The organism is Paraburkholderia sp. SIMBA_030 (assembly GCF_046535245.1).
Classification (GTDB): Bacteria; Pseudomonadota; Gammaproteobacteria; order Burkholderiales; family Burkholderiaceae; genus Paraburkholderia.
Genome location: NZ_JAWRXB010000007.1, coordinates 230,687 through 288,357 on the forward strand (window position 1 = coordinate 230,687; position 57,671 = coordinate 288,357).

The following is a 57,671-nucleotide window of genomic DNA, read 5'->3' on the forward strand; positions in this document are numbered from 1 at the left end:
AACAGCACGGCCCGCTCCATAAGCTGATGTTGCTGTATATCCAGGCGTTACTCACGCAGATCGCGCAGAATGCGCTGTGCAATAGACACCATCACATCGTCAAGCAGGTTAGCACCTGGCTCCTGCTGACACATGATCGACTGAAAGCCGACGAACTTGCCGTCACCCAGCAGTTGATCGCGACCATGCTCGGCGTTCGTCGCGAAGGCGTGACCGGAGCGGCGGGTAAGCTCCAGGATGCCGGACTGATCAGCCTGCGTCGGGGTCACATTACGGTGTTAGACCGCGAAGGCCTGGAAGAACGTGCCTGCGAGTGCTATGGCATCGTCAAACGGGAATTCCGGCGGCTGTTGCTCGCTAGCGCAACGGAAGCCGAGGACTGCACCTCGACTTCGTCAGGGCGGCCGTTCTATCGCAGAGAAAGCATGGACTTGGCGCGGTTTGCAGCGGGCGCTGAGGCGTAAGCGCTGCGGCATCGAGAGTGCTTACGGTTTTAGTCGATTCGGGGCCGGCCTTAATTGCCGCTTTTGTCGTGATTGCCCGTCCGCAATATGGCCGCTAGCCAGCGCCACGTCGTGCGCTTGCGAAATGGCGAACGTCGGCGCGGCCCGCCTGCGCCGTCAATTTGCCGCCTAGCCTCGACTTCATCGCGCGAGAGTGAGCGGTCCGTTCGTTCATCGGTGCGCCGTGCGGCCACACACAGCGAAACGGCAAAAATTACCGCAATAACTTCGAGTATTGCGAGGATGGTAAGGAGGTGCATGGCGTCACGCGAAGTCGCGCTGGAGTGTGGAGGATATCGGATTGACGGTCTAGTCTGACATACGGCGCAAGCCGCCTATTTTTGAAAGAGCCGCCGAAGTATGCCTCTGTTCGGCGGATACACGCGGTCCGCGGTCGGGTGGCGGCGCGCTCAAATTTGAGCTTCGAATCAGTTATTGATGATCCTGCGCGAAACTGCCGGAAGGGTCTGTGTTCGAAGCCGCACATTTCTCCAGATTGGTGGCGGCTACAGTCGTTGCGCGAAGTGCTCCTTCAGTCCCTTACGTCGATGCTCAAACGCAGCCTGCTTGCCAACTATGCTGGCCAGATTGTTACCGTGGCGCTCGGCATCGTCACGGTGCCGGCGTACGTTCGCTGTCTCGGCATCGAGGCCTATGGTCTGATCGCGCTCAACGCGGTGATGCAGGCGTGGGTGCAGATTCTGGATCTCGGCCTGTCGCCTACCTTGTGTCGCGAACTCGCACGCGCGCAGGATGAAGGATCGAGAAAGGAAGCGGGTGTCTTCCTGCAGTCGCTGGAAAAATTCGTGGCGGGCATGTGCGCGCTGCTCTTTGTGCTGTCGCTGTTCGCCGCTCCTTTTTTCGCAAAGGACTGGTTGCATGCGACCGGACTGTCCACGCACGAAATCGAAATCGCGTTCGTGCTGATCGTCTTGACGGCGTCGTCGCGTTGGCTTTCTTCGGTCTATCGCGGGGGCATGGTGGGCATAGACAGGCAAGCCACGCTCAATGTTGTGATCGTGGGCTTTGCCGTCATCCGGGCTGTGCTGGTTATTCCTGTCATCGCGAGATGGCCGCGAATCGAAGTGTTCTTTTTGTGGCAGTTGGGCGCCATTGTCGGTGAAAGCTTGAGCATGCGCTTTCTGCTTGGACGTGTGATCAGGGCGCCCCTGTTCACGCAAGTTTTTTCGCGCGCTGTGCTGACAGCGCGCTCAGGTTTGTCGCTTTCGATCGCATTCACCGCGCTCGTGTGGGCCACCACGACGCAGATTGACAAGGTCGTTTTGTCGAAGATGCTGTCTCTCCCAGCATTCGGTGCGTTCAGCATGGCGACGCTCCTTGCCAGTGGGATCCTTCTGCTGGCGAATCCTATTCTGCAGGCGTTTGTTCCACGGTTTGCCGCCGACGGCGTGGACGAAAGCCGGCGCATCGTACCGAGCTATCTCCTCGCGAGCGAGATTACGATGATCGTGGTCGTGCCGGTCGCAATGATCTTTGCGATGGTGCCTGAACTCGTTCTCAGGTTGTGGTCGGCGACTGCGCCGTCGACGCCGGAAACCTGGCGCATCCTGCAGTGCTATGCAGTGGGAAATGCCTGTTCCGCAATTGCGGAGTTGGCTTTTCTCGTGCAATACGCACGAGGAAATCTGTCGCTGCAGATCAAGGGAAACGTCGCTTTCCTTGTCGTCCTCGTGCCGGCGGTTCTATTTGGTTCATTAAACGACGGGGCCGTCGGTGTCGCGTATGCGTGGCTTGCGCTAAGCCTTTTGCGCGTATTCCCATGGGTGGGTATCGTGCACCGTCGATTCCTGCCCGGCATCAACATGAGGTGGTACGGGGAAATGGTCGTGCGCGTCGCGGCGACGGCATTGGTGGGCGTCGCATTTCACTATGCCGCCGTGAGGTTCGCATCGAGAGCGCAGATTCTGGTTTTCATTTTCCTCATGTGGCTGTCCATGATGGTGGTCATTGTCGCTGTTTCGCCGATCTCGCAACGTAAGGCGCGTAATTTCGCCGGGCGTCTGGTCTTCAACTGAAGTCAGCCGGAAGACCTTCTGTGCGAATCCGAACCGAAGGGTATGAGGGCGCCGCCTAGCATCCGTAGCAATGGTGCACTGCAGGTGCATTGCGGGAAGATCACGCCACGTTAGTTGAACGGTTGAATCTTGGAGGTACTGCGATGAGGGTTGCAATTGTTCACGAATGGCTAGTGACATTTGGCGGGTCTGAGCGAGTGGTTGAACAACTGATCGAGTGCTTCCCCGAGGCAGACGTTTTTAGCCTGATCGACTTCATGGAGGATCGTACTTTCTTGAAGGGCAAGAGGGCCAAGACTTCGTTTTTGCAGAAACTACCGTTCGCCAAACGGAAGTATCGCAACTATCTGCCGCTCTTTCCGCTGGCGATCGAGCAGTTCGACTTGTCTGCTTACGATCTGATCATATCGAGTTCGCACGCGGTTGCGAAAGGCGTGCTGGTGGGACCAGATCAACTTCATATCAGCTATGTCCACTCGCCCATCCGCTATGCGTGGGATCTGCAGCATCAGTATTTGACGGAAGCAAATCTGACGAAGGGCTTCCGTTCCTTGTTCGCGCGCGTTGCATTGCACTATCTGCGCACGTGGGACGTACGTACGGCAAACGGAGTCGATACGTTTGTCGTCAATTCGGATTTCATTGCGCGACGTGTCAATCGTGTGTACCGCCGCGATGCGACGGTCGTCTATCCGCCGGTCGACACTGAGGCCTTCGGCTTGCGCACGGATAAAGAGTCGTTCTACGTTACTGTCTCCAGAATGGTGCCCTACAAGAAGATGGATCTGGTCGTGGAGGCATTCTCACGCATGCCCGACCGTACGCTCGTGGTGATCGGTGACGGTCCGGATATGGAAAAGGTCCGCACGAAGGCTGGACCCAACGTCATCATCATGGGGCATCAACCGTTTTCGGTCCTCAAGGACTACCTGCAGCGTGCGCGGGCGTTCGTTTTCGCCGCGGAGGAAGACTTCGGCATTTCAATCGTGGAGGCACAGGCGTGCGGCACACCTGTGATTGCGTTCGGTAAGGGCGGAGCATGCGAGTCTGTGATCGACGAAACGCAGCCGCATCCGACGGGTGTGTTTTTTGAAGAGCAAACCGTCGAATCGCTGCAAGCTGCGGTGCTCAGATTCGAAGCGAGCGCCCATATATTTTTGCCCGAGAGTTGTCGCGTCAATGCGGAGCGGTTTTCCGAGGCGGCTTTTCGGCGTGGGTTCCTGGCAGTAGTGCTGAAGGCAATGGAATCGCATCAGAATTTGCGGGTCTGGCGCAAGTTCCGTGCGTCGATTCGACCGCCGGTGCGCGCGATAGCGGTAGAGGACGAACCGGCCGAACTCGGTGTCTCTTCGCTTCGCTCCTAATCGGGTTCGAAAGTCTGCCGGGGGCTCAATACGAGGAAATGCCAAGTGAACTCAACCATCAGAATCGAGTATTCGTCGCTACCGGAACTGTACGTCAATCCATTTCCGGCCCTGACAAACAAAGTCGCGCTTGCTGCGGCAGACATTGTCGGCTTTACTGTCGCGCTTCTGGTGACGACTCGCGTGCTGGGCAGTTTTGCTACCGAGCCCTCAAAGAGCGGTTGGGCGATCGTCTCGCATCAGCCCATGCTGATCTACCTGGCGCTGGCCTGCATTGGAACTGCGTGGTTCTGGGCAAGGCTGCGGCACTACACGTGTCGCAGGCCGATGTGGCGTGAACTTCAGGAAATTTTCCACATGCTGATCGTGCTCGCGGTCGTTCATCTGGCGTTGACGGCGCTCACCAAGGGAACGTTTTCGCGCGGATGGTGGGCATTGACCTGGAGCGGCGCACTGGTCCTCGTACCGGCATTCCGCTCGCTCACCAAGCGCGCGCTTGATTGGGCGAATCTGTGGAAGAGGCCGACGCTGATTATCGGTTGCGGCGAAAGCGCGTTGGAAACGAAGCAGGCACTGTCAAGCCAGTCGTTTCTGGGCGTGGACGTGATCGCATATGTTGCGCCCGACGCCGATGCAGCCGTGGGTGAACAGGGCATCTTTTCCCTCGACGCTCCTCTTTTGCAGGGACTGACGCCCGCGACGTTCAGATCGTTGCCCGGCATACAGGTTGTGATAGCGTTGGAGCACGATCATCGGGCCTTGCGCGACATGTGGGTTCGTGGACTCACGAAGTTCGGCATTCGAGACGTAACCGTGATGGCATCGATGCGCGGCGTGCCCTTGTGCGGCACCGACATTTCGTACTTCTTCGGCCATGAAGTGATGATGCTGCGCGTGCAAAACAACCTTGCACGTTTTTCAGCCAGAGTGCTCAAGCGGATCTTCGACGTGGCAGTGGGCGGTTTTCTGTTATTCATGCTGCTGCCTGTCTTCGCGGTCATTGCGGCTCTGGTGGCAAAAGACGGTGGTGCCGCGTTCTTCGGGCACACTCGAATCGGACAGAATGGCAAGAAGTTCAGCTGCTATAAATTTCGCTCGATGGTGCCGAATGCCGACAAGGTGTTGAAGGAATTGCTCGAACGGGACCCCGTCGCCAGAGCGGAATGGGAGAATGACTTCAAACTGAAAGACGACATCCGGATCACGCCGATCGGCGCGCTCCTGCGCAAAACGAGTCTCGATGAATTGCCGCAGCTGTGGAACGTGCTGCGCGGAGACATGAGTCTGGTGGGGCCCCGCCCCGTCATTGAGAAAGAGATTCTGCGGTACGGGGAGGATGCTGCCTACTATTTGCTGGCAAAACCCGGTATGACAGGTCTCTGGCAGGTAAGCGGCCGCAATGATACGGACTATGCGCGCCGAATCTTCCTGGACGCATGGTATGTGAAGAACTGGTCGCTCTGGTACGACATTATGATTATGCTGAAGACCGTTGGTGTGGTGGTTCGGCGTGATGGGGCATATTGAATTTTGGCGTGTGATTTCTGGCACGTCAAAACGACTTTTATCTTTTATCTTTTATCTTTTCACCACAGCGGAGCACGGTACTAGCAAAGGATTCTTGCCCTGGCTGTTCGCCGACTCGATCACGTCCCGTCTGCTAATCTCGGGACCGGACGGGACCGTGTTCCAGGTTCACCAGGGCGATTAGTGAATTTACACTTAGGGCGGCTTGCATGCTGATCGATTCGACCGTGCTGGCGATACAATCTACCGTCGGTCAGGGATGAGGTAGCGAGGCAGCGGGCCCACTCGCCAGTCGAAGCTTTGGGCAGAAATCGTGAGCGGCGTATCCACACCTTGCCAATCGCGCTGAATATATTTCCCCGGCGGCACGCTGATGGATGCTGTGTTCTCCTTGCCGTCGACGGTCCAGCCTACGATCACCGGATCATCGGTTCCATACCGATACGCCTTGACGTTCTCCGCGTCGACTAAAGCCTTCCCCCAGCCGCGCTTGCCTACAGTAGTGTTCAATACGGATGCGGCCACGAACGCCGGCTTAGGCGTCAGATCGTGATGCAGCAAGCCGAAATTATGCTCGATGTTGTCGATGTCGGTGCCGTCGTCGACGAAGTCATACCAGAACACCACGCGAACCTCGCCATAGCGTCGCGATAGCAAATAGGTGCGCACCAGATTGGACGCTTGGCCCGCCTCATCTTGTCCGGGCACTTTACGCGTCAACGGCCAGCCCGTTTCCGTCACCCAAATCTGAAGAGTACGTCCATCCGCTTTCACATGATCCGCTGCAAGCCGTCCCAGGTAGGGCCACACCGTCGGAATGCTCACAGAATCGATCGGGGCGCCCGTAGCCTTATATCCCTTTTCCGGCGTATTGGGCGACATATACGGATGCACGCTAAATCCGTCCTGGTCGTTGAGGCCGCCCTGGTTCATCACTCCAACGAGGCAATCGCCTCCGGGGCCGCCGCCCGAGCCGCCACCGCCGCACGAAATGACGTTTGCGTCGGGGCTGATCTGCTTGATTGCGCGGAACGTGTCCTTCAATAGGGCAGAGTAGGAGGCGTAGCTAATCTTTCCGAAGTCCGGCTCATTCCACAGCTCCCAATTCTTGACCGTCGCGCGATAGCGGCCGACCACCGCACGCACGTAGTCGACGAATCGCTTCCTGGCCTCAGGAGACTGCGGAAAGTTCGACTTCGAAAACATGGCCGGATAGGCGGTCGCGTTGCCGTAATCGAGAACGACTAAAGGCGAAATCCCGAGACGCGCACTAGCGGCAAGATAGGTATTGAAGCGCCTAGGGAAGTCGAACACGCCAGGCCTTTTTTCGATCGCCTCCCAATAGAGCTCGTCGCGGATCCACGAGAACCCTGCCTGCTTGACGAGAGGCAACAGCACCGAGGGTGCTGCGCCACCCTGAGCGAAGTGAGTGACGACGCCGGCGTCGGAAGGCCCGACGTCGTCGCGTCTTGTTACTACGGCCAATGTGCTCGACGTCTGATCGAGCGTTTCACCGTCCTGAGACGCCAAGGTTGCATCGACGCGAAACAAGCCAGCACGCGATAAAGTGAATCCCACGTCGATGACACTGCCCGACTGGGCGCTGCTGATGGTTTTCCGATACGTGGCAAGCGGAGCCCGCGTCGGCTTGCCGTCGCTGTCATATGGGAAGACGTTGACCGTCAGCTTTCCCTCATGCAGATCGTCGGGCAGCGAAACGTAGAAGTGAAGAATCTTCTTTGCGCTCACGTGCATGATCAGCGAGCCCGGCGGATTCACCATGCGCATCCGAAACTGTGCGTACGAGGCGCTTGAGAAGGTGAGAAGCAGTAGCGTACACAGTATGGCGCGCCGGAATATGCGTGATTTCAGTAGGCTTCGGCTGAGAGGGATCGTCGGCATGCAGTCGTCCTCGTTGAATCGCTGATGGAAATAGCGCCGCGGGTTCGACGAGCAAAGATACATCTGCTGAAACACACGCGGGACTCCGCTCTCCGTTGACAGCAAGCCGAACCACAATAGGGCGCGCCGCATTGCACATCAGTGCGGAATCGAACTTTCGGGGGCCGTCGCGAGCGCGCGTGCGCGTTGCTTTCCCGCCAGGCCTTGTGTGTGAAACCGTACTGATCGACTTTCCCGCGAGAACGCCTAATACAACCTTGGGCTGGCTGCGGTCTTCGACGCCAGTGCCGTCTGGCACGCATGTTAATGGTGCGACCGATAGTGAAAGGCGTTGCAGGTCGGACGGAACTGATGGAGCCTATGCCGCGTCGCTGTCTCAGGATCATCTGGAGAGGTATCTGATGGACGAGTTCACGGAACGATCCGACGCGTACAGCAAAGATGTTTCCGTTCGGAACGCAACGTCAGCCGACGCGGGCGCGGTGCGTAGCGCGCGACGGCAGGTTCCCTTTGCGGGTTTTGCCATCAACGGAAAATTCGCGTCTCAGCGGATCACAGGCGTGCAACGAGTTGGTTACGAACTGGCGATGGCATTCCAGCGACTGTTTCCCGAGGATACGGATCTCCCATTGCTGCTTCCCGTCGACGCACGCACCGACGTCGAGTTACCAAAAGCAAAGCGGGTTGGGCATCTGTTGAAGGGATCGTTGTGGGAGCAATTCGCGTTGCCGTTCGCGACCGGCGGGCGGACCCTGCTTAGCCTTTGCAACATGGGACCACTGTTGGCGCGCCGTCAGGTAGTGATGGTGCATGATGTGGCCGTCTACGATTTGCCGGAAAACTATTCCTGGAAGTTCAGGCTCTGGTATCGCTTCGCGTTTTCGATCCTGAAGCACAGCGCGAGCCATATCGTGACGGTGTCGGAGTTTTCAAAGAAGAGAATCATGGCGCGCCTCGGTATCGACGAGTCGCGTGTATCGGTTGTGTGGAATGGCGTGGACCATTTCGAAAAAATCGCAGTGGACAAGTCGATCCTATCGCGACTGAATTTGCGGCATGACGGCTATGTACTTGCGGTCGGCAATCTTTCAGTAGGAAAGAATCTTGCCCGCGTCCTCCGCGCTATCGAGCAACTGAGCGAGCGTCACGACTGGAAGTTCGTGGTCGCGGGCGGTTGCGACTTGCGGATATTCAATCCGAAAGCGAAGGCGGGCTACGACCTTTCAGAAAATATCATTGCCGCGGGCTTCGTATCGGACGGCGAGCTGCGAGCGCTGTATGAAAACGCAGCCTGTTTCGTATTTCCCTCGCTATATGAGGGCTTTGGTCTGCCACCGCTCGAGGCGATGTTGTGCGGCTGTCCAGTGGTTGCCTCGCGTGAAGCGTCGCTCCCCGAGATATGCGGAGATGCCGCGGTCTATTGCAACGCGCACTCCGTCGAAGACATTGCCGACAAGGTTGAGCAACTGATGGGCGACGCATCTCTGCGGGAGGCCTGCCGGGCACGCGGCAGGGAACATGCACGTCACTTCCGATGGGAACGCTCAGCGCGCCAGTTGCTGGATGTGCTGGAGCGACAACTCGGGCCGGCTGGGGCGACTCGCTCGGGTCGCGTACCTCCGGTCGTTTCGAGGTTTTGACGCGCCATGCTTGCCTGGCGGCCACGGTCCCGAGCAGCGACCCGAGCCTCCGTGCGGTTCCGAACATAGCGTTTCGTATGCCACCAAGTACTCTTGCCTAGTGGAGCGCGCGGCGCTTGTGGAGCTTGGAAACAAGAGAAAGGCATGCAGCAATACAGAGTCCTGGTGATCAACGATTTCGTGCAAAAGGGCGGTGCTGAAGTGGTCTATCAGCAGTCCGCTGACCTTCTACGCGCCATGTCCGGGGTGGAAGTGAAATGCTTTCATGCCAGCCGTCTTGAGGAGAATTCGTCGTTGCTGTCCAAGTCGTGGAACGTGGCAGCGGCACGCGCGCTCAAGAAGACGCTTGTCAGCTATCGTCCGCATAGGATTCTTGTTCACAATTATCACAATGCCTTGTCTGCATCGGTCCTCGGCGTGATCGCTCGATACAAGCGGGAAATGGGTTACGCTACGTATATGACATGTCACGATTTTCATCTTGTCTATTACAACCCCACCCTGCACTACATTGTGAACGGCCATATCGAGCACCTGACTCTCGATGGATTGCGGACCGGCCATGTATTGACCTTGCGTACAAGCGCGAAAGGTATGGTCCATGATTTTTTCTCAAAGGCATACTGGCATGCGGTGCGTGCGTTATACAAGCCGGAGCGTATCTTCGATCGGATCATCTGTCCGAGCGACTTTATGCGGGAGGCGTTGCATCGGAAAGGGATCGATAACACGGTAGTCCTTTACAACCCGTCCGTGGTCTCGATAGCGAACAAGCCCGTAAGCGTGCGCGATCGTGAGCGCTTCAGCATTGCATTTGTCGGGCGCGTCGCCCGCGAGAAGGGACTCGCGGAATTTATCGCGCTCGCGATTTCGATCGATTTTGCCCACATCGAGCGCATCGGCGTTTTCGGCGATGGCGCTGATCGCGAGGCGATCGAGCAACGGTATGCACCGCTGGTCGAGTCTGGAAAGCTTGTCTTCTTTGGTAGCTTGCCGCAGGACCGGCTCTTTACCGAACTACGGCGTTTCGCCGACGCAATCGTCTTGCCGTCGGTCGGGGTGGAAGTGGCCCCGCTCGTCATTGTCGAGGCTGCGATGCTGGGGTTGCCCACGTTGATGCGGGAGGGCGCTCATCGATTGGACTTTGGCAACACCATAGGTAGCAAGATAACGTATCGCGACGATCCTCAGAGCCTGAGGGCAGCGCTCGATGAGCTCGCCGTGCACCTTGCAACACCTGAGAGACGTTACGACGTGAGCGAGTTTTTGCCTCAGTGTTATGCCGAGCGCCTGGCAAACATCATGCGATTGACTTAGCTCGCACGCCATCCCCTCCTTGTAGAGAAACGGTTAAAACCCACGGGCTGACGCACTATGGCGCATCGAATATTGCGGAACATGCTGGCACTGTCGGTCCTGCAAGTGGCGAATATGGTGCTGCCGCTCGCGACGCTACCGTATCTGTTCCGCGTGCTAGGCCCCGACCACTTTGGCGCCTATGTTTTTGCCCAGGCCGTGATTGCCTATCTGGTTCTGCTGGCGGATTACGGCTTCAACTGGTCAGCTACGGGTGAGATTGCGAAGGTGCAAAACGACCGCGACGCGGTCTCGAGTATCTTCTGGAAGACGCAGGCAGCCAAATCCCTTATAGCGTGCGTCGGCCTTGCGCTGCTGGTGCTGGGCGTTTTGCTGGTGCCGAAATTTATCGAGCTTCGGCCCATCATGTTTGCGACCTTTCCGTTTGTGGTCGGCACGGTGCTATTTCCGCAGTGGCTCTTTCAGGGTCTGGAGCGGATGTCATTTGTCACCGTGGCGACATTGAGTGCACGTCTGCTTGTGATACCCGCTACCTACCTTCTGGTTCACTCGCCGGCGGACACATGGAGAGCGGCGCTCATCACGTCGATGAGCACCGTTGTCGCCGGACTCTTCTCATTGACGATGATCGCGCGCATGAAGTTGATCTCGTTCAGGCTTCCGGGCGTAAGCGACGTTGTCGAAGCCTTTCGGGAAGGGTGGCACGTGTTCATGGCAACCGCTGCAGTCAGTCTTTATACGACAACCAACAGCGTATTGCTCGGATTTCTAACGGGCAACGTGACGCTCGGTTACTTCGGCGCCGCCGACAAGATTCGCAACATGACGCAATCCTTGATATCGCCGCTCAGCAATGCACTGTACCCGCGCATGAACGCACTGTTTGCAGAGGACATCGTAAAGGCCTATGCACTGGTGCGCAAAGCGCTTTACGCGATGAGCGCCATCATGTTCGTCGCGTCCGTGATGCTCTGGGTGCTTGCTCCATGGATCGTTCGCATTGGCATGGGGCCGCAATATGGACCGGTGGTCGACGTTTTGCGGTGGTTGGCGTTTGTGCCTTGGCTGGTGGCTCTGAACAATATTCTTGGCCTCCAGATGATGCTGCCGCTCGGCATGAAGAAGAGATTCAGCGAGATCCTGCTTGGATCCGGTGTATTTAACGTCGCGCTGTTGGTGCCTCTTTCGCTTCGCTTTGGAGCGCAGGGCGCGGCGATGTCCATACTTGCAACAGAGGCGCTTGTTACCGGTTGCATGGCGCTTTATCTGATGCAGAAAAGGGTTCCGATCTTCCTCGCAAGAGCATCGACTGATTAATGTTGCATGCAGAGTTTGTTAAAAAGGAGCTGACGCATGAGCACATCGCATTCGAACGTCGACACACGGGGAATAGCTGTAGTGATACTTGCGTGTCGCGACTATGCGGCCCTCGAGTTGGCGCTTGCGAGCCAAATGGCTTACCGGCCGCCGGGCGTGCCGTTCTACGTGCTGCAGAATTGCCGCGGCGGCTACGATGCCGAGCGAACGCTAGGTGTGGCCCGGCGATATGAAAGACTGTTTCCCGGCGTCGTCAACGTTGTCGACGACATCGTCCCTGGAGACCCTTATCGGTCGATCAGGAAGCTACTGGCGAAGCCGGAGTTTGAAGACATCGACCTGGTTTGTAAGGTCGACGACGATGCGTTTCCGATTGCGCCGCAATGGCTCGACCAGATGTTCGAGGCCTACCAGGGCGCTGAGCGGGGAAATGGCCGGAAGCTCGCGTACGTCACGCCGCTCATCAATAACAACGCATGGGGTTTTCCTCAGCTGATGAAGGCGATGAACCTGGAGCAAGAGTACTTTGCCACGCAGGCCCATCCGCATTTCGTCGGGTCGGGCAGCAGCGGGCGCTTTCCACTGCGGATCATTCCGGCGGAGCAGATCGAGACCGGTACGAACGGCACCATCTGGGGCTATCCGCACATCGCGCGCTGGCTGCACGAGCGCACCACCCTTCAACCCGACGCTTTCATCGCTGCGACGCGAACGCTTGAGCAGTGCGATGTGCCATCGCAATCCCGCTACTCGATCGGCTGCATCCTGTTTCGCAAGTCGCTCTGGGATGCGATCGACGACGGGGGCCGCGATGACGAACATATGATGCACATGCATTGCGAACGCAACGATCTCCGTATCGTGTGCGTGCGCCGGGTACCGTTTGTCCATCTTGCGTATTTCACGCAGCGCGAGGAGAACCGTGACATCGTGGACACGGCTCTTGCGCTCTATGGCTCGCGGCTTGCGCACCCGTTTCCTCTAACGCTCTACGCTGATCGCGAGCGGGAAAACGAGGCGCGATTGCGTTGGCTTGAGGATCGATTGAATGCACCAGCCACGCCTAGGCGGGAGTGGCTTCGGAAGCTTACGCCGAAACGGATAAAAGGTGCCGTGCGGCGGCGCCTGGCTTTGCTTTGGCCGGCGCGCAGCGCCCGCGGCGTGCCAGGCGAATTGAGATAATTGGCCGAAAGTCTTTTTTGAAATGGGTGGGCTGAGTAGATCGGTCTTTAGTGATCGCGGGAGAATATTCGCCGATCGGATACATGAGCCGCTCGTTGCGGCGCAACTCGGAGCGCGTCATTGAGTTTTGCTTCCTGCGCGCAGGGGAACGATGGATGGGCGGATAACCCAGGGCGCCCGGGGCGTGCGTGAGTTAGCGTGCACGGCTTGCCCCGGGGAGCTTGATTAGTTAAAGGCCATAGGCATGAACCACGTGGTCGCTGCCCGCGACGAAGACCTGCCCGTTCACGACCGACGGCGATGCAAAGTTACCCTCGCCGGTTTTAACTGGCGTGTAGTGGGCGTGGAAAAGTATGGCTCCGTTTGTCGCGTTAAATGCATACACGTCGTTGCCCATCCCGTCGGCATAGTACACCACGCCGTTTGCGGCGACTGGCGGAATAGCCGGGTTGAAGTTGGGGGTGTTCAAGCCGACTTGTGTTTGCCACACAGGTGTAGGGTTGACGGAACAGGTGCCACCGATGGACAGCGCAATGAGCCCGTGTTTATAGGTCCCCGAATCGGACGGGGACACGACGTAAAGCTGATTGAGCACCGGGTCGAACGCAGGCATGCCTATGTTGCTGCCGTCTTCCGAACTCACTGCAATCGTGAACGTTTGAATGGGACCCGCCTGCTGAATGGTGGCCCGGTTATAAATAAACAAACGGCCCGACTTGTTGTAGGCGGCGAGCATCGTCGGGCAGTTGGGACGCTGGAAGAGCATTGCTGTAGCTCCGAAGTCGATGTCCGCATTGGGCGCGGGGCTAAGCGGCGAGTTCGACGCGGCCACCGCCAAGGTCGGGGTGAGTTTCACGACGTGTTCGGCGAACCCTGCGTTTTCGGGAGTGGCGAATGCGTTGCCCGTCAGTGCATAGACGACTGTACCGTCAGGCGGAATCGATACGCCCCCGAAGCCCCATATGCCGCCGCCGTTCGGTCCGCTTGCACCGGTAGGGAACCAGCGTTGCAGAATGGCGGCAGGGTTGGTGGTCGAAGCGCGGACAACCTGTCCGTGGTACGGCTGCGTATCGCAGGGGTCACCCGCCGTCGTAACGTATATTGAGGAACCGTCGGGACTGAGCGTCAAGCCGCCGTACACCATCGTTCTCGGAGAAACGTTTGCCGCGTCGAGGAGAGCCAGGTTGAAGCCTGGGAGATCTGCGCCGGTCGCCATATCATACGCATGCAGGTAACCTTTCCCGCTCACGACGAACAGGCGGTTGTTGGCATGGTCGATGACAGGCGTCCCCTGCACACCAATCTTGCCTTGGAACAGGCCGCTGCAGCCCTGCGACAAAACTGCTTGCGGGATGGCGGCGCTCTGCCAAATTTTGGCCCCGGTCGCGGCATTCAGCGCCCACGTGGTGTTTCCCTCCGTCGCAACATAGACGATATCGGTCGGCACGTTATTGATCATCACGCCGGTAGCCAGAACCGGCTGTGTCAGGATGGCGCCGTCAAGAACAGGCGACGCCCAGTGTTGTCTCAACGTGCTCACGTTGGTCGCGTTCAGCACCGTCTCGACGGGGTTATATCCGGTCCGCTGCCTGTTCATGCCAGACGTGGGCCAGTCGGTCGTTGTAAAGGTCGCGGCGGTGGCGGCTCCCGGTGTCCGCGCCAACGTAGCGAGAGTCGCTGGCTCGGGAGCCTGAAACGGCGTATCAGCAGCCGGCCCGCTATCGTCGCGAAATCGGTTCGGATTGATCTTGTCTCCGCCGTTCTGTTTGTCTACCTCCGATCCGTCGAGCGCGCTGGCAGGCGCAACGCTCGGTCCGGTGCCAAACGGATGCGGGCCATGGGGGAACGGTGCGTTTGCCGACGCCCCTGCGGCTACCGCGAGACCCGGCGCGAGCGCCGCGGCTGGTGCTGCGTTCGAGCTTTGCGCTTGTGCACCGGAGCCGGCCATGCAAGTGAGCATCAAAGCGGCAGCTAGTCGAGCAGCGTTGATTCTGTTGCGTGCGCAATTCATAAATCCACCTCCTGAACGTCAAGTTATTGCATTGTTGAGAAGCCCGCGCACCAGCGACCTCTAGCTGAGATATGCCGACGGTGAGGCCCGTTGCAACTGTGAGATCAATCCTAGAAGGTGATCGGAACTGACGTGCAAGCAAAGGCGCTTTTTGACTAAGCTTTGTCGATACGACAGTTCTCCTTATGAATGAGGACCCTTCACGGTGCGCTCCGTGCGGTAAAGATTACGCTTCAACCCTAATGCGCTCGTATGCGAGGGTAGGCCGGCCGCATCTGGGGGGCGCAACGTGCGTGCGACCGACAAGCGCTACTGCATAAATGGGACGATCAACGTCCCGCTCCGGCAACGAGCGAAAGGGATGGCAATGCGTGCCTTGGATGCTTTACGCTGCCAATACGTTGAAATCGGGAATTGCGTCAGTATTCGCGTAGCCATGCAACGCTTCCTTTTAGCCGGTAGAACTAACCGTTATCGTTATCGTTATTGTGGTCGGGTCGTTGGCTTGGCTCAAAAGGTTTTCTATTCCAGTACTTACGCGGGATATTCGTGTAGTTTTCTTCATGCGATCAGCCCTGCGCTATCAGGGGAGGCCGCTTGCTGCGGGCCCGTTCGGGCTCAGGAATCGCCGAGAGACCTTTTCCAGTCAGTCGGCCTGACTGTGTCGAACTGCCTTCGACCAACCGCCTGTTCAAAGTATCGGATATAGAGGATGATGACGCTAAAACGGCGGTCACCAAAAACGAGAATGCGAGCAAGTCTTCTGGCAAAAACAGAGGCAGCCCAAAGTGGCGAGGGGCCGCGATGCCGAAACACCATATCGACATAGTTGCGCAGTCCGCATGCGTACTTCCACTGCGTGGCAGCGGGCATGCGCCTTGTCTCAATCCACTCGCGCAACGAGTGCGGGCGCTGCACCAGATCGCGGTTCTCCCCGTCCTTGTGCATCATGTGGGAGGCGGTTACGCACCGTAACTCACCGATGCGGCTCAGACGCGCGGTGTACTCGACGTCGTCGTTCCAGACGAAGTACTCGTGTGCGGGAAAGCCCACGCGTTGAATTGCATCGTGCCGAATGCACGCGCCGACGAACGACATATAGTCGGTCTTGAAGGAAGCGGCCGCGTGGTACTCCGGCATCGGTGCGATCAGTCGCATCCGATTGTCGAACGTTCCCTGATGCCAGTACTGCAAACGCCGGTCGCTACCATATACCGAGCCACACATTGCAACCACGTCCGTGCGTGCGGCGTCCTCCGAGGCCATCAGCTTTTCGAGAGCATCGAGCATCGGCTCAGCGTCATCGTCCATAAGCCAGTACCAGTCGTAGCCCTCGGAAAATGCCGTCGTGATGCCCGTCGCGAACCCTCCGGCCCCGCCGGTGTTGCTCTCCGACAGAACGACGAAAACCCTGTCATGATTCGCCTCAACGGTTGCCAGATAGTCGCGCGACCCATCGTTGCTGCCGTTGTCGACCACGTAAATCGCATCGACGGACCGGGTTTGAGCAAGCAGCGCTTCGACACATTCTTGCAGCAAGGCTCGCCGGTTATACGAAACAACGATTGCGGCAACGCTTACTGAGTTCATTCGATCAGCTCCTCGGCGGCTTTCAGTGCCGCGCCGACAACCTGGTCCATGTTGTAGTAACGATACTGCGCGAGCCTCCCGACGAACGTCACATCGGGCGTGGCCTTTGCGAGTTCGTCGTAGCGCTTGAAAAGCGCCTCGTTTTCCGGGCGGGGAATGGGATAGTACGGCTCGCCTTCGGCTCGCGGATACTCTCGCACGATCGACGTGCCGCTGTGTTGCTGCCCGGTTAGGTGCTTGAATTCCGTTATCCGCGTGTACTCCTGGTCGTTAGGGTAGTTGATCGTCCCGGTTTGCTGGAAGCGGTCGACGTCGTTCAGATGTTCATGCTGGAACGACAGGCTGCGGTAGGGGAGTTTGCCGAAGCGATAATCGAAAAATGCGTCGATCGGGCCCGTATAGACAGTGTGCTCGCGTTCCACGACCGACCTCAGGACGCGAAAGTCCTCTGACAAGCGCACTTCGATATTCGGATGTTCGAGCATCTTCTCGAACATCGCCGTGTAGCCTCGGGCGGGCATGAACTGGAACGTATCGGTAAAGTAACGATCGTCGTCATTGGAACGGGTGGGTATGCGCGCGGCGACTCCCGCCGATAGATCGGAGAGGTCGAGTCCCCACTGCTTCCGCGTATAGCCGCGAAAGAACTTATCGCAAAGGTCACTACCCACACTGCTTAGCACGACGTCTTCGCTCGTCGCAATGTTGTCCCGGGGCTCGCGCACGGATTCGAGGTACGCCTTCACGCCTTCCTCGTTCAAATCGAGGTCGTATAGCTTGTTGATCGTCGTCCGGTTGATAGGGATGGGGTAGAACTCTCCGTCCAGGTGAGCGAGTACTCGATGCTCGTAAAGCCGCCAGTCGGTGAAATTCGACAGGTACTCGAAGATTCGCTTGCCTGAAGTATGAAAAATATGCGGTCCGTAGGGATGGATCAGCACGCCGTTCTCGTCATGGCAATCGAACGCGTTTCCGCCGATGTGATTTCGTTTGTCGATGACGAGCACTCGCTTGCCAGCGGAGGCAAGGCGCTCGGCACACACTGCGCCCGCAAAGCCGGCTCCCACGATCAAGACGTCATATTTCATCTCTCGAAGTCCTCTAGAAAAACGCAACGGTGGTTGCCATTCATGTCGTCAGCACCACACATGGATGGCCGTGGAGATCTTCCTGGGCGCCGGGCGGCACCACTGCGGCATAGACAAGCGCTTGGCCGGCACCTGTCTCCTTCGAAAAACGCGTCCTCGTTCAAGGCAGGCATGAACTGGACGGTGCCCGGAAATCCGGTAATTCTTTCCTGCGGCCATAAAGATCATGTTGCCGAGAGGAAGGGTGCCCCCTTGCAATTTCGCCTTCGGTACGATTTCGCACACAGCGCAGTTCCCGTCGCGCACGGCGAGAAATTGGATCCCTGCCCACGTGCGAGGTTTGCGGATGCTCATTTTGTATGGAGAAAGAATTACCGGTCGGTTATGCAGTCCCGAGACCGCGACCGGCGTAATCACCCGATTTTGAAAAATGTTTTTAATTTTTTGATGATTCGTCTGATGAAACCGAACTCGACCTCGGTCATTAAATAAGATTCCGGTCCTAATTTAATAGTCGCCTGTTATTCATTATTAAGACGAATAAGGGATTACGCATATTTGTGTGAATAAATGGCCGGTGAAGGTCGATCTTTTAGGGAAATGCCCAGCGCCGTGAGCGCAAGGAATGGTGCCGCTTCCGATGGCGCACACAAAATCCAGGATTTGTGAAGCGGTAATTAATATGGCCGATTATTTTTTTGGTCGTCGCCTACGCAACATTTGTATGTGCGCGGGCACACACTCGTTCTCTTTTTGCGGATTGGAAATGAGAATATTTTCTTCCGTAATACGTATGGAGAATGAATCGCCTTATTACCGGATTTTTACATCCAGTTACAACAGACGGAAAAAGATGACGAATATACTGCGGTCCTCCCAACAACGACGCGTAAGTTGTACTCATGACCCTACCTACCCGACCAAAAAACCAGCAACTACTTTCTGTCCCTTCTTTAACCCCCGCCTCTCCTGTCCCTCGCAGGAAGTTCCTCGCCGGTCTGCTCGCGGGCGCCGGGTCGATCGCTCTTTCCGCCACCGGAACTGCCGTGGCAAGCGTCAGTTCCAGCGCTTTTAGCGTGACGTCGCCCACAGCCAACGCAACCATTTCCGGCACTATCACGGTGAGGGGTACCGCGGGCAGCAATTGGGTCAACGTTGCCGTATATGACAACGCAACCGGCTCGAAGATCAGCGGCGACGCCACGCCTAGCAACGGCGCATTCTCGCTTTCGGTTGATACGACCCGGCTTTCCACGGGATCCCATCAGTTCAACGTGATCGCATTTAGCGTCGCGGCGGGACAGCCGGGTGGCACCAAGTCCACCTCGTCTGTCACGGTTAACGTGACCCGAGCAACGACTGGCTCGCTGTTCTATGGCATGAACGGCCATCTTGCATATCCTGCTGGCATCTACCACACCATGTCGGCTGCTGCGCAGTTGGCCTTGCTCAAGGACCTCGGGGTTACAAACTATCGCGTTGACGCAGCTGACGGCGGCATGGCGAAGACAATCGCCAGCGCACTGACCGGCGCCTTTGCTGGCAGCGGCGTCGCCATCACGCCGGTCCTCAACCCGATCTCGGCAGGATGGAATAAAAACGGTGCGGAGTCGGACGCCTACACGTTGGGCTACAACCTGGCGGTGGCGGTCACGACGCCGCTCAAGGGCCTCGTCAAGTATATCGAGTGCGGTAATGAACTCGACGCGACGGGTCTGATCATCGGCGGTGACGGCAGCAACACGAACAACTACAGCCCGTCTGTCTGGCCGGCCTTCCGCGGCGTGATCCGCGGCATGATCGACGGCGTCAAGGCGATCGACTCTTCGATTCAGTGCGGCGTCAATGTTGGTGTGCCGCTCGCCTATCGCGCGCTGCAGATGCTCTGGTCTGGCATCACGCCCGACGGCTCTGTGAACGGTGTTACTAGTGCGCAGCAGATTCGTTGGGACTTCACGACGTATCACTGGTACGAGAGCTCAGGCGACATCATGTGTGGATGGCGCAATAACGCGTGCCTCAACGTCCTGCAAGTTCTGAAAGACTCCTTCAACGTGCCAATCTGGTTGACGGAATGGGGCTGGTCGGGCAGCCGGGATTCGCAGGCGCAAGCGGCCAGCTATGTGGCCGCTGCACTGAAGGAGTATCGGTCGATCAAGGATACATACAATATCCAGTCGATCATGATGTACTGCCTGATCGATCCGGCTTACGGCCTTGTGCAAAACGATGGCGTGACGAAGAATCAGGCCTACTCCACCTTCAAGCAGTTCGTTGCCGCGAATCCGGTCTAAGCGAATTCACCGCCGTAGCGATCCAAGCCTTCGACCCTGCAGCCCACGCGCTTCTTCGAGCGGTGGGCTGTTTTTTTGACGGATCATCTGGGCGCCGTGATTTTTGAGTCGTGTGCGGTATGGCACAGACGCTGTTGCTGTGACGCCACAATCTATGCACCGAGATCTCACCGCGCTGAGGTGCGTCCGCGAATCATCAGGCCATAACCGCGCGGTCGATCCGGCTTGGCGGAAACTCAGCACGGTCATTCGCGTGGCAGTTCTTGGCCCATACCGCCCGGGGGCGTGTGGAAGACGAAGGGGCCAGCGGAACTTCGGCGCCGCAACAGAGTGCTCGATTTATGCGAGCGTGGCAGTCGCCTGAATCCAGTTCATGCGCCCTGCCAGGTGAGGCGTCTTCAAACAGAGAAGCTCGCGAGCCAGCGGTTCGGTCCGGTCCCAACAAACAAGGAGTCCGTCGTATGAATACGAGTTTTTCCGGTAATGCTCCGGTTGTGCAGCGGAACAACCTGGACGCGTTCTCCGCTAGCGAACTGGGGCGCTTGATAGTAGATAACCTGGGGCTCGTTATCTGCATCGTGCTGCTGGTGACGGGAACGGCTGCGCTATACGCTTTTACGACAACTCCAATCTATTCTGCAGATGCGTTGGTCAAGGTGGATTTCCCTGAGCCCAACGCACTCGGTGAAGCATCAAAGGCGCTGCAGCAGGCCGTGCCATCCACGCTGCCCACCGAGGCGGAGATCCAGATCATCCAGAGCCGGAGCGTGCTTGCACCGGTGATCAAGAAATTCAAGCAGGACATGTCGATCACGCCGCACCATATCCCGGTTATCGGCGCAATTACCCGGCAATTCGCCGCCCCCGGTATGCCCATGCACGCGCCTTTCGGCTTGCGGTCCTTTGCGTGGGGCGGTGAAGAGGTGTCGATTGGGTCTTTGTCCGTTCCTGCCACGCTCGAAGACCGACCGCTGACGTTGACCGTCCTCGAAGGCAACCGCTACCGGCTCTCCGATCCGAGCCGGCGCACGCTCCTCGAGGGCACGCCCGGCATGCCGGTCACGGCCAATGGCGTGACGCTGACAATGGAGCAACTCGTTGCGCGTCCCGGAACCCAATTCACGGTCGTTCGCTTTAGCGACGTCAAGGCAATCGAACGCCTCTTACATCGGTTGAAGGTCAGCGAGTCGGGCAAGGAGACAGGCGTCGTACAGATCGTGTATGAAAACCCCGATCCGGAACTGGCTCAGGCGATTGCCAACGGCATCGCTCAAGGTTATATCGCTGCCCATATCGCACAGCACCGCGCCGAGGCTCTCAAGACGCGCGAGTTCATCGTCGGCGAGCTGCCGCAGCTTCACGCGAACCTGCAGAACGCAGAGGCCGAACTGAGCAAGTACAGGACTGCATCGAGTTCAATGCAGGCAGGTACCGAAGCCTCGTCCTACTTGCAGGGCAGTATTGAATTCGACCGTCAGATCGCAATGCTCAAGGTGCAAAAAGCAGGGCTGGAAACTCACTTCACGCCGAACTCGCGTGACGTGCAGGCCGTCGACACCCAGCTTCAACTTCTTGAGAACGCAAAGGGCGCGTTCGAAGCTCGCTTCGATCAGTTGCCCGCCTCCGAGCGCCAGTCTGCCGACCTGAAGCGGAACGTGAAGGTTGCGGAGGACATCTACGTTGCGATGGTGAACAAGTCGAACGAGCTGGCAGTGACACAGGCCGGCACGCTCGGGAATGTGCACATCATCGACACTGCGCTATTGCCCGTGGACCCGGTGAAACCCAAGCGTCTCCTCGTTATCGGCGTGGGAGCCGTGGGCAGTCTGTTGCTTGCGGTGCAGTATGTGTTTATTCGGCGCTTTTGGGCGTCAGGGCTGGAGAATTCGAAGGCGACCGAAATCCATCTGAACCTGCCTGTCTTCGGTCAAGTACTGTTCAGTGAGGAGCAGGCTCGACGGGACCGTGCACTGGATTCGAACTTTCCCTTTCCTTCGGCAAAGCGAAGCCTTTTCGACAGTGCACGACAGAACTTGCCCAGAAGCATACTTGGAGCGCCCGCCAGACTGACTCACAACGGCGCTCCTATGCCAGACACAGAGATCGGAGCCGGCCGTTTCCTGCTCGCGACAGACGGGTACGATGACATACCGCTCGAAACGCTGCGAGACATCTACGCGACCTTGCAGCGGCAGATTCAGGATGCCGACAATAATGTGCTGGTCGTGACGGGCGCCACGCCCGGCACTGGAAAAAGCTTTGTATCGTCGAATCTGGCGGTCATCAATGCGCAGGCCGGAAAGCGGGTATTGCTGATCGATGGTGACATGCGCCGAGGCCAATTGGCGGCCATTCTGAAGCAGACCGGCGCAGGCGGTCTCGCTGAAGTGCTGGCTGGCCAGATCAACGTCGATCACGTGATTCGCAACACCGATGTGTATGGTCTCTCGTTCATCGCTGCCGGTCGGTTCCCGCGCAACCCGTCGCAGTTGCTGTCGACACCTCGCATGCAGCGACTACTCGACCGTCTTGGCACGCTGTATGACTTGATCATCATCGATACGCCACCGGTGCTGGCGGTCAGCGACGCGAACCTGATCGCCTCCGTCGCGGGATCGACGGTGCTCGTGGTGCGTCCCAACGCTCAGAGCGAACGGGAACTGGAGGAAACGGCGCAACGTCTCGATCGCGCGGGCGCGCGTCTGGTCGGCATGATCTTCAATGCAATGCCACGACGTCGCAGCGAAAAGCGCAGCTATGGCTACGCGGCTGCCTATGCTGCGGAGGGCAACTCGCAACAGTACGGCGCCTTGTGATCGTCACGCCCGGTTCTGGAGCGACGGAATGCGGACGTTCCGCATGACTGGACGAAGCAAGCGGAAGCACCTTGCCTCTCGGGCATCCTTGCATTGGGTAAACAATGTACTGCAGACTAATATCAGCGCTGTTCTACATGTTTTTTACCTGCGTGATTCTGAATCCGCAGGTAAGCGGGGTCACTTTATACATTTATCTGGTAGTCCCGTTTTTCGATCCGGAATTCATTCGGTTCCTTTCCAGTACGGCTCGTCGTTGGGCCGGCCCATTGCTCATCGCGGTGTCGGCAAGCGCGTTGACATCACCGTCCGCCGCGGTGCGGGTCCTGTCGATCGCCATTTGCATTGGCTACCTGATGTACACGATGGAGCGCCGCATCAGCTACCTTCATCCATGGATGATCGTCAACGTTCTGTTTGCTATTGTGCAGTTTGTGATGTACTACTTGGACCATGATCTCGCGATGCAGCTCGGACCGACGAATCTCGCGGAACTGGTCTGGGGGGACTACGCGACCAGCACCTATACGAATTTCTTTGAGGTTTTTTACTTCGCTCGCGTGTCGGGATTCTCGCGCGAGGCGGGATTCTTCTCCTCGTTGCTCGTAGCGTCGTTTCTCCTTTATCTGCTCAGCGATTCACCCAATAAGAAAGTCATTGCTATTTACCTCATCGGCCTCTTCATCAGTTTCTCGAAGTCGTCGATGTCGCTTTTTCTCTTCGCCGCGCTCTATCCCGTGCGCGACAAACTGCGGTCGGTCCATCCGCTGACGATCCTGATTGCCTATACTGTGGTGACGGCGGCTATTTCGGTGTATCTGGCATCCAACGATTTCTTTGATTCTGAAACATTCGGGCACCGATTGGCCGGCTATGCGTTCATGTTCGATGCGCGGCTGGAGGATATTGTCAGCGGTATTACCGCCAAGGACATCATCTTGCACTACAAGTATCTTCCCTACATCCGTTTGATCCAGGGGAACATGGAAGACTCTGGCGTGCCGTTCGCCGGGCTGCCGGCCACGGTCGCTGAAATGGGGCTCTTCAGTGCGTTGATTGTTTTCGGTGTGATTGCGTTTACCGCAAGCGACGGCTTCGTCATGCTGATTTTTCTGCTCGTCAGCGCGACCGTGAGCGCGACGTCCGTCACATCTTTTATTCCGCTTGCGTATCTGATTTGCTATTGGCCCCGGTTCGTGGCGTATAGTGCGAACCGCGTACAACTTTCACGGCAATACGAGCCACTGCCACGTTTCGGCAAGACTTAGCTTTACTTTGTGAGCGCGAACTCAGCTGCCGATCGAGGTCGGCAGCACCGCGGCTTTTCCTTCCGGATTAGCCTCCCAATTTCCAGCAATGGTGCGTCCGTGCACTATGCGTAACGCCGCATGCCACATTGAGTTGTCGAGCAGCAAAACCTCGAGTTGCGATACGGACGAGACTGTCCGCCACGCGACTTCCGGCGCTGTTTTCGCGGGCATACGTGCGTCCGACGATCAGGAAATCGACAGTATGGCGAACCGATATGGTTCTGATCAGATCGCGGCGGTCGTCGTGGGTGCCTCGCTCAATGGACTCGGCGTGGCGAGATCGCTCGCGCGTGGAAATGTTCCAGTCATCGCGGTCGATACAAAAATCGTCCGCGCCGGAATGTGGTCCCGGTACGTGCGCGCTCATTTCATCAAAAGCCTGATCGGGAAAGCTTTCGTCGATGAAATGATCGAACTCGGCAAGAGCTTTAAACAGCCGCCAATTCTTATATTGACCGAAGAAGAAGCGGTGCACGCGGTATCGGAGTATCGCGAAGCGCTTTCCAGCTTGTTTCGTTTTCGGCTTCCGGTGGATGCGACCGTCAAGATGTTATCCAGCAAGGCGAGCTTTCATGACTTCGCGCTGAAGCACCACTTTCCGGTTCCACGGTCCGTGATTATCGAGAAATTGTCCGACATTGAGTATCTATCGGAATTACGCTATCCGTGCGTGCTGAAGCCGGACGATAAACGCAATGTATTGCGGGGCGAGAAAGAACGCGCAGTTCGCGTCGGCTCTCTCAGCGCTGCGCGCGCGCAGGCTAGCGCTATGCTCGATACGCCAGGCGGCATCGTGGCGCAGGAGTGGATCGAGGGTGCCGACAGCAATATTTTTTTCACGCTGTTTTATCGGGGGAACGGTGGGAGCGCGATCAGCGTCTTTACCGGGCGTAAGATTCTCAGTTCTCCGCCCAGCATCGGCAATACCGCAGTATGCGTTGCAGCGCCTGAAGCGAGCGAAGTGCTCGAGCCGTTGACGCTGGCGTTCGCCGAGCGTGCCGGCTTCGAGGGCATGGGTAGCATCGAGTACAAGTGGGACGACAATAACCGGCAGTTCGTAATGGTCGAGCCGACGGTTGGCCGTACGGACTGGCAGGAAGAAATCGCCACGCTGTGCGGGGTAAATATTCCGCTTGCCGCTTACCGGCATGAACTCGGATTGCCGGCCATGCCTGAGGGAACGTGCCGGGTACCGGTCGCGTGGCGGGCGACGTTAGTCGACCGCGCGCCACCTCATCTGCTGCGTGAGCGTACGAAAATTGTCGACGGATATTTTCGCTGGAGCGATCCCATTCCAGCGTTGCAGTTTTATTGCCTGGTCAGTCCGCTGCGGCGCATCAAGCGTGGGAGGAAGGTGACCGGGGCATTCAAGTCACTGCAGTTAAGAGGTTAGCGAAGAGATTGGTGTGGGCTAGCGTTTGACCGCGAGGTGCGTGTCGCAACGCGCGCCCTGGCATGGGCGCCTGTCAGTTGTGAATGCCATTTCAGGATGGAGATGTTCAATGTCTTTGACCGACACCGCAATCATTGGCGCAGGGCCATATGGATTCTCTTTGTCCGCGCACCTGAGAGCCGCGAGCGTGCCGCATCAGATTCTTGGACAGCCAATGGACGCGTGGATCAACTACATGCCCCCCGGCATGCTTCTACGTTCCGAGGCGTTCGCTTCGAACCTCCATGCGCCGCAGCGCGGATTTACGCTCGAGGATTATTACCGTGAGAAGGGTATGCGCTATCAGCCGATGGGCATGGAACTGCCGCTCGAGACGTTCGTGGATTACGCGCTCTGGTTTCAGTCGAAACTCGTCGGAGATATCCAGGCGGTCGATGTCGCCAAAGTGCGATACATCGGCGGACATTTTCAATTGGCGCTGAGCGACGGCCGCTCACTCAACGCACGCAAAGTGGTAATCGCATTGGGACTCAAAGACTTCGCGCAAACGCCCGCCGTACTGCAAGGCCTGCCCGAACGCTATGCCTCTCATTCGGCGCTATACGGTGACCTCGCATGGGCGCGAGGCAAAGACATCGTGATTGTCGGCGGTGGACAGTCCGCACTGGGCCTCGCGGCGCTGCTGCATGAACAAGGATCGAGTGTTCATCTGATCATGCGAGAAGCGGACGTGATATGGCATCCGAGACCGCAAACTTCGCGCGGCATTCTGTCGAGGCTGGCGCGTCCCGATGCTGGTTTGGGACGGGGCTGGCGCTCAGTCTTGCTGTCGGACTATCCGCAGCTGTTTCACATGCTCGATCACAGGCGCCGCAAACAGATCATGGAGAAGTCGTTCGGCGCGTCCGGCGCCTGGTGGTTGCGCGATCGCGTCGTCGGCAAGGTGAAGATCTCGTTTGAAACTGAAGTCTGCTCGGCCGCCGTCGAGAACGATCGGGTGGTGCTGCGTGTGATAAGGGAGGGCAGGGAATCATCCGTCGCTGCTGACCACGTCATCGCCGCGACGGGCTTCACAACTGATATAAGGCAGCACAAGTTTCTATCGAAAGAAATCCTGGACACGATTTCGGCCGACGGCGGACTACCCGAACTTACATCCAACTTTGAAACGAAGGTCCGTGGCCTCTATGTGATCGGTCCGGCCTCCGCGCACAGCTTCGGGCCGGTGATGCGTTTTGTCTACGGGGCGAGACATGCTGCGCCCTGTGTGGCTCGACATATCGCCGGTTCGTTGCAAGCGGGCGCTACGGCTGACGCGTGGTCTTCTGCCGAAGGCCGCATACTTGAGCGAACGAGCGACAGCAGCATCCTTTGAGGATGTCAGCCTGATCTTTAATTGTTCTTCTAATTCAACACGAGCCGAGACGCGGCTATCGCAGCACACCATCTTAGAAACGCGCAAAAGCGGAGAAGCGAGATGAATCGGGGTAGGGCCTTAATTAAGGAAGTCCTTGCAGCACTTGTCGTGCGGACGGGCATTGCCCGAGCAACGCGCGCATGGTTATGGCGCGACCGGGTAGCCATCCTGCTCTATCACGACCCTGATCCGGCGACTCTCGACCGGCATCTCACTTACCTTCGGAACATATGTGAACTGGTGCCGCTGACAGACGTCACCGTGCCCAGCCGAGGGCGTCCGCGCGCGGCCATTACTTTCGACGACGGACATGTGGGCAACGCAAAATTATTGCCCGTCTTCATTAAGCACCAGGTGCGGCCGACGATCTTCCTTTGCAGCAGCATCGTCGGCCGTTCGCGTAGTCATTGGTGGCTACATCCAGGGTCACTGGAGGCAGGCCATGAACGGCTGAAGCGAATGACGAATACGGAACGCCTTGCCGAGCTCGCGGCACATGGCTACCATCAGGACGCGGACGATAGGGCGACCGGCCTGAGCACCGATCAGATAGAAGCTATGCGTGCGCACGTGGACTTTCAGGCGCATACGCGATTTCATCCCGTGCTGACGCGCTGCAGCGATAGCGAATGTGCAGACGAAATTGGCACCAGCAAGCATGAAATTGAAACACTGCTGCGCGATGCCTGCGAACACTTTGCCTACCCGAACGGAAACTATGGCGATCGGGAAGTCTGCTTCGTGGCGGCGGCGGGATACAAGAGTGCGCGCACATGCGATGTCGGCTGGAGCGATCATCGCAGCGATCCGTTTCGACTGCGCACGATCATCATTGACGATGATGCGTCGACGCGGCGATTCGCGGCGCAATTAACGGGCATTCCGCTGTTTCTTCATTATCTGAAGAAAGGTGGCGGATGGAAGGGACAGTTTCCTCAGTTCTGAGATTGCACCGCACTCTTGCTCCGTGCAGTGGCAAACATAACCGTCGAAAAAGACGCGCTAGTATCTGCCGAGGGGAATATTTCCAGTTCTTACCTCCCGCGTTTTGCTTGATCGCATTGTGCAACAAAAAAGGAGCGGGGGACATGCAGCGCTGCAGGGTCTTGCTGATCAACGATTTCCTGCACAAGGGCGGCGCGGAGATTGTCTATGAACAATCCGCCCGGCTCCTGAGTACTTTATCCGGGGTCGATGTCGAATGCTTCGACGACAGTCGTTTCGTCATGCAAACTTCTATGAAGTCCCGAATATGGAATCCTGCCGCGGCTCGCGCGCTCGAGAACACCATTCTCAGGTTCAAGCCGCATCGCGTGCTGGTACACAACTACCATAACGCGCTCTCGCCTTCGGTACTGGGTGTTATCGCGCGTCATAAGCGCAGTCTCGGATACCGCACGTACCATACGTGCCACGACTACCATCTCGTCTATTACAACCCCGCGCTGCAATACTTCAAAAAGGGGCGGCCCGAGATTCTCCCGCTAGAAGCGTTGAGTACCCGCGCAGCGCTCAAGCTTCGTTCGTCGCCGAAAGGCTTGATGCACGACCTCATGACGAAGACATACTGGCATGTCGTGCGAGCGGCATGCCAACCGTCGCGCGTATTCGATCAGATACTTTGCCCCAGTGCGTACATGCAGGAGGCACTGAACCGATGCGGTATTGCCAATACGGTGATCCTGCATAATCCGTCCTCCGTGCCCGCTGCGCTGATTCCGTCGCCTATCCGTGGCAAAGAGCGCTTCAACCTCGCATTCGCTGGGAGACTCGCGCAGGAAAAAGGTCTTCGGCAATTCATCGAGCTCGCGCAAGCGGCGGACTTCAGGCATATCGAGTCGATCGGTGTGTATGGCGAGGGTCCAGAGCGCGCAGTCATCGAGCAACGCTTCGCGTCACTCATCGAGCGAGGCAAGGTGATTTTTTTCGGCAGCTTGCCGCAGGAGCGGTTGTTCGCGGAAATTCAGCGTTTCGCCGATGCGGTCATCGTGCCGTCGGTGTGTGCGGAAAACGCGCCGCTCATCGTCATCGAGGCTGCGATGCTCGGCTTGCCTGCGCTCGTTCGCGATGGCGGCAGCATGGCCACGACAGCGGATGCGGTCGGCAATAAGATCAAATTCAGCACAGGTCCGGATAGTTTGAAGCTGGCGCTTGCAGAACTGGCCACCCATCTTTCGAACCCTGAAAGAAGGTACGAGGTCAGCGAATACTTGCCCGAGTACTATGCGGAACGCCTTGCCGAGATCATGGACCTTGCCAGGATCATGGATGTTGGCCAAGTACCGGTGCTTGCCCCGCACCACGAGTTCGCCGTACAGAACACCCAATCATCAGATAGTTCCGCAGCGATGGCGTCCAGGCGTATGCCCTAGTTGGCCTTCGCTCGCAAGGGCTTGCCGAGGCGCATCGCAGCTTGTCGAGACCGACGATGCAAAGCGCTACGCGGACGCCATTGTTCTCGCATTAGGACAGGCGCGGGCGCAACGCTCGCTCGCCGGTCTGACGCTCCGGGATACCGCTGCCCGCTACCGGGCGATTGCGCATCAAGTGTGTCCTGCCGTGCCGGCTCAGTAGTCTTGGTGGTTTGTTTGAGTTTGTGCGGCCGGTCGCGGTCCTCCCTGTCCGCGTATCGATCGATGACGGCTCAATGGTGGGTTGCCGGGTTGCTTTCCTCGTGCGGCGGGGCAGGCGCGGGATCGGCCGGCGGCGCGCTCGTGAATTCCGGCTCCCGCATTGCATGCTCGACGAGGCGCCTCGCTTCTCCACTACTCGAGTCGACTAGCAGCGCGGTGCCGGCGTTGAGCCGCACACATGCCCATTGCTCGATGTATTTGCAGCCGCGCGCGATGCTGAGCAGCGCGTCGCGCTGCTGTTCGCGCTCGCTCAGGGCGGAGCGCATGCGTAACGCGTCGAGGTTGTCCGGTTGCGCGGCGATGGCTGCTTTGAGCCTTGCTTTGGTCGCCGACAAATTGCTCTGTTGCAGGTCGGCGTGAGCGGCGCGGAGGTGCTTCGAAACGTCGACACGAGGTTTGTCCGGATTGTTGCTTGCGGTGCGCTTCACGTCGGGCGCTGCCGCTCTCACTGTCGCTGCCGCGTGACGTGGAACGGGCGGCGCGGCAACAGGCGGCGACACGGCGGCGGGCCGCTGTGCAATGGCGGCAGTGGCCGCAGGCGGCTTGATTTTCTGGGTCGTCACTCTGCCGGATACCACAGGGGCGCTGGTGTCCGAGTCGCTGCGCTGTCTGATGAAGCCGAGATACGCGACGAATGCCAGTACGAGAGACAGCAATCCAAGGGCCGCGGAGCGGAGCAATCTTCGATGGCTGGGAGCGGTGGTGGTTGGCTCGCAGGTCAGATAGAACGAATCGCTTACGGCTCTCGAGGAGGCATGCCACGGCTTCGGCAGCGGTTGCCGCGTGACAGGCAACGATTGGGTCGGGGCCAATGCGACCTTGGTGGACGACGCAGGCGCCGGGCGCACGGCGAGCGAATCGATTGGGCGCGCATGGCACGCAGGGCAGGGCGCGAAGCGTCCGGCTAGCGCTGCACCGCAGTGCGCGCATCGGGGGAACTCATGCTGATCGGACTTGATGTCGCTAAGCATTGCCATGTCGCAAACGGGCGTCGACTGCCGGCGCCGCGGTCAAAAATAACAAGGCACAGAACAGGGCACGACAAGGGGGCTGCAAAAGGGATTACTGCATCACGACGTAACCCCGCGCTTGCATGCATGCCCCATATGCCGCCCAGTACCGCGTCATCGGTGGTTCGCGCGCCGGCAACGGCGGCAGCGTCACTTCGGGCCCTTGGGCCGTCTGTGGCGCACTGGCCGCCGCCGTCGCCGAGGCGCTGGTACCGGCGCTGGCCGACGATGCCGCAGTCGTTGCGGATGCTGCAGTCGCTGCGGTCGTGGCGGATGCCGCAGTCGTCGCAGTCGTTGCCGATGCCGCAGTCGTTGCGGACGCTGCCTTGTTCGTTGCCGTGGCCGCAGCAGGTGCGCTTGCCCCAAAGGCAGGCGCGGCAGCAGCAGGCATGCTCGCGCCCATTGGGGTCGCTAAAAAGCTGCTAGGGGGCAACGGCGGCCGCGACGGGATACCTGTCGACGAGGTTTTCGACGGCGGGGGCGCGCGCGGCGGAATTTGCGATTCGTGGGCGATGTTGATTTTCGTCTGCTTGTTGGCGGTGGCAAAGCACATCGCCGTGTCGATGCTGCGCTCGTACGGGCTCTGACTTCGAATCGGATATATCGCCGGCATCCACGCCTGAGCAGCACTGCTTAACAACAGCAGCATTAAACCGATCGTTATTCTGTGTCCCATCGCAGACGCTCCCACAGCGACGTTTCGGCGATCTCGGGCTGTCCAGTCGCCGCTTTTCGCAGGTATGTCTCATGGCAGCCGAACTCGCCGCTGAAAGGCGGCTCACGAACGCGCAGGCTGCCTGTTCAGCGTAACACCGCTCTTTGGCGACGCAATGTGCCGGATAGCGCGCATAAACGCCATCCTTCAGTCGAATCAGGACATATTTGTTAGTTCGCGTGCGGATCGACGCAATTGGTAGGGGATATCCCCAGGCGTGGAGTTCAGTGCCGGGTTTTTTTAAGCTCCATGCGTGCCCTTGAGCAAACGAACCGCGAATTCCGAGCACTTTCGCTGCACCCGAAGGAGTTGCCCGAACAACAATGAAAATTCTGCCAGACGCCCTCGCGTGCGAAGCATGACGACGTGTGTTTCGTGCCATGTGCGCCGATTCGCCCAGTTCGCTTTGTATTCGGCGTAGAGGGGACGAAAATCGAAATCGCGACCGTTGGCGTGAGACCATTTAACGAGGAACTCCGCAAGCAGGGCGCCGACCGAACACCTGGCAAATGCCTCGTCGTATGTCGTTACGAACCCTTCGACGGTGCGGGACCCCACCAGGTTGACCGACGCGGCGACAGGAACGCCTTCCACCTTCACGAAGGCGACGAGCGGAACCGTCGAGAGATCCGTGCGCCGCGCCAGTTCGATAAAGAAATCCCGCACTCGAGCGTCCCTCAAGTAGGAAACGCTCACGCCGCGACGCGCGGCCCAACGGCGTTTCATGTCGAATAGCCAGCTTAGAACCGCGACGGCGTCCGATACCGTTCGACACCAGCCGAATTCAGGGTGGCCTTGTGCTTCGAGCCGTTTGTGCCGATATCGCAAGGTGCTGCGAAGCGACTTCGGCAGCGTCGATACGAAGTCGCTCCACCGCGGAACGTCTCGCAGCACGATCGAAAACCCGGGCAGGACACGCCACCGTGCAGGCACCCGCGCGAGCACCCAGGACTGCGGAAGGGCATCGAGCGCCTCCTGCAACACGCTGCCGCGACGCACGAGCGGGATCTCCAGAATGTCCGCATCGACCTGCCTGATCGCTGCGACTGCAGCGGCGTAGACGGCGCGGTTTGCGCCGGCTCTGACGAGCGGTTGCCCGTACTCTTCGCCGGTCCCGCAGGTCAGCCCCCTCGCAACCCGCACGAGACCACGCCGGACGACCGAAACGGGCCACAACGCGAGCAACGACCGATCGCCGTACACCATCGCCACACTGACGCTTTCACCTTTTGCCAATGCATGCGATGCAGCTAGCTCGCAATACTCGAATGTCATATGCCCAGGACAGTCGTCGGCATTGGCAGAGAGCGCGCGCCACGCTTCGCGCAATGACGTCAACGTCGCGAGAGATTCAATTTCCCGAACTTCGTTCGTGAGCGGCGCTTCCGTCCATGGGCTCGTCCATTTCACTGCCGGCGCTCCCGGCAAGAGAAGCCCTGGCTTGTTCATATCATTTCTCCTACCTTTGATTTTCGGCTAACCGACTTGCAATTCCCGGGCTCCGGACAATGATCCCGGCGTGCTTGGTTTGTAAGACTTGCGTGCAAGCATTACCCACTTTTGCGAGCAATAGTCGTACCCATGAATCGCGGAACTGCGCCACGGATTGCGCATGCCGTCCGGCATGCGGCTTGCGGTGCTCTATTACCGAGTCGAGAGCCGCGCGCAGGTGGGACGTCGATGAGCGTATATGACGAGCAGGTAGTAATGGATTCCCCGATCCGCGCTCGGACCGTCGTGTCGACGGGAGCGGACGCATCGCTGCGCTCCGAGTGTTCGACGCCCATTTCGATATTTCATGAGCCCTGGTGGCTCGACGTCGCGACCGGTGGCCACTGGGGAAAGGCGAGCGTCGTGCACGGCAACCAGTTGCTGGGCGAGATGCCTTATTACGTCGCCCACAAGGGGATCTGGCGCGTCTCACGCCTGCCGCCTCTGACGCGGACGCTGGGACCCGTCATCAAGCCGATGGGACTCGAGCCCGCACACGAATTTCGTCACCGGCTGCATGTTACGTCGCAAATCATTGAACAGCTGCCTCGTGTCGACAGCTTCTTTCAGGTGTTCGACTATCACGTGCAAGACGCGCTCGCCTTCGCGTTGCACGGCTTCACGGTTTCCGCCCGGTACACGTTTCAGGTCTCGCCGCTTTGCAACACAGCCGACCTGTGGGCACGCATGCACTGCAAGACACGAAACGTGATCCGCAGCGCCGCTGAAACGCTGAAAGTCGCGCCGATTGAGGCACCGAAGCAATTCCTGAACTTCTATGAAGCGAATCTCGCGTCGCAATCGCGCGAGAACGCCTACGGAATCGCCGTAATGGAGGCACTCATACGTGCGTTTGTCGAGCACCGGGCCGGTTGTCTGCTCGGCGCTTATGATCGCGGCGGGCGGTTGGCTGGCGCTATCGGTCTCGTCTGGGATCGTGAGACGATGTACTTCCTGCTGTCGACGCGCGCACAGGGCTCGCACAATGGAGCGATCAGTCTCCTGCTTTGGACGGCAATCCAGGATGCGATCAACCGCCATCTCACGTTTGATTTCGACGGCTTTTCCTGTGTCTCCACCTTCAATTTCCTGAACGGCTTCGGTGGATCGCTCAAGCAACGGCTCGGGGTCGAACTCTCGGGCATGGTGTACTCGGTCGCGAGAACGCTCAAGCGCACAGTTGCGGCAAAAGCGGGCGAATCTTTTGCGCCTTACTTGTGAGCGCTGAACTGAAAGCCGCATCTTCCCTGTCTCTACGCCGGCGTGCGAGCGCACGTCGCTGCTCCGGCAAGCGACTCGGCGAGGCCGAGGACGTTCGTCGCGAAGAGCATGGGCGTCCAGCGACGGATCGACGATGCGGCATTCTGCGAGAATCGCTCGCGCAACGCGTCATCCGCGGCCAGTCGCGCGATCCGGTCCGCCAAAGCCGGGACGTCGCCCGGCTCGACGATGAAGCCGTTTATACCGTCCAGCACCAGTTCGTTTGCCACGCCGCAGGTGCGGGTCACGATCGCGGGCTTGCCGGCGGCGAACGCCTCGCTAATGCAAAGTCCCCACTGATCGAACGCGCTCGCGAGCACGGCAAACTCCGCAAGCGAATAGATGGCCGGCATGTCCCGGTTCGCGACGCAACCGAGTATCTTTACGCGATCGTTCATGTCCCGCTGAGCGATTGCCTTGCGGATTTCTGCGCTGCATGGGCCTTGTCCCACCAGCACGAGAGAGAGTCCCGCTGCATGCACGCCTGAGCGCCAGAAGGCCTCGATCAGCAGATCGATATTCTTGCGCTTGACGAACCGGCTGACGCAAACCATGTAGCGCGCAGGAAGGCCGAAGCTGCCTCGAAGCGTCGACGCGCTCGCCAGGGCCGCACGGGAGGCGGCCGAAAAATAATCGACGTCGATCACGTCGAAGCCGATTCGCGATCGAGTCATCGGAATACCCAGCGATTGCGCGTAAGCGCGGTGTCTCTCGCCGGCGACCAAGGCCGCGTCGAATTCCGAGACGAGCACCCGCTTCAAGCGTTCCTTGAGCGCGTATCGCTTACCGTCATCGGCTTTCGAGTCCGACATGTAGATCAGTGGGAAGCGTTTTGTCAGACCCTTTAGCAGCAACAGGAAGATCGAATAGTACGTGTTGTAGCCAAGCGTTACGGCGACATCGGGCTCGAATCGACGTAGCGCCGTGAGTAATCCAGTGCCGACGCGCGACCATTGACGATCCGCCTCGCCGGCATCTTCGACCAACGTGACGGCGTTCGCCGGCGAGCCCTGAAAGAATGCGGCGCGGCGCTCTTGTGGAAAGCGATAAACGCCGGATTTTCCGAATACTTCGACGAGCGAAACTTGATGCCCGCGGGCGGCTGCAAGTTTTGCCAGCGCCTCGTATCGAGGAACGTGATAGTCGCTCAGGTTGCCGATGACGAAAAGTAGACGCATTGGAACGCAAAAGTACGGTAGTGGAGCGACAGGGGCGGCGTCAGCTGCATGTGCAGCAATCGCCGTGCCCGAGCCGCCTTGCGGTACTCTCGCAACACAAGACGGCGGCGGCACGGGATTGCGATCGACGATGGGCTGCCCATTGACCGTCGACGTGATCTGGGCGGCCTTATGTCAGCGACGGAATGATAGGGTTTTCCCTGAAGTCGCGAAAACCGCTGCCACCAGCCCCACATCCCTTCTTGAATTTGTCACCGCGCGTCCATATAATTAGCACTCGCTGCACGAGAGTGCTAACAACATCGCCGGTTGGCTTAGCCAACTGGGTTTTCTCAGCGTTCTTCAGTCTCAATCAAGAGAGGAGTATGTATGAACCTTCGTCCTTTGCATGATCGCGTGATCGTCAAACGTCTGGATCAAGAAACCAAGACCGCGTCGGGCATCGTGATCCCCGAAGCCGCAGCAGAAAAGCCGGATCAAGGCGAAATTCTGGCAGTCGGCCCGGGCAAGCGTGACGACAAGGGCGCACAAATCGCGCTCGACGTGAAGGTTGGTGACCGCGTCCTGTTCGGCAAGTACGCAGGCCAGACCGTCAAGGTCGACGGCAACGAACTGCTGGTGATGCGCGAAGAAGACATCATGGCCGTGGTGCAGAAGTAAGCGCCAAGCGCTACTTCCCCGGTTATATCCCAAGAATTCAAGGAGTTAGAAGATGGCAGCTAAAGACGTCGTATTCGGTGATTCCGCCCGTGCCAAGATGGTTGAAGGCGTGAACATCCTCGCGAACGCTGTGAAGGTCACGCTGGGCCCGAAGGGTCGCAATGTGGTCCTGGAACGCAGCTTCGGCGGCCCGACGGTCACCAAGGATGGTGTTTCGGTCGCAAAAGAAATCGAACTGAAAGACAAGCTCCAGAACATGGGCGCACAAATGGTCAAGGAAGTGGCTTCCAAGACCAGCGACAACGCAGGCGACGGCACCACGACCGCAACGGTTCTGGCTCAGTCGATCGTTCGCGAAGGCATGAAGTATGTTGCATCGGGCATGAACCCGATGGATCTGAAGCGCGGTATCGACAAGGCTGTGACGGCCGCTATCGAAGAACTGCGCAAGATCAGCAAGCCGTGCACGACCAACAAGGAAATCGCTCAAGTCGGCGCGATCTCGGCGAACAGCGATTCGTCGATCGGCGACCGTATCGCTGAAGCGATGGACAAGGTCGGCAAGGAAGGCGTGATCACGGTTGAAGACGGCAAGTCGTTGCAAGACGAACTGGACGTTGTCGAAGGTATGCAATTCGACCGCGGCTATCTGTCGCCGTACTTCATCAACAACCCGGACAAGCAAGTTGCCGTGCTCGAGAACCCGTTCGTGCTGCTGCACGACAAGAAGGTGTCGAACATCCGCGATCTGCTGCCGGTACTGGAACAGGTCGCCAAGGCTGGCCGTCCGCTGCTGATCATCGCGGAAGACGTCGAAGGCGAAGCGCTGGCTACGCTGGTGGTGAACAACATCCGCGGCATCCTGAAGACGGTGGCTGTGAAGGCTCCGGGCTTCGGCGATCGCCGTAAGGCCATGCTGGAAGACATCGCGATCCTGACCGGCGGTCAAGTCATCGCTGAAGAAACCGGCCTGACGCTCGAAAAGGCAACGCTGGCTGAACTGGGCCAGGCGAAGCGTATCGAAGTGGGCAAGGAAAATACCACGATCATCGACGGCGCTGGCGAAGCTGCAAACATCGAAGCACGTGTGAAGCAAGTTCGCACGCAAATCGAAGAAGCTACGTCGGACTACGACCGTGAAAAGCTGCAAGAGCGCGTTGCCAAGCTGGCAGGCGGTGTTGCAGTGATCAAGGTCGGCGCTGCGACCGAAGTCGAAATGAAGGAAAAGAAGGCACGTGTCGAAGACGCACTGCACGCAACGCGCGCAGCTGTGGAAGAAGGCATCGTTGCTGGCGGCGGCGTCGCACTGATCCGCGCACGTACGGCAATCGCCGGCCTGAAGGGCGCTAACGCCGATCAGGACGCAGGTATCAAGATCGTGCTGCGCGCGATGGAAGAGCCGCTGCGCCAGATCGTCACGAACGGCGGCGAAGAGGCCAGCGTCGTGGTGGCAGCAGTTGCAGCCGGCAAGGGCAACTTCGGCTACAACGCGGCAACCGGCGAGTACGTCGACCTGGTTGACGCAGGTGTCGTGGACCCGACGAAGGTGACGCGCACGGCGCTGCAAAACGCAGCTTCGGTCGCAGGCCTGCTGTTGACCACCGACGCAGCTGTGTGCGAACTGCCGAAGGAAGATGCTCCGATGGGCGGCGGCATGCCCGGCGGCATGGGCGGCATGGGCATGGACATGTAATTTCGGTGGGCCTCGCTCGCGAGGCTCGTTGGAAACACATGGGGAAGCGCGCCGCAAGGCGTGCTTCCCAAAAGAAAAAACCCGCAGAAATGCGGGTTTTTTTACGGGCGCCTGCTATTTGCCTGGCAGGCGCGCTGAAGGACGCCTCAATGCTCAATGCCGCGCTTCGCCCGGCGCCACATCCTTGCCGGCCGTCGGCGGCGTTTCGTCATCGCTGCTGCGTGCCCAGAAGAACCGATCCGGCAGATACGCGCCCATGCCAGGCCTGAAAGCGTTGCGCACCGCCTGATACAGATATTCCTGCGCCTCGCGCACCGCTTCGGCCGGGTCCTGACCATTGGCCAGCAAAGCGGCAATCGCCGCGCCCAGCGTATCGGTAATGCCCATGATGCGATGGCTGCCGCGGTCCCACATATCCTGACGCAATTGGCCGTCTTCGCTGTACAACGTATTGACGAGCCGATGCGTGCCGGTTTCCGTCGACAGAATGTATTCGCAGCCTTGCGACAGCAGATGCGAGATCGCCGCATCGAGACTCGGCGCTTCGGCGTCGCCGTCCGGTTGGGCGAGAGCGAGCAGCGTGGTGTGGTCGGCGACCAGCAGCGTGGTTTGCGGCGCGAGCAGATCGGCGATCGCTTCGCGCAGTTCGTCGGCGGCGAGCACGTGTTCGTCGTCGAGCGTGAAGTCGGGTGCGAGTATCAGCGGGATGTCGTCGTAATCGGCGACCACCTCGGCGATCGCGCTCACCACTTCCGCGCGCGTGCACGCACCGACCTTGAACGCGGCGATCGGCATGTCTTCGAGCAGCATCCGCGCCTGGGTCGCGACCACTTCCGGGTCGAGTCCGGTGACCTCATCGCAGCTGGCCGAGTCGCGCACCGTATAGCCGGTGAGCACCGTGACACCGTGACATCCCATGCTGGCGAGTGTCATCAGGTCGGCTTGCAGGCCGGAGCCGCCGGTGGGATCGGAAAGGCCGAAGGTGAGGACGATCGGAGGCGTGTCGCTGGGCATGAAAATTGACTAAAGGGAACGTGTATTTAAGCGCAACCGGTGCGCAATCGGCTCAATTATGCGGCCTAATGCGTCGCGGGGGCGTTTTTTCGCATCCTCGGGCCGCCGGCCTAAAGCCAGCCGCGTGCCAGCAGCGGCATGACGCCGCAACCCTCATGCAAGCCGGCTCGACCGGCATAGCCAAAGCCGCCGCACGCTAGAGTATGCGTTTCTGGTTGCTAGGCATTGGGGCGGCAACACGGTACCATCATGGCTCCCGTTTCAATGGACTCTAAGACGCGACACAAGAATGGAATATCAAAGCTGGATGTGCCTGATTTGCGGCTGGATTTACGACGAAGAAGCCGGTTTGCCGGACGAAGGCATTGCGCCGGGCACGCGCTGGGAGGACGTGCCGATCAACTGGACGTGTCCCGAATGCGGGGCGCGCAAAGAAGACTTCGAGATGGTCCAGATCTGAGGTTCTCGATTGTGCCGTGTCGCAGCGGTAGTCTGTCATTGTTCTGTCGCCACTTCGCGCGCTAGCCGGTTAATCGGTGCGCGGCGCTCGCGACGGCCCGTCAGCTTCGTGTCGCCTGCCCATGACTCTTCGATCCGCTGCACCCGATTCCTTCGATGCATTGCCGAATCCACGCGGCGGCGCTGTCCGTTCCGCCGAGCTCGCGCTGGCAGAGGCGCTGCTAGCGTTCGAGCAGCACGGCGAGAGCACCGCAGCGTTGCTGCGCGCGTCGCACGCCTTGCGCGAAGCCGGCTGGCTCGGCGCGCAGCGTTTCGCAGGCGCGCTGGTGCTGGTGTCGCCGCTGGCATCGGGCCATCCAGCAGACGCCGACAGCGCGCGGCCTGCATTCGGTGCGGCGCTGAACGATTTCCGCGCGGCCCTCGAGCGTCACAATCTGCGCGAACTGTCCTGTTCGCCAACACTGTTTACCCACTATCGCGCGCTCGGCGCGCATCTATCGCAGCACACGCCCGGTTCCACGGTTGCCTTCGAAGACCTCGCGCTGGCCGCACGCCCGGTGCCGCCGGTGTCGCTGCATGCCCAGTCCGCCGATCAGCTGGCCCATTTGCGCGCGCGCTACGAGCGGGCGTTGCTGCCGGTGTTGCGCTCGCATCCCGATAACAGCGGCGCGGCGCTCGCCGCCACGAACGCCGCGCTCGACGAACTGGACGCCTGCCTCACCGAACTCACCGGCCCTGATCCCTACGATTTCTGGCGGCTCGCGAAAGCGTGCGCCAAGGCGTTGCGCGTCGGCGGCCGTGCCACCGGAGACACCGACGCGCGGCGTTTCTACGCCCGCTGCAATCTGGCGCTAGCCGATCATGCGCGCGGCATCCAGCGCGCGCCGCGCTCGCTGGTGCGCGCGACGCTTGCACTGTTGTGGCGCGATTACGCGCTATTCGGCGCCGCGGCGGAAGACGCCGATCAGGTCGAGGTGCTGCATGACTACGGCTTGACGGTCGATTGGCACGTCGCCGGCACCCAGGCATCGGAAATGCTCTGGGAAGCAGGTGCCGCGCAGGCGCAGGCGTTTACCGCCGCACGCGCCATGCTGACGCGCGAACTGGGCGTGCTGACCGTTAACGCGCACGCCTACGAAGATTTTCTGCAAACGGCGGATGCATCGATCTCCGCTTTGACCGAGCACGCCCGCGCCGCGGACCAGCCCGAGAAAGCCGATCCGAGCGAAGCGCTGCAAGCAGGCGACGCCGCCTACCGGCTCGGCGCCGCTGCCTGCGCGCTGGGCCTCGGCCACGTGGCGCTGGTGGCCGATGCGCTGGGGCTCGCGTGGCGCCGTCGCGCGCATGCTGGCGTGTCGACGCCGGCGGTGCGCTCGCATGTGATCGTCGGTGCGCCGGCGGCGAGGACGCTCGAGCAAACCGCTGAAGCATTGCGCGCGATGTTGCACAAGGTGGCCGCTGGCGTGGCGCCGCCAGGCAGCGCCGCGGCGCTGGCCGCGTTGACGCGGGCGATCGAGCAGGGCGGGCCCTGAACCGCATCCGCATGGCGCGTGCGGCGCCCCGGAGCGCATCGGTAGCACGCAGGAATGCGGAGGAGCCGGGAAGAACCTCAAGACGAGCAGCATGCGCGTCGAAAACACCTCCATCGCACACCTGGCCTAGGCCTGCGTGCGTGATAGAGTGCAACTTGAATCGCCGTCGATGGCTCGCGGTCCCGCGCTCAAAGCCCGCCATCCTGCACCGTCTTTGCTAAAATCCGAACTATGTCCAAGAGTACCGATCGCATCAATCTGACCAACCAGTTCCTGATCGCCATGCCGAACATGGCCGATCCCACGTTTTCAGGAACGGTGGTCTACCTTTGCGATCACAGTGAGCGCGGCGCGCTCGGCCTCGTGATCAACCGGCCGACCGATATCGACCTTGAAGCGCTCTTCAGCCGCATCGATCTCAAACTCGAGATCGAACCCCTTCTGCATGTGCCCGTGTATTTCGGCGGCCCGGTGCAAACCGAGCGCGGCTTCGTGCTGCACGATCCGAAAGACGGCAATACCTACACGTCGTCGATGTCGGTGCCCGGCGGGCTCGAAATGACCACCTCGAAAGACGTGCTCGAAGCCGTCGCAGGCGGCACCGGCCCGGAACGTTTCCTGCTCACGCTCGGCCACGCCGGCTGGGGCGCGGGCCAGCTCGAAGAAGAGATTTCGAAGAACGGCTGGCTCACGGTTGAAGCCGACCCGAAAATCGTCTTCGACGTGCCCGCTGAAGAGCGTTTCGAAGCCGCACTCGCGTTGCTCGGCGTTTCGCTGTCGATGCTGTCGGGCGAAGCAGGTCACGCTTGACTGCTCCCCTCCCTAAAGGAAGGGGATTCCCACTTCACAGACGGCAACCCAACTTCATCTCAAAGAGACATGGGACTTACGCTTTCTCCATGGGCTGACGCCGCCAGTCCGGCGGCCAAAACATTGCGCGCAGCGTTGATGTCGCGATCATGGATGCTGCCGCATTCCGGGCAGGTCCATGCGCGGATATTCAGCGGCATCTTGCCCACTGTATGTCCGCAATCGCTGCATCGTTTGCTTGACGGGTACCACCTGTCGATGCCGACCAACGTGCGTACGTACCACTGCGCTTTGTACTCTAGTTGCCGGGTGAACTCGGACCAGCTTGCATCGCTAATCGACTTTGCAAGGCAACGGTTCTTCTGCATGTTGCTGACGGCAAGGCTTTCGATGGCGATCACTTGGTTTTCGTTTATCAGCCGGCTCGAAAGTTTGTGCAGGAAGTCCCTTCGGGAATCTGCCGTCCTGGCATGCATTCGTGCAACTTTGAGCTTCGCCTTCATGCGATTGGCGGAACCCTTTTGCTTCTTCACTAGTCGCCGTTGCAGCCTGGCGAGCTTGGCCTCGTTCTTTCGGAACGTGTTAGGGGCCGCGATCTTCTCGCCGGTAGAAAGGATGGCGAAGTGCGTCAGACCTAAGTCGATGCCAACTTTGCCGGATACCTCTGGTTTCGCGCTTACTGCGTCATCGCACAGCATCGAGACATGGTATCTGCCCGATGCGTCTTTCGACATCGTGACGGTCGTTAGCTTCGCTCCCTTCGGGATAGTGCGTGACCATCGAATCGCAAGCGGCGCATCCATCTTCGCGAGTTTCAATGACGCACCATCCCACTTGAAAGCGCTCGTCGTGTACTCGGCAGACTGCGCGCCGTCCTTGCGCCTGAAATTCGGATACTTCGCGCGCTTGGCGAAGAAGTTCGCAAATGCCGTTTGCAAGTGGCGCAGGGCCTGCTGCACTGGAACCGAACTGACTTCGTTCAGCCATGCGTGCTCGGGTGTTTTCTTGAGCGCCGTGAGCGCTGCGGAGGTTTCGTGATATCCGACTCGTTCCTGACGCTGATACCACGCATCGGTACGCAACCGAAGCATGTGGTTATAGGCAAAACGCGCGCACCCAAACGTCCTGGCAAGAATCGCTTCTTGCTCGGGCGTCGGGTAGAACCGGAATCGGTATGCACGCTTAATGTCCATTCTTCACACAATATCATGTGTTTGTGTGAGATTGAAAATCTGGAGAAGCAGCCTCGCGGCTGCGCTACTTTCACTCCCCGCCCTTGAGGGACGGGGTTTCTCGGAGCAAATCGGATGAAAGGTGACGCATGAGTCTGCCGACCGGACGCGAGGCGACGCTGCTTGCGTTCGACTATGGTGAAAAACGGATCGGCGTAGCGGTCGGCAATTCGCTCACGCGCAGCGCGCGGCCGCTCGTGATCGTGCAGAACCGCAGCCGCGAATACCGTTTCGAGGAAGTCGGCAAGCTGATCGCCGAGTGGAAGCCGGATGCGCTGATAGTCGGCCTGCCGATGCACCCGGACGGCGTGCCGCACGAAATGACTCAACTCGCAAAGCGCTTCGGCAATCAGCTGAACGGCCGCTTCAATCTGCCGGTGACATGGATCGACGAGCGCTATTCGTCGGTTGAGGCGAAGGCGGCAATCCGCGCCGGCCACGGTCGCGCCGACATGCTCGACGCCGAAGCCGCCAGCATCATCCTCCAGCAATATTTAGACGGACTTTCCGACGATCATGAGTTTCATTGACGCCGAAGTGCTCTATCGCGCTCTGCTCGAACAGATTCTCGCGGCTTATGGCGACAAACTCGGCGGCGCCGACGGTGCCGTGCTGGCCGGTATTTACAGCGGCGGCGCGTGGCTCGCCGAGCGTCTCGCGCACGACCTGAACGTGCCGAGCTTCGGCGTGGTGAACGTCGCGCTGCATCGCGACGATTACGCGAAGAAAGGTCTGCACTCGCAGGCGAGCCCGACCTCGCTGCCGTTTTCCGTCGACGGCCGCCGCATCGTTCTGGTCGACGACGTGCTGTACACCGGGCGCACGATTCGCGCGGCGCTCAACGAGCTGTACGACTACGGCCGCCCGGCATCGGTCGAACTGGCGGTGCTCGCCGATCGCGGCGGGCGCGAATTGCCGGTGGCGGCGCGCTTTGTCGGCGGCGTGGTGAATATTCCCGCTGACGCCACGCTCGTGCTGGCCCGCACGGACGGCGGTGAAGCGGGCGGCGCGCCCGGTTCGCAGCGTTTCACGTTTCACACAGAAACACGCGTCGATTGAAGCCCGTATTTGAAGCAGGTACAACACCATGAACACCGCCACCCAAGCTCCCAAGGATTCCGCCGATAGCGCCACCGAGCGCTTCCGTTATGGCTTCCTGAAGGGCAACCCGCAGCTCACGAAAAACGGCGAGCTCAAACATCTGTTGTCGATCGAAGGCTTGCCGAAGGCGATCGTCAATCACATTCTCGATACCGCCGAGCAGTTCGTCAGCGTGACTGATCGCGAAGTGAAGAAGGTGCCGCTCCTGCGCGGCAAGTCGGTGTTCAACCTGTTTTTCGAGAATTCCACGCGCACCCGCACCACCTTCGAGATCGCCGCCACGCGTTTGTCGGCCGACGTGCTGAATCTGAACATCAACGCGTCGTCCACCAGCAAGGGCGAATCGCTGCTCGACACGATCAACAACCTGTCGGCGATGCATGCCGATATGTTCGTCGTGCGCCATGCATCGAGCGGGGCGCCGTATCTGATCGCCCAGCATTGCGCGCCGCACGTGCACGTGATCAATGCCGGCGACGGTCGTCATGCACACCCGACCCAGGGTCTGCTCGACATGTACACGATCCGCCACTACAAGAAGGATTTCACGAATCTGCGGGTCGCGATCGTCGGCGACATTCTGCATTCGCGGGTGGCGCGTTCGGACATTCATGCATTGACCACGCTCGGCGTGCCGGAAGTGCGCGCGATCGGTCCGCGCACGCTGCTGCCGGGCGGGCTCGAACAGATGGGCGTGCGCGTGTTCCACAACCTCGACGAAGGCCTGAAGGACGTCGACGTGATCATCATGCTGCGTCTGCAGAACGAGCGGATGAGCGGCGCGCTGCTGCCGTCGGCGCAGGAGTACTTCAAGAGCTGGGGTTTGACGCCGGAGCGCCTCGCGCTCGCCAAGCCCGATGCGATCGTGATGCATCCGGGTCCGATGAACCGCGGCGTCGAAATCGACTCGCAGGTGGCCGACGGTCCGCAATCGGTGATTCTCAATCAGGTGACGTTCGGCATCGCGGTGCGCATGGCGGTGATGGGGATCGTCGCGGGCAATCACGATTGATCTCGCGACGGCGCGCTCCCATACGCGGCAAGTACCCGACAAGTCACGCAGAACTTAGCTGAACCATAAGGCGGCGCATGAAGATTCACATTCAAGGCGGCACGCTGATCGATCCGGCAGCGGGCACCGAACAGCAGCAGGACATTTTTATCGCGGCGGGCAAGATCGCCGCGATCGGCAACGCGCCGGCCGATTTCCACGCGGAGAAAACGATTGACGCCAAAGGCCTGTCGATCGCACCGGGTCTGGTCGACCTGTCGGCGCGCTTGCGCGAACCGGGCTACGAACACAAGGCGACGCTCGAATCCGAAATGGCCGCGGCGCTCGCCGGCGGCGTGACGAGCCTCGTGTGTCCGCCGGACACCGACCCGACGCTCGACGAGCCAGGCCTAGTCGAGATGCTCAAGTTCCGCGCTCGCAATCTGGACCAGGCACACGTGTATCCGCTCGGCGCATTGACCGTCGGCCTCAAGGGGCAGGTCATCACCGAGATGGTCGAGTTGACCGAAGCGGGCTGCATCGGCTTCTCGCAGGCCGACGTGCCGGTGGTCGATACGCAGGTGCTGATGCGCGCATTGCAGTACGCGAAGACCTACGGCTACACCGTGTGGCTGCGCCCGGTCGATGCGTACCTCGGCAAGGGCGGCGTGGCCGCGAGCGGCGCGCTGGCGTCGCGGCTCGGTTTGTCCGGCGTGCCGGTGTCCGCCGAGACCATCGCGCTGCATACGATTTTTGAACTGGTCCGTGTGACCGGCGCGCGCGTGCATCTTTCGCATGTGTCGTCGGCGGCGGGCATTGCGCTGATGCGCGCGGCGAAGGTCGAAGGCTTGCCGGTGTCGTGCGACGTCACCGTGAATCACGTGCATCTGATCGACGTCGACATCGGCTACTTCGACGCGCAGTTCCGGCTCGATCCCCCGCTGCGTCAGCAGCGCGATCGCGAAGCGATCCGCGCGGGTCTTGTAGATGGCACGATCGACGCGATCTGCTCCGACCACACCCCGGTCGACGACGACGAAAAGCTGCTGCCGTTCGCCGAAGCCACGCCGGGTGCGACCGGGCTGGAGCTGTTCCTGTCGCTGACGGTCAAGTGGGCCGACGAAGCAGGCGTGCCGTTGGCGAAGGCGCTGAACCGCATCACCACGGCGCCGGCCGACGTGCTGAAGCTGGATGCCGCTGGACGTGTTGCCGTGGGCGCCGTCGCCGATCTCTGCGTGTTCGACCGCAACGCGTATTGGCGCGTCGAACCGCGTGCATTGAAGAGCCAAGGGCACAACACGCCATTCCTCGGCTACGAACTGCCGGCGCGTGTGCGTGCGACGATCGTGTCCGGTCACGTCGCGTTCGAACAGCGCTAATATCCGCGCTATTGCCCAGTTATTGCCCAGTTAGGGAAAGCTCCGACAAATGAAGCTAGCGTTACGCAAGGCCCGTCTCGTCGCGCATCTGCTGCATGGTATGTGGATCGTCGCGACGCGCTTTCCAAAAGCCGGCGCCGACGTCCGGCAGGCGCTCAATCGCGCGTGGTCGCTGAAAATGCTGCGTCTGTGCGGCATGCAACTGGTCGTGCATAACGACAGTGCGCGGCTCGATCGCGGCGCGCTGGTGGTTGCCAATCACATCTCGTGGATCGACATCTACGTGATCAATGCGTGGCGGCCGACGCCGTTCGTCTCGAAGGCCGAGATCCGTCAGTGGCCGGTGGTCGGCTGGCTCGCGCAGCAACTGGGCACGGTGTTTATCCAGCGTGAGAAGCGCAGTGATGCGAAGCGGATCATGCATGAACTGGCCGACCGCCTGAGCGCGGGCGAGCTGATGTGCGTGTTTCCGGAAGGCACCACATCCAACGGTCTGACGCTGCTGTCGTTTCACGCGAATATGTTCCAGGCGGCCGTGTCGGCGTCAGCGGCGGTTCAGCCGCTATGCATCATGTATGAAGACGCGCAGGGCCGGCAATCGACCGCGCCCGCCTATATCGACGACGTCACGCTCGCCGATTCGCTGAATATGCTGTTGCGCGGCGGCCCGTTGACCGCGCATGTGTATGTCGGCGCGCCGCTCGCACCGGGCGCCGACCGGCGCATGTTGGCCGCGGAAGCGGAAGGGGTGGTCGCGGCGGCGCTGCGGGAGATGCAGGCGCGCATGGTGGGTATGGCGGGTTCCACTGCGACTGAGGTGATCGCGGCGCCCGCCGCAGCGTCCGCGCTGATCGAACCGCAAGCCGCAGCGCCTGCCGCCACGCCCGCGCTGATCGACCCGGTCGATCAGTCCGGCCGTTCGGTTTAATTGCCGCCCATCGGCGCGCGGCAGTTGTCGCAGTCGACCTGGATCAGCGTGCGTTCTGCCGGATCGTCGGCAAGACGAACGGCGGAGAGTTTCTCCCCCCATACGCAGCCCGAATCCAGACCGATCAGGTTGTCGCGCAAGGTCAAGCCAAGCGCGGCCCAATGGCCGAAGACGACCGTGGTATCGGCGGTCTTGCGCGACGGCACGTCGAACCACGGCATGTAGCCGGCCGGCGCGGAATTCAGGCCGCCGCTGGTGCTGAAATCCATCATGCCTTCGAGATTGCAGAAGCGGATGCGCGTCAATGCCATGCACGTTACTCGCAACCGGTCGATGCCTTTGAGGTCTGGCTTCCAGTAATTCGGCTCATTGCCGTACAGGCCCGCAAGCGTCTCCTTCCAGCTCGGCGCGCGCAGCGCGCGCTGCAATTCGTCGGCGAGTTCCAGGGTCAGCGCGGCGTCCCATTGCGGCAACACGCCCGCGTGCACCATCAACATGCCGTTTTCAAAGTGCGCGAGCGGCCGGTGGCGGACCCATTCGAGCAGGTCCTCAGCGTCCGGTGCGGCGAGAATGTCGTCGATCGTGTCGCCTTTTTTCGACTTGCGAATCCCCGCCGACACCGACAGCAGATGCAGATCGTGATTGCCCAGCACCGGCACCGCGCGATCGCCGAGCGCGATGATGTCGCGCAGCGTGGCGAGCGATTCGGTGCCACGGTTGATCAGGTCGCCGGCGAACCACAGCGGCGTGCCGGCCGGCGGCGCGGCCTTGGCCAGCAGTTGCTGGAACGGCGTGCGACAGCCTTGCAGGTCGCCGAAGGCAAGAGGAAGCGGGCGCGGCTCGGGGCGGGCGGTGGGAATGGTGGAAGCTGTCATCGAGGGATCGGTGCTAATCGGTACACGCGGGTACATGTGGATAAGCGAAAAAGGTACCGCGCGGGCCGCGTTGAGCGGTGCAACATATAAGCGTGACATAATAGCCCGTTTGATGCACTGGTATTGTGACCGTCGCCGTCAGGAGCCGGCGGGAGCCGTTGCCGACAATGCCGCACGCGATACTGCAACACAACAGGATGACTCTCGTGAACGGAGGAAGCATGTCGTCTTCCCATACAGCGCAACCGATCCGTACGCTCGTCACCGGGGCGAGTGGTTTCACCGGCCGCTATCTGGTTGATAACCTGCTCGCTAAAGGTCACACCGTGATTGAAACGGTGGCCGGGCGCAATGAGCCCGAAACGCCGACGCGGCTCAGGCTCGACATCACGTCGCCCGAGGCATGCCGGCGCGTGATCGAAACGGCGCGGCCCGATTACATCGTCCATCTGGCGGCAATCAGCTTTGTGGGCCATAACGATCCGCTCGACTTCTATCGCGTCAACGTGATCGGTACGCTGAATCTGCTGGAGGCCTGCGCAGCCGTCGGTCACACGCCGCGCAAGCTGTTGATTGCAAGCAGCGCAAATGTTTACGGTAACGTCACCAGCGACGCCATCGACGAGACCTTCCCGGTCACGCCGGTCAATCACTACGCCGCCAGCAAGGCGGCGATGGAAACGATGGTGCGCACCTGGTTCGACCGGTTGCCGATCCTGATCGTGCGGCCGTTCAATTACACCGGTCGCGGGCAGACAACGAACTTCCTCGTGCCGAAGATCGTCGAGCATTTTGCGCGGCGCGAACCTTCGATTTCGCTCGGCAATATCGACGTTGCACGTGATTTTTCGGATGTGCGCTATGTGGCGAGCGCTTATGAAGCGCTGCTCGAATCCGGCGTCGCCGGCGAAACGGTCAATGTTTGTACGGGCACGCCTTATACGCTTCGGGAAATTCTCTCTGCGGCGAGCGATTTGACTGGGCACGAGCTCGAGATACAGATCAATCCCGCGTTCGTACGGCAAAGCGATGTGAAGATGCTGGCCGGTTCGCCTGCCAAGTTGCGCTCGCTGGTGCCGGAAGTCGAGGCTATTCCCTTCATGGATACGCTGCGCTGGATGCTGGCGGCTTAGTTAGCGACTGGGTTGGCGATTTAATCAGCGGTCTTTCATCGATATTCGTGCTGTGCCGTAGCGCGCCGGCTTGCTACAACTGGCGCGTATGTCTCTACTCCTTCAATCGCGCGCCCCTTCCGCGCGATCTTGCCCTAAAAGCCGCGACCAGCGTCGATTGGACGCGCGCCTCCCCACGTCCGTGGGCCGCCGACAGCGGCACTTGCGACAAATTGTCCCGAACCGACCCCAACGGAAACCGGGTTTGTCAAGCTGTTTCAAGTTGTTAGGGTTCTGGTTTTTACCCGGGGCGGCTTTATAATCGGGGCTTCATTAAGATTGGCGTCTGAGCGTCCGTTTTCGGTATGAGGATTGGCGACGGCGTCGACAAGAATCGAACACTACAATTTGGGGCGTGCGTTCGGGCCAGCCGTGTCCGATCCACCACGAACATCTGGAAGGGAATTTCATGATTCTGGTAACGGGCGGCGCCGGTTTTATCGGCGCCAATTTTGTGCTCGACTGGCTCAATGCGTCGGACGAAGCGGTCTTGAACGTCGACAAACTGACCTACGCCGGCAATCTCGGTACGCTCAAGTCGCAACAGGCCAATCCCCGCCATGTCTTCGTGCGGGCCGATATCTGCGACCGTGCTGCGCTCGACGCGCTCTTCGCCGAGCATAAACTCCGTGCCGTGCTGCACTTCGCCGCGGAAAGCCATGTGGATCGTTCGATCCATGGTCCGGCCGATTTTGTGCAAACCAATGTGGTCGGGACCTTCACGCTGCTGGAAGCGACCCGCAGCTACTGGAATGCGCTCGGCGATGCCGACAAGGCCGCGTTCCGTTTCCTGCATGTTTCGACCGACGAAGTGTTCGGCTCGCTCTCCGCTACCGATCCGCAATTCTCCGAAACCACGCCGTACGCGCCGAATAGCCCTTATTCGGCCACCAAGGCGGGTTCCGATCATCTGGTGCGTGCCTACCATCACACGTATGGCCTGCCCACGCTCACGACGAACTGCTCGAACAACTACGGTCCGTACCAGTTCCCCGAGAAGCTGATTCCGTTGATGATCGCCAACGCGCTGAGCGGCAAGGCGCTGCCGGTGTACGGCGACGGTCAGAACGTGCGCGACTGGCTGTATGTCGGCGACCATTGCAGCGCGATCCGCGAAGTGCTCGCGCGCGGCGTGCCGGGCGAGACGTACAACATCGGCGGTTGGAACGAAAAGAAGAACCTCGACGTAGTGCACACGCTGTGCGACCTGCTTGATCAGCTGCGTCCGAAAGCGGGCGCCTCGTACCGCGATCAGATCACGTATGTGAAGGATCGTCCGGGTCACGACCGCCGTTATGCGATCGACGCCCGCAAGCTCGAACGCGAGCTTGGCTGGAAGCCGGCTGAAACGTTCGAAACGGGCCTCGCGAAGACGGTTCAGTGGTATCTGGACAATCAGGAATGGTCCGATGACGTGGCTTCGGGTGAGTATCTGAAGTGGGTTGAGACCAACTACGCGCAGCGCGCGTAAGGGCACGGCTATGGCGCGCAAAGGCATTATTCTCGCAGGCGGATCGGGTACGCGGCTGTATCCGATTACGCACGTCGTATCCAAGCAGCTGCTGCCGGTCTACGACAAGCCGATGATCTACTATCCGCTGTCCACGCTGATGGTGGCCGGCATTCGTGAGGTGCTGATCATCTCGACGCCGCAAGACACACCGCGCTTCGAAGCCATGCTCGGCGATGGCAGCCAGTGGGGCATGAACGTCCAGTACGCGGTGCAGCCTTCGCCGGACGGCCTCGCGCAGGCGTTCATCATCGGGCGCGACTTCGTGGGTAACGATCCGTCGGCGCTGATTCTCGGCGACAACATTTTCTACGGCCATGATCTCGCGAAGCAGCTGGAACGCGCCAATGCGCAGGATCAAGGCGCTACCGTGTTCGCCTATCACGTGCACGATCCTGAGCGGTACGGCGTCGTCGAGTTCGACAGGCAGTTCCGCGCGCTGTCGATCGAGGAGAAGCCGGCCAAGCCGCGCTCCAACTACGCCGTCACCGGTCTGTACTTCTACGACAGGCAGGTTTGCGATATCGCCGCCGATATCAAACCGTCGCCGCGTGGCGAGCTTGAAATCACCGACGTCAACTCGCATTATCTGGCGAACGCCGCACTCAATGTGGAAATCATGGGCCGTGGCTATGCGTGGCTCGACACGGGCACGCACGATTCGCTGATCGAAGCCGCAACCTTCATCGCCACGCTGCAAAAACGCCAGGGTCTGGTGGTGGCGTGTCCGGAAGAGATTGCCTACCGGCAGGCGTGGATCGACGCGGAGCAACTGCTGACGCTCGCCAAGCCGCTCGCGAAGAACGCCTACGGGCAGTATCTGCAAAACATTCTTACGGACCACGTCGCATGGCCATCCAAGTAATCGCTACGGCGCTGCCTGAAGTCAAGATCATCGAGCCGAAGGTGTTCGGCGACGCGCGTGGCTTCTTCTTCGAAAGCTTCAATGCGCAGGAGTTTGCCGAGAAGGTCGAGCCTGGTGTCGAGTTCCTGCAGGACAACCACTCGCGCTCGGCGAAGGGCGTGTTGCGTGGGCTGCATTATCAGATTCAGCATGCGCAGGGGAAGCTCGTGCGCGTGGTTGAAGGCGAGGTGTTCGATGTGGCGGTCGATATCCGCAAGAGCTCGCCGAATTTCGGCAAGTGGGTTGGCGTGACGCTGTCGGTCGACAATCATCGGCAGTTGTGGGTGCCGCCGGGTTTTGCGCACGGCTTTGTCGTGTTGTCCGAATCGGCGCAGTTTCTCTACAAGACCACCGACTACTGGTTTCCCGAGCACGAGCGCAGCATCGTCTGGAACGATCCGGCGATCGGCATCGAGTGGCCGATCGACTTCGAGCCGCTGCTGGCTGCGAAGGATGCGGCGGGTAAGCGTCTTGCCGATGCTGAACATTTCGCGTGAGATTTTCAATGACGACGCGTGATGAACGAACAATACTGCTGACCGGCGTTAATGGCCAGGTTGGCTTCGAATTAGCGCGAACCCTGCAGGGGTTGGGCAAAGTTGTTGCGCTGGACCGTAGCGCGCTGGACCTCGCCGATCTGGATCAGGTGCGGCGTATGGTCCGGGAGGTGAAGCCTGGATTGATCGTCAATCCGGCGGCTAACACGGCTGTCGACAAAGCCGAAACCGACGTCGACGCGGCCATGCGTCTGAATGCCGAGGCACCTGGCGTGCTGGCGGAAGAAGCGAAGCGCCTCGGCGCGGCGCTGGTTCACTATTCGACGGACTACGTATTCGACGGCACGAAAGACGGTGCGTACGTCGAGGACGATGCGGTCAATCCGCAGAACGTTTATGGCAAAAGCAAGCTCGCGGGCGAGCAGGCGATTGCGGCGGCGGGTTGCGCGCATCTGATCTTTCGCACCAGCTGGGTGTACGGCACGCGGGGCAAGAACTTCCTGCTGACCATGCTGCGTCTTGGAGCGGAGCGAGATGAACTGAGTGTGGTCGCGGATCAATTCGGCGCGCCGACTTGGGCAAACACGATTGCGGCGCTGAGCGCGAATGTGCTGGCGCAGGCAGTCAGACCTGATCAGTGTGATTGGTGGCAGGAGCATTCCGGCGTTTATCACTTGACCGCGTCGGGTGCTACGTCCTGGCACGGTTTCGCCGAAGCCATCTTCGAGTATTCGGATCTCGCGAAAAAGCCGGCTGTCAAACCGATCCCGGCTGCGTCCTATCCGACGCCGGCCACGCGCCCCAGCAACTCGCGCATGTCGAACGACAAGCTTGCCGATACTTTCGGCGTACGAGCGCCCGATTGGCGCGACGCGTTGCGTTTGTGCATGGCGGTGAGTTGAGCGGCGAATCGATCACACCGCGCACGGGCGCGGCGGTGGTTTTCTACAATCCCGATGCGGCCTGCGTCGAACGGGCCAACCGGCTCGCGGCGACGATGCATTGCGTGGTTGTCGACAACACACCTTCTGTCCGCGCGGCGAGAGAGCTTGGCCTATCGGATGCGGTTGAATACTTGCCTAACGGCGAGAACGTAGGTATCGCGACGGCGATCAATCAGGGTGTCGAGGCGCTGATTCGCGGCGGTTTCGAGGTGGCGATCCTGTTCGATCAGGACAGCGAGCCACCCGCGTCCTTATTCACCGAGTTGCCGATGGTCATTGCGCGGGCCAATGCATCGGGCGACCGCGTCGCGCTGGCGGGGCCGGCCTACGACGATGCGCGCCTGCGAGGCATCGCGCCGTTCGTCCGCTTCAAATGGTGGACGCTGGAGCGAATTGCTCCAGAAGGCGATCAGCCCATCGACGTCGACTTCCTGATCTCTTCCGGATCGTGCATCAACCTGCGGTGGTGGTCGAGCATCGGTCCGATGGAAGACGCGCTGTTCATCGACTTCGTCGATCTCGAATGGTGTGTGCGTGCGACACAGAAGGGCTTTCGAGTGCTTGGCGTACCCTGGGTGCGCATGAGCCACGAACTCGGGGGCGAGCCGGTCCGCGTACTGGGACGCGCCTATCCGATGCACAGCCCGCTGCGGCACTATTACCAGTTTCGCAATGTGATCGCGTTAATGAAGCGCTCATCGATGCCGATGACCTGGAAGAGCACCGAACTCATCAAGCTGCCGGTGCGAATCGTAATCTACTGCTTCTTTCCCGAGCAGCGAAAGGAGCATTTTGCGATGGTGTGGCGCGGGGTTCGCGACGGATGGTCCGGGCGGCTTGGCGTGTACCGGCACGGTTGAGATGTGCGGGAACAAGTTGGGTGCCACCCGGCTGTTCTGACAGACGCCCTGTAGTTCTTCAATCGAGGATGTGCTTGCGCGGCGGATCGGCCAAGGAGAAGGGCGGCACCTGCGTGCTGAGCGACAGATTTGGGTTGTAGGCCGGATCATATTCGAGCTTACCCGCCCAACGGTTCTCCATCCATCGAACTTCCTTTACGAATCGATCGTACTTGTCCGGATCCATGTCGGAGCCGCGCGTGGCCGATTCATGGTGGTACAACTGAGCGTACGGCGTCCACACATTCCTATAGCCGGCTTCGCGCACTCGTAAGCAGAAGTCGACGTCATTGAATGCGACCGCCAGCCCTTCGTCCAGCCCGCCTACTTCGTCGTAGATCGATTTGCGGATGACAAGGCAAGCCGCAGTCACTGCGGATAGATTCTGCGCAGTCACCGCCCGGCCGAAATAGCCAAAGTGCCCACGCTTCATCTTGTGATGCATGTGGCCGGCAATGCCGCCCAGGCCGATCAGCACCCCGCCATGCTGCAGCGTGTTGTTCGGATACCAGAGCGCGGCGCCAACCGCGCCGTTGCCGGGCTGCGAGGCGATACCGACCATCTCGTTGAGCCAATCCGGCGAAATCACCTCGATGTCGTTGTTCAACAGGCACAGATACTCGCCGGTAGCGATGGCCGCGGCGCGATTGTTGAGTGCGGAGAAGTTAAATGGCGAGTCATCGCGAAGAATGCGAACGTTGGGCTTTTTGCCGATCTCCGCGAAGTAGCTCAACGTCTCTTCTTTGACGCTGCCGTTATCTACGACGATGATTTCGTAGTCGGGGTAGATGGTTCGCAGGAAGATGCTGTCGATGCATTGGCGAAGCAGGCCGACGCCGTCACGCGTCGGGATGATCAACGACACTTTCGGCACGGGCCGGGGCACGGCGTAGCGAACCCGCAAGAGTCCCGGTTCTTCGAAGAGGTGTTCCACGGTGGCATCCGCGTGAACGCGTTTCAGATGCTCCTCTAGAGCGCGGATCGCGGCCAGCAGCGCATAGGGCTTCTCGCTCCCGCTGCTGGCAGTGCTGCCCGGTGCGATGCGCCAGTGGTAAAGAACGTGCGGAATGTGCACGACCTTGTCGTGGCCGGCGATTTCGACGCAGCGCAATGTGAGGTCATAGTCTTGGCTTCCCTCGAAGCCTTTGCGAAAGCCGCCCGCTTCGCGGATCAATGCGGTTTCGAACACGCCTAGGTGGGAGAACATGTTCTGCGTCAGGAACATTTGTGGGTTCCAGTCGCTTTTGAAATACGGCGCTGTTCGTTTCCCGTCGGTGGTCAGTTTATCTTCGTCGCTATAGAACATGCGACCCGTTGGGTGCATGTTGATGTAGTGCACGACCATGAACAGAGCGTGTGGCGGAAGGATGTCGTCGTGATCCAGCAGCGCGACGTATTCCCCGGATGCGATGGCAAGCGCACTGTTGCTTGCCTCGGAAATATGTCCGTTTACGTCCCTGAATACGATCTTGATTCGTGAATCCTCGGCTGCGGCGGCCTTGAGGATCTGTTTCACGCTGGGGTTCGGCGAAGCGTCGTCAGCGACACACAGTTCCCAGTTACCGTAGATTTGGTCGCGTACGGACCGGATCATTTCCGCGAGGAATCTTTCGTCGCTGTTATAGGTCGGAACCACAATCGAAATTAACGGCTTACGATCGAACGAGGCCTGCATAGCCTCGGCACGCACGCGCTCCGTGCTTGTTATCGAGTCGTTGCGCTCGATCCAGTCGTGGTACACCTCGTCAGAAGGGGGACTATCAGCGAATCCGGCGCCGCTGCGCAGGCGAGCGAGTCGTGCGCATAGACCGGGCACGCCTTCGCGACGCAAGGCAGCCGCGTAATACTTGAGCGTGCCCGCAAAGCCACCGCGAATCTGAGCCTGTCGTTGAACTGTCTGAAACGCCAGACGTGCCGCAATAGCGAAGCTGGACAAGCTTCGCAGCGGGGCCGTGACCCGCCACGAATAAGATGCACGTAACTCCTGAACTTCCACCTTCAGCTTGACGAGTTCGCTTTGCGCTCCGGTAGCCTCAGCGACACGCTCGAGAGCCTTTGCAAGCTGGCTCTCGAGTGAGGTGACGCGGGCATTTGCTGCATCCAGTTCTTGCCGCAGTTGTTGCTCGGAGAGTTCCACGTTCGAGCTTGCTGGTCCCGGGGCGTCGTTCGATTTTGGGTCAAGTGTCGTGACCATAGGGTGCGCGTCCTCAGGTTGTTTCGGTGTGGCGAAGCGTCAGCGAAGCCTCGCTCATCGGCAACCCGACCAGGCCGGTGGAAGAAGTTGCTGCCTCTGATTTGAAAAAAAATGCGTCATGCAGCCAGTGCAAAACCTGTTGCGATGGGCGTGATGCGTCGGCGACGGCTACGTCAACGGCGTAGTCCCCGGGTACAAGAATCGGCATGGCGAACGTGAACTCGCCGGTGACGGTTTCTCCGTCAGTCGAATCTACTGGTTTGTCGCGTGTTGCCCAGAACGTGTTGTCGCCGAATAGCATGCGTCCGAGCTTGTCCTTCACAGTGAAACCAATCACCGCTTCGCCAACGTGCCGCGCAATCCTCGCCGTGATACGTAGCGTTACGATCTCTCCGCCGATCGTCCATGACAAGGGGGTGCCATCGTCTTTGATCAGTTGGACAGCTTCAATTGTTGCTGCGCCATGTTGCTCGCCGGCATCGGCCGGATCGAACACGAAATTCGTTGCATCGATCATCGGACGAGACGTGAATTTCTTGCGTTGGTCTTCCCGGTTACTATCGGCGGAGACCGGCAACGGCGACAGTTCCGGCTCAATCTTGCTCTTGCCTTGTTGAGCCTCGTAGTAGGCTTCGAGGTATCGATTGCAGACGTCCTTCGGGTCACCGGAGTCAACGATCGAACCTCGGTCAATCCAGATCGCTTTTGTGCACAGGCTTCGAACCGCCGACGAATCGTGACTTACGAACAGGATCGTGCCCGTCTGCATGAACTTGCGCAGGAAGCGCATGCATTTCTGAGTGAAGAATGCGTCACCAACAGCCAATGCTTCGTCCACGATCAGGATGTCCGCGTCGACGTGCGCGATCACCGCAAACGCAAGGCGGACGAACATGCCGCTGGAGTACGTTTTAACAGGTTGATCGATGAACTTGCCTATGTCGGCGAAGGCGGCAATGTCATCGAAACGCTGATCGATCTGTTCTTTAGTCAGTCCGTGCAACTGGCCGTTCATATACACATTTTCGCGCCCAGTGAACTCCGTATCGAAGCCGGAGCCGAGTTCCAACAGCGCGGCGATGCGCCCCTGCGTTTGGACCAAACCTTCTGTCGGAGACAGTGTTCCACAGATGATCTGCAATAGTGTGCTCTTTCCAGAACCATTTCGCCCGATGATCCCGACCGTCTCGCCTCGGCGAACCTCGAGGTCGATTTTACGCAGCGCCCAGAACGTGCGAGCAGCATCGTGCGCTCGTTGTCGGAATTTCGCCTTTAACGAAGGAATTGGCGTTATGCGCGCGACTAGGTTATTGAGTGTCTGTCTGAGTCGATGCGCGGGATGTTCGTAGGTGCGAAAACCCTTTCCCAGAGCAGATACGCGGATCACAACATCAGATGACATCGGCGAATCCCTTGCGTGTTTTCTGGAACCACACAAAACCGAGCCACGCGACAAATGAGCTCAGCATCAGATATATGCCCCACATCGCCCAGTCGATAGGCTTGCCCCAAATCAGTACATTGCGGCTCTGTTCGATCGGGAACGTGAGGGGATTCCAGAACACAAATCTTTGAAACCGGGGCGGAAGCGATGACACGGGGAAGAAGATTGGCGAAAGGAACATCAGCGCCGTGACGAAAATTCCGATCGTTTGCCCAATGTCGCGAAGGAACACGCCAGTCGCGGAGAGTATCCAGGACGCGCCGAGAATCAACAGGCACAGCGGGATCAGTACGAGTGGCAGCAGCAGCGCGGTGATGGGTATATAACCCTGAAGCAGGAACTCAGCGGTGAGCAGGATAGCGATGCTTACACACGCGTGAAAGAGTGCGGATAGCAGGTACACGCACGGAAGAATCTCGAGCGGGAAGATGATTTTCTT

46 protein-coding genes and 2 pseudogenes (2 of these 48 running past the window's edge) are annotated in these 57,671 nt (G+C 59.5%); 35 read left to right on the forward strand and 13 right to left on the reverse strand.

Going from position 1 to position 57,671, the window contains the following annotated elements:
- The 4 genes and pseudogenes from SB772_RS14355 to wbaP form a co-directional block, all read left to right on the forward strand.
- Positions 1 to 464, forward strand: the 3' portion of a protein-coding gene (locus SB772_RS14355) for a Crp/Fnr family transcriptional regulator (protein WP_410834011.1). The gene continues 349 nt to the left of window position 1, outside the view; the window shows 464 of its 813 coding nt (coding positions 350-813); its start codon lies off the left edge, out of view; it ends in the stop codon at positions 462 to 464.
- 563 nt (positions 465 to 1,027) lie between these two features.
- Positions 1,028 to 2,539 carry a lipopolysaccharide biosynthesis protein gene (locus SB772_RS14360; RefSeq protein WP_410834012.1) on the forward strand — a complete coding sequence of 504 codons (1,512 nt, stop codon included), beginning with the start codon at positions 1,028 to 1,030 and terminating at the stop codon, positions 2,537 to 2,539.
- Between the two features lie 143 nt (positions 2,540 to 2,682).
- Positions 2,683 to 3,894, forward strand: a pseudogene (locus SB772_RS14365) (glycosyltransferase family 4 protein); the annotation flags it as partial.
- 54 nt (positions 3,895 to 3,948) lie between these two features.
- Positions 3,949 to 5,430, forward strand: a complete 1,482-nt coding sequence (gene wbaP / locus SB772_RS14370) for an undecaprenyl-phosphate galactose phosphotransferase WbaP (RefSeq protein WP_410833901.1) — start codon at positions 3,949 to 3,951, stop codon at positions 5,428 to 5,430.
- A gap of 243 nt (positions 5,431 to 5,673) precedes the next feature.
- Here the strand turns inward: wbaP and SB772_RS14375 are convergent, their stop codons facing one another.
- Complete coding sequence (locus tag SB772_RS14375) at positions 5,674 to 7,407, reverse strand: beta-glucosidase (RefSeq protein WP_410833902.1); 1,734 nt, start codon at positions 7,405 to 7,407, stop codon at positions 5,674 to 5,676.
- A gap of 326 nt (positions 7,408 to 7,733) precedes the next feature.
- Between SB772_RS14375 and SB772_RS14380 the strand changes: the two genes are divergently transcribed.
- From SB772_RS14380 to SB772_RS14395, 4 genes are all read left to right on the forward strand, one after another.
- The gene (locus SB772_RS14380; protein ID WP_410833903.1) at positions 7,734 to 8,972 is read left to right on the forward strand and encodes a glycosyltransferase family 4 protein; all 1,239 of its coding nucleotides are present in this window, start codon (positions 7,734 to 7,736) and stop codon (positions 8,970 to 8,972) included.
- Between the two features lie 144 nt (positions 8,973 to 9,116).
- Positions 9,117 to 10,289 (forward strand): glycosyltransferase family 4 protein, encoded by a 1,173-nt coding sequence (locus SB772_RS14385; RefSeq protein ID WP_410833904.1) that lies wholly within the window; start codon positions 9,117 to 9,119, stop codon positions 10,287 to 10,289.
- A gap of 81 nt (positions 10,290 to 10,370) precedes the next feature.
- On the forward strand, positions 10,371 to 11,606 hold the full coding sequence (locus SB772_RS14390) for a flippase (RefSeq protein ID WP_410833905.1): 1,236 nt from the start codon (positions 10,371 to 10,373) through the stop codon (positions 11,604 to 11,606).
- Between the two features lie 156 nt (positions 11,607 to 11,762).
- Complete coding sequence (locus SB772_RS14395; protein WP_410833906.1) at positions 11,763 to 12,788, forward strand: hypothetical protein; 1,026 nt, start codon at positions 11,763 to 11,765, stop codon at positions 12,786 to 12,788.
- A 229-nt stretch (positions 12,789 to 13,017) separates the two neighbouring features.
- Here SB772_RS14395 and SB772_RS14400 read toward each other — a convergent pair whose 3' ends face one another.
- From SB772_RS14400 to glf, 3 genes are all read right to left on the reverse strand, one after another.
- Positions 13,018 to 14,799 (reverse strand): PQQ-binding-like beta-propeller repeat protein, encoded by a 1,782-nt coding sequence (locus SB772_RS14400; protein ID WP_410833907.1) that lies wholly within the window; start codon positions 14,797 to 14,799, stop codon positions 13,018 to 13,020.
- 618 nt (positions 14,800 to 15,417) lie between these two features.
- Positions 15,418 to 16,389, reverse strand: coding sequence for a glycosyltransferase (locus tag SB772_RS14405; RefSeq protein ID WP_410833908.1), 972 nt, complete (start codon positions 16,387 to 16,389; stop codon positions 15,418 to 15,420).
- Positions 16,386 to 17,456 carry a UDP-galactopyranose mutase gene (gene glf / locus SB772_RS14410; protein WP_410834013.1) on the reverse strand — a complete coding sequence of 357 codons (1,071 nt, stop codon included), beginning with the start codon at positions 17,454 to 17,456 and terminating at the stop codon, positions 16,386 to 16,388. Before glf ends, SB772_RS14405 begins: the two co-directional genes overlap by 4 nt.
- Here glf and SB772_RS14415 point away from each other — a divergent pair.
- The 9 genes and pseudogenes from SB772_RS14415 to SB772_RS14455 form a co-directional block, all read left to right on the forward strand.
- Positions 17,343 to 17,969 (forward strand): hypothetical protein, encoded by a 627-nt coding sequence (locus SB772_RS14415; RefSeq protein ID WP_410834016.1) that lies wholly within the window; start codon positions 17,343 to 17,345, stop codon positions 17,967 to 17,969. The genes glf and SB772_RS14415 overlap by 114 nt on opposite strands.
- A 410-nt stretch (positions 17,970 to 18,379) precedes the next feature.
- Complete coding sequence (locus SB772_RS14420; protein WP_410833909.1) at positions 18,380 to 19,771, forward strand: glycosyl hydrolase; 1,392 nt, start codon at positions 18,380 to 18,382, stop codon at positions 19,769 to 19,771.
- A gap of 287 nt (positions 19,772 to 20,058) precedes the next feature.
- Positions 20,059 to 22,587, forward strand: coding sequence for a polysaccharide biosynthesis tyrosine autokinase (locus tag SB772_RS14425; RefSeq protein ID WP_410833910.1), 2,529 nt, complete (start codon positions 20,059 to 20,061; stop codon positions 22,585 to 22,587).
- A gap of 137 nt (positions 22,588 to 22,724) precedes the next feature.
- Positions 22,725 to 23,855, forward strand: coding sequence for a hypothetical protein (locus SB772_RS14430; protein WP_410833911.1), 1,131 nt, complete (start codon positions 22,725 to 22,727; stop codon positions 23,853 to 23,855).
- Between the two features lie 244 nt (positions 23,856 to 24,099).
- Positions 24,100 to 25,290, forward strand: coding sequence for a carboxylate--amine ligase (locus SB772_RS14435; RefSeq protein ID WP_410833912.1), 1,191 nt, complete (start codon positions 24,100 to 24,102; stop codon positions 25,288 to 25,290).
- Between the two features lie 109 nt (positions 25,291 to 25,399).
- Positions 25,400 to 26,665 (forward strand): NAD(P)-binding domain-containing protein, encoded by a 1,266-nt coding sequence (locus SB772_RS14440; protein WP_410833913.1) that lies wholly within the window; start codon positions 25,400 to 25,402, stop codon positions 26,663 to 26,665.
- A gap of 102 nt (positions 26,666 to 26,767) precedes the next feature.
- Positions 26,768 to 27,652, forward strand: coding sequence for a polysaccharide deacetylase family protein (locus tag SB772_RS14445; protein WP_410833914.1), 885 nt, complete (start codon positions 26,768 to 26,770; stop codon positions 27,650 to 27,652).
- Entirely contained in the window at positions 27,625 to 29,079 is a 1,455-nt protein-coding gene (locus SB772_RS14450; protein ID WP_410833915.1) for a glycosyltransferase, read from the forward strand. The genes SB772_RS14445 and SB772_RS14450 overlap by 28 nt, the downstream gene beginning before the upstream one ends.
- Positions 29,080 to 29,116: 37 nt before the next feature.
- Positions 29,117 to 29,281 (forward strand): annotated as a pseudogene (locus tag SB772_RS14455) (glycosyltransferase family 1 protein); the annotation flags it as partial.
- A gap of 70 nt (positions 29,282 to 29,351) precedes the next feature.
- On the opposite strand, the gene SB772_RS14460 reads toward SB772_RS14455, so the two are convergent.
- The gene (locus tag SB772_RS14460) at positions 29,352 to 29,996 is read right to left on the reverse strand and encodes a hypothetical protein (RefSeq protein ID WP_410833916.1); all 645 of its coding nucleotides are present in this window, start codon (positions 29,994 to 29,996) and stop codon (positions 29,352 to 29,354) included.
- Positions 29,997 to 30,433: 437 nt separating this feature from the next.
- Between SB772_RS14460 and SB772_RS14465 the strand changes: the two genes are divergently transcribed.
- Entirely contained in the window at positions 30,434 to 30,937 is a 504-nt protein-coding gene (locus SB772_RS14465) for a hypothetical protein (RefSeq protein WP_410833917.1), read from the forward strand.
- 368 nt (positions 30,938 to 31,305) lie between these two features.
- Here SB772_RS14465 and SB772_RS14470 read toward each other — a convergent pair whose 3' ends face one another.
- Complete coding sequence (locus SB772_RS14470; protein ID WP_410833918.1) at positions 31,306 to 32,514, reverse strand: GNAT family N-acetyltransferase; 1,209 nt, start codon at positions 32,512 to 32,514, stop codon at positions 31,306 to 31,308.
- 258 nt (positions 32,515 to 32,772) lie between these two features.
- Here SB772_RS14470 and SB772_RS14475 point away from each other — a divergent pair, with 258 nt between their 5' ends.
- Positions 32,773 to 33,777, forward strand: coding sequence for a GNAT family N-acetyltransferase (locus SB772_RS14475; protein ID WP_410833919.1), 1,005 nt, complete (start codon positions 32,773 to 32,775; stop codon positions 33,775 to 33,777).
- A gap of 32 nt (positions 33,778 to 33,809) precedes the next feature.
- Here SB772_RS14475 and SB772_RS14480 read toward each other — a convergent pair whose 3' ends face one another.
- Positions 33,810 to 34,994, reverse strand: coding sequence for a glycosyltransferase family 4 protein (locus SB772_RS14480; protein ID WP_410833920.1), 1,185 nt, complete (start codon positions 34,992 to 34,994; stop codon positions 33,810 to 33,812).
- A gap of 369 nt (positions 34,995 to 35,363) precedes the next feature.
- Between SB772_RS14480 and groES the strand changes: the two genes are divergently transcribed.
- Positions 35,364 to 35,654, forward strand: a complete 291-nt coding sequence (gene groES, locus SB772_RS14485) for a co-chaperone GroES (protein ID WP_007178996.1) — start codon at positions 35,364 to 35,366, stop codon at positions 35,652 to 35,654.
- Positions 35,655 to 35,706: 52 nt separating this feature from the next.
- Positions 35,707 to 37,347: a chaperonin GroEL gene (gene groL, locus SB772_RS14490; protein ID WP_410833921.1), complete on the forward strand. Its 1,641-nt coding sequence runs from the start codon at positions 35,707 to 35,709 to the stop codon at positions 37,345 to 37,347.
- A 153-nt stretch (positions 37,348 to 37,500) separates the two neighbouring features.
- Here groL and SB772_RS14495 read toward each other — a convergent pair whose 3' ends face one another.
- Positions 37,501 to 38,361 carry a hydroxymethylpyrimidine/phosphomethylpyrimidine kinase gene (locus tag SB772_RS14495; RefSeq protein WP_410833922.1) on the reverse strand — a complete coding sequence of 287 codons (861 nt, stop codon included), beginning with the start codon at positions 38,359 to 38,361 and terminating at the stop codon, positions 37,501 to 37,503.
- Positions 38,362 to 38,650: 289 nt separating this feature from the next.
- Between SB772_RS14495 and SB772_RS14500 the strand changes: the two genes are divergently transcribed.
- The 3 genes from SB772_RS14500 to SB772_RS14510 all read left to right on the forward strand — a co-directional run bounded on the left by SB772_RS14500 (position 38,651) and on the right by SB772_RS14510 (position 41,162).
- Entirely contained in the window at positions 38,651 to 38,821 is a 171-nt protein-coding gene (locus SB772_RS14500; protein WP_006047743.1) for a rubredoxin, read from the forward strand.
- 121 nt (positions 38,822 to 38,942) lie between these two features.
- Positions 38,943 to 40,352, forward strand: coding sequence for a hypothetical protein (locus tag SB772_RS14505; RefSeq protein ID WP_410833923.1), 1,410 nt, complete (start codon positions 38,943 to 38,945; stop codon positions 40,350 to 40,352).
- Between the two features lie 231 nt (positions 40,353 to 40,583).
- Positions 40,584 to 41,162: a YqgE/AlgH family protein gene (locus tag SB772_RS14510; RefSeq protein WP_410833924.1), complete on the forward strand. Its 579-nt coding sequence runs from the start codon at positions 40,584 to 40,586 to the stop codon at positions 41,160 to 41,162.
- Between the two features lie 59 nt (positions 41,163 to 41,221).
- On the opposite strand, the gene SB772_RS14515 is transcribed toward SB772_RS14510, so the two are convergent.
- Entirely contained in the window at positions 41,222 to 42,355 is a 1,134-nt protein-coding gene (locus SB772_RS14515) for an RNA-guided endonuclease InsQ/TnpB family protein (protein WP_410833925.1), read from the reverse strand.
- 128 nt (positions 42,356 to 42,483) lie between these two features.
- Here SB772_RS14515 and ruvX point away from each other — a divergent pair, with 128 nt between their 5' ends.
- The 5 genes from ruvX (at position 42,484) to SB772_RS14540 (ending at position 46,793) form a co-directional block, all read left to right on the forward strand.
- Positions 42,484 to 42,924, forward strand: coding sequence for a Holliday junction resolvase RuvX (gene ruvX, locus SB772_RS14520; protein WP_410833926.1), 441 nt, complete (start codon positions 42,484 to 42,486; stop codon positions 42,922 to 42,924).
- The gene (gene pyrR, locus SB772_RS14525; RefSeq protein ID WP_410833927.1) at positions 42,911 to 43,453 is read left to right on the forward strand and encodes a bifunctional pyr operon transcriptional regulator/uracil phosphoribosyltransferase PyrR; all 543 of its coding nucleotides are present in this window, start codon (positions 42,911 to 42,913) and stop codon (positions 43,451 to 43,453) included. Before ruvX ends, pyrR begins: the two co-directional genes overlap by 14 nt.
- Positions 43,454 to 43,481: 28 nt before the next feature.
- A complete protein-coding gene (locus SB772_RS14530; RefSeq protein WP_410833928.1) occupies positions 43,482 to 44,507 on the forward strand; it encodes an aspartate carbamoyltransferase catalytic subunit in 1,026 nt (341 codons plus the stop codon).
- Positions 44,508 to 44,584: 77 nt separating this feature from the next.
- The gene (locus SB772_RS14535) at positions 44,585 to 45,865 is read left to right on the forward strand and encodes a dihydroorotase (protein WP_410833929.1); all 1,281 of its coding nucleotides are present in this window, start codon (positions 44,585 to 44,587) and stop codon (positions 45,863 to 45,865) included.
- 49 nt (positions 45,866 to 45,914) lie between these two features.
- Entirely contained in the window at positions 45,915 to 46,793 is an 879-nt protein-coding gene (locus SB772_RS14540) for a lysophospholipid acyltransferase family protein (RefSeq protein ID WP_410833930.1), read from the forward strand.
- Here the strand turns inward: SB772_RS14540 and SB772_RS14545 are convergent.
- Positions 46,790 to 47,668, reverse strand: a complete 879-nt coding sequence (locus SB772_RS14545; protein ID WP_410833931.1) for a symmetrical bis(5'-nucleosyl)-tetraphosphatase — start codon at positions 47,666 to 47,668, stop codon at positions 46,790 to 46,792. The genes SB772_RS14540 and SB772_RS14545 overlap by 4 nt on opposite strands.
- Before the next feature lie 221 nt (positions 47,669 to 47,889).
- On the opposite strand from SB772_RS14545, the gene SB772_RS14550 reads away from it, so the two are divergent.
- The 6 genes from SB772_RS14550 to SB772_RS14575 all read left to right on the forward strand — a co-directional run bounded on the left by SB772_RS14550 (position 47,890) and on the right by SB772_RS14575 (position 53,555).
- Entirely contained in the window at positions 47,890 to 48,801 is a 912-nt protein-coding gene (locus SB772_RS14550; RefSeq protein WP_410833932.1) for a GDP-mannose 4,6-dehydratase, read from the forward strand.
- 448 nt (positions 48,802 to 49,249) lie between these two features.
- Positions 49,250 to 50,311 (forward strand): dTDP-glucose 4,6-dehydratase, encoded by a 1,062-nt coding sequence (gene rfbB, locus SB772_RS14555; RefSeq protein ID WP_410833933.1) that lies wholly within the window; start codon positions 49,250 to 49,252, stop codon positions 50,309 to 50,311.
- A gap of 10 nt (positions 50,312 to 50,321) precedes the next feature.
- Positions 50,322 to 51,215: a glucose-1-phosphate thymidylyltransferase RfbA gene (gene rfbA / locus SB772_RS14560; protein ID WP_410833934.1), complete on the forward strand. Its 894-nt coding sequence runs from the start codon at positions 50,322 to 50,324 to the stop codon at positions 51,213 to 51,215.
- Positions 51,200 to 51,751 carry a dTDP-4-dehydrorhamnose 3,5-epimerase gene (rfbC, locus tag SB772_RS14565; RefSeq protein WP_410833935.1) on the forward strand — a complete coding sequence of 184 codons (552 nt, stop codon included), beginning with the start codon at positions 51,200 to 51,202 and terminating at the stop codon, positions 51,749 to 51,751. Before rfbA ends, rfbC begins: the two co-directional genes overlap by 16 nt.
- Before the next feature lie 8 nt (positions 51,752 to 51,759).
- Positions 51,760 to 52,653: a dTDP-4-dehydrorhamnose reductase gene (gene rfbD, locus SB772_RS14570; RefSeq protein ID WP_410833936.1), complete on the forward strand. Its 894-nt coding sequence runs from the start codon at positions 51,760 to 51,762 to the stop codon at positions 52,651 to 52,653.
- Positions 52,635 to 53,555: a glycosyltransferase family 2 protein gene (locus tag SB772_RS14575; RefSeq protein WP_410834014.1), complete on the forward strand. Its 921-nt coding sequence runs from the start codon at positions 52,635 to 52,637 to the stop codon at positions 53,553 to 53,555. The genes rfbD and SB772_RS14575 overlap by 19 nt, the downstream gene beginning before the upstream one ends.
- 58 nt (positions 53,556 to 53,613) lie before the next feature.
- On the opposite strand, the gene SB772_RS14580 is transcribed toward SB772_RS14575, so the two are convergent.
- The 3 genes in view from SB772_RS14580 to SB772_RS14590 are tightly spaced (at most 13 nt apart) and all read right to left on the reverse strand, a layout consistent with a single transcriptional unit that may run on beyond the window.
- Complete coding sequence (locus SB772_RS14580; RefSeq protein WP_410833937.1) at positions 53,614 to 55,788, reverse strand: glycosyltransferase; 2,175 nt, start codon at positions 55,786 to 55,788, stop codon at positions 53,614 to 53,616.
- A gap of 13 nt (positions 55,789 to 55,801) precedes the next feature.
- Positions 55,802 to 57,190, reverse strand: coding sequence for an ABC transporter ATP-binding protein (locus SB772_RS14585; RefSeq protein WP_410833938.1), 1,389 nt, complete (start codon positions 57,188 to 57,190; stop codon positions 55,802 to 55,804).
- Positions 57,180 to 57,671 carry the 3' portion of an ABC transporter permease gene (locus tag SB772_RS14590; protein WP_410833939.1) on the reverse strand. The gene runs 333 nt beyond the window's last position, so only the last 492 of its 825 coding nucleotides appear in the window; its start codon lies beyond the right edge, outside the window; the stop codon is at positions 57,180 to 57,182. The genes SB772_RS14585 and SB772_RS14590 overlap by 11 nt, the downstream gene beginning before the upstream one ends.

Coding starts and splice junctions, on each gene's coding strand:
- SB772_RS14420 (WP_410833909.1), top strand. CDS start 18,380: ATGACCCTACCTACCCGACCAAAAAACCAGCAACTACTTTCTGTCCCT.
- SB772_RS14385 (WP_410833904.1), top strand. CDS start 9,117: ATGCAGCAATACAGAGTCCTGGTGATCAACGATTTCGTGCAAAAGGGC.
- ruvX (WP_410833926.1), top strand. CDS start 42,484: ATGAGTCTGCCGACCGGACGCGAGGCGACGCTGCTTGCGTTCGACTAT.
- SB772_RS14540 (WP_410833930.1), top strand. CDS start 45,915: ATGAAGCTAGCGTTACGCAAGGCCCGTCTCGTCGCGCATCTGCTGCAT.
- rfbB (WP_410833933.1), top strand. CDS start 49,250: ATGATTCTGGTAACGGGCGGCGCCGGTTTTATCGGCGCCAATTTTGTG.
- groES (WP_007178996.1), top strand. CDS start 35,364: ATGAACCTTCGTCCTTTGCATGATCGCGTGATCGTCAAACGTCTGGAT.
- SB772_RS14470 (WP_410833918.1), bottom strand. CDS start 32,514: ATGAACAAGCCAGGGCTTCTCTTGCCGGGAGCGCCGGCAGTGAAATGG.
- SB772_RS14535 (WP_410833929.1), top strand. CDS start 44,585: ATGAAGATTCACATTCAAGGCGGCACGCTGATCGATCCGGCAGCGGGC.
- SB772_RS14465 (WP_410833917.1), top strand. CDS start 30,434: ATGCATGCCCCATATGCCGCCCAGTACCGCGTCATCGGTGGTTCGCGC.
- SB772_RS14505 (WP_410833923.1), top strand. CDS start 38,943: ATGACTCTTCGATCCGCTGCACCCGATTCCTTCGATGCATTGCCGAAT.
- SB772_RS14500 (WP_006047743.1), top strand. CDS start 38,651: ATGGAATATCAAAGCTGGATGTGCCTGATTTGCGGCTGGATTTACGAC.
- SB772_RS14440 (WP_410833913.1), top strand. CDS start 25,400: ATGTCTTTGACCGACACCGCAATCATTGGCGCAGGGCCATATGGATTC.
- SB772_RS14510 (WP_410833924.1), top strand. CDS start 40,584: ATGTCCAAGAGTACCGATCGCATCAATCTGACCAACCAGTTCCTGATC.
- rfbC (WP_410833935.1), top strand. CDS start 51,200: ATGGCCATCCAAGTAATCGCTACGGCGCTGCCTGAAGTCAAGATCATC.
- SB772_RS14380 (WP_410833903.1), top strand. CDS start 7,734: ATGGACGAGTTCACGGAACGATCCGACGCGTACAGCAAAGATGTTTCC.
- SB772_RS14405 (WP_410833908.1), bottom strand. CDS start 16,389: ATGAACTCAGTAAGCGTTGCCGCAATCGTTGTTTCGTATAACCGGCGA.
- SB772_RS14550 (WP_410833932.1), top strand. CDS start 47,890: ATGTCGTCTTCCCATACAGCGCAACCGATCCGTACGCTCGTCACCGGG.
- SB772_RS14435 (WP_410833912.1), top strand. CDS start 24,100: ATGGCGAACCGATATGGTTCTGATCAGATCGCGGCGGTCGTCGTGGGT.
- SB772_RS14415 (WP_410834016.1), top strand. CDS start 17,343: ATGGCAATCGAACGCGTTTCCGCCGATGTGATTTCGTTTGTCGATGAC.
- SB772_RS14450 (WP_410833915.1), top strand. CDS start 27,625: ATGGAAGGGACAGTTTCCTCAGTTCTGAGATTGCACCGCACTCTTGCT.
- SB772_RS14400 (WP_410833907.1), bottom strand. CDS start 14,799: ATGAATTGCGCACGCAACAGAATCAACGCTGCTCGACTAGCTGCCGCT.
- rfbA (WP_410833934.1), top strand. CDS start 50,322: ATGGCGCGCAAAGGCATTATTCTCGCAGGCGGATCGGGTACGCGGCTG.
- SB772_RS14495 (WP_410833922.1), bottom strand. CDS start 38,361: ATGCCCAGCGACACGCCTCCGATCGTCCTCACCTTCGGCCTTTCCGAT.
- SB772_RS14580 (WP_410833937.1), bottom strand. CDS start 55,788: ATGGTCACGACACTTGACCCAAAATCGAACGACGCCCCGGGACCAGCA.
- SB772_RS14475 (WP_410833919.1), top strand. CDS start 32,773: ATGGATTCCCCGATCCGCGCTCGGACCGTCGTGTCGACGGGAGCGGAC.
- SB772_RS14430 (WP_410833911.1), top strand. CDS start 22,725: ATGTTTTTTACCTGCGTGATTCTGAATCCGCAGGTAAGCGGGGTCACT.
- SB772_RS14530 (WP_410833928.1), top strand. CDS start 43,482: ATGAACACCGCCACCCAAGCTCCCAAGGATTCCGCCGATAGCGCCACC.
- SB772_RS14390 (WP_410833905.1), top strand. CDS start 10,371: ATGCTGGCACTGTCGGTCCTGCAAGTGGCGAATATGGTGCTGCCGCTC.
- SB772_RS14585 (WP_410833938.1), bottom strand. CDS start 57,190: ATGTCATCTGATGTTGTGATCCGCGTATCTGCTCTGGGAAAGGGTTTT.
- rfbD (WP_410833936.1), top strand. CDS start 51,760: ATGACGACGCGTGATGAACGAACAATACTGCTGACCGGCGTTAATGGC.
- pyrR (WP_410833927.1), top strand. CDS start 42,911: ATGAGTTTCATTGACGCCGAAGTGCTCTATCGCGCTCTGCTCGAACAG.
- SB772_RS14480 (WP_410833920.1), bottom strand. CDS start 34,994: ATGCGTCTACTTTTCGTCATCGGCAACCTGAGCGACTATCACGTTCCT.
- groL (WP_410833921.1), top strand. CDS start 35,707: ATGGCAGCTAAAGACGTCGTATTCGGTGATTCCGCCCGTGCCAAGATG.
- SB772_RS14515 (WP_410833925.1), bottom strand. CDS start 42,355: ATGGACATTAAGCGTGCATACCGATTCCGGTTCTACCCGACGCCCGAG.
- SB772_RS14445 (WP_410833914.1), top strand. CDS start 26,768: ATGAATCGGGGTAGGGCCTTAATTAAGGAAGTCCTTGCAGCACTTGTC.
- SB772_RS14545 (WP_410833931.1), bottom strand. CDS start 47,668: ATGACAGCTTCCACCATTCCCACCGCCCGCCCCGAGCCGCGCCCGCTT.